This is a genomic window from Candidatus Protochlamydia naegleriophila, from assembly GCF_001499655.1.
Classification (GTDB): Bacteria; Chlamydiota; Chlamydiia; order Chlamydiales; family Parachlamydiaceae; genus Protochlamydia; species Protochlamydia naegleriophila.
This window is the reverse complement of the sequence record NZ_LN879502.1, coordinates 2,710,550-2,768,220: the sequence shown is the minus strand read 5'-3', so window position 1 is coordinate 2,768,220 and position 57,671 is coordinate 2,710,550. Positions and strand designations below refer to the sequence as shown.

Below are 57,671 nucleotides of genomic sequence, written 5' to 3'. Positions count from 1 at the left end.
TTTCATCACGCGTTTGGAATGGATGTCGATGACCTCATTTAATGATTGGATGAATAGGCCGGCTATGATTGAGTCGGGGGAGTCGCGAGCGATTTGCTCAGCCTGATCCCACATCGCATCTTGCAGATGCTCAGATGTCTCAATCCCTGCGAGGGACGATCCGCTGAGAACAGCCTCTAATCGAATGCTCACATATTCCCTTAATAGCTGTCTGATTTTTTCTGCTTGAGGCTCGGGCAGATAGCCTGTTCGTAAATAGGTTGTTCCAATCGCATTCGATTCCTCTAAAACTAAATTCCTTCTCTCATCGAAGCGATTAGCTGCCATATTGAATGTAAAAGCCAAAATAAAGGCGAACAAACCGAGGGTTGCAGCTACGGCCGAGTTTAATGGTGCCTCTTTCAGATTGGGGGATCGTCTTTTCTTATATAGCCCTAAGCGAAATCCGATTTCAAAGGCTAGCCAAGTCAGACCAATCGTGAATAAAAAGATTCCCCAAAGCGGAATATGGGCAAATAAAGAATAAAAAAGCATGGTGGAGACTGTCCCTCTTAATGAAGAGAAAAGCGTTCAATACGCGTAAAATTCTATAAATATAATTTTATTTAGTGTAAATAGAGAAATAACATCCGCATCTACTCCCATTTGGTCGCTTGTCAGGTTCATTGGTTTGCCATCATTTGACCCAGGAATCGGCGCAATTGACTGCATGTTACTCTCTAGTCGCTCCTCTTTGTTAGAGTGAAATTTACACAATACGCTTTGATAATGAGGGGATTAAGATGATTTGTCTTCTTTTCTTTTGTTTAAGTGTTGCAGTTAATTCTCCGTTTCGCTAATCTTTTGGTACTTCAACGATGAATAAATCGTAAATAGCAGATGCCAACGAGCTCTGCATAAGTGTTTTGACAGTATAAGAGAGACAATGTGCAAGCATAAACAATAGAGCTTGTGTGGGACAGTTTACCTGTCACACATATTAGTATCGCTCAAGAAGCGATACGATTAATATAATCAACTCAATTTTTCAAGAGTTTATTTTTTCTGTGAGAATTTGATCTTGGTTCAGATTGAATGCTGACGGCGTGGATGAGGCATGCAAGTCGAACGGAACCTTCGGGTTCAGTGGCGGAAGGGTTAGTAATACATGGGTAACCTGCCTTTAACTCTGGGATAACGGTTGGAAACGACCGCTAATACCAGATACGGTGAGAATAAGACATCTTTTTCTTATTAAAGTGGGGGATCGCAAGACCTCGCGGTTAAAGAGGGGCCCATGCGATATCAGCTAGTTGGTGTGGTAAAGGCGCACCAAGGCTAAGACGTCTAGGCGGATTGAGAGATTGACCGCCAACACTGGGACTGAGAACTGCCCAGACTCCTACGGGAGGCTGCAGTCGAGAATCATTCGCAATGGGCGAAAGCCTGACGATGCGACGCCGTGTGAGCGAAGAAGGCCTTAGGGTCGTAAAGCTCTTTCGCTTGGGAATAAGATAAACTGGCTAATATCCAGTAAGTTTGAACGTACCAGGTAAAGAAGCACCGGCTAACTCCGTGCCAGCAGCTGCGGTAATACGGAGGGTGCAAGCATTAATCGGATTTATTGGGCGTAAAGGGCGCGTAGGCGGGGATGTAAGTCAGACGTGAAATCCCGGGGCTCAACCTCGGAACAGCATTTGAAACTACATCTCTCGAGGGTAGGCGGAGAAAACGGAATTCCACAAGTAGCGGTGAAATGCGTAGATATGTGGAAGAACACCGGTGGCGAAGGCGGTTTTCTAGTTTATTCCTGACGCTAAAGCGCGAAAGCAAGGGGATCAAACAGGATTAGATACCCTGGTAGTCCTTGCCGTAAACTATGTATACTTGGTGTAACTGGACTCAACCCTAGTTGTGCCGTAGCTAACGCGTTAAGTATACCGCCTGGGGAGTACAGTCGCAAGGCTGAAACTCAAAAGAATTGACGGGGACCCGCACAAGCAGTGGAGCATGTGGTTTAATTCGATGCAACGCGAAGAACCTTACCCAGACTTGACATGCAGTAGACCGGTCTAGAAATAGGCCTTTCCTTCGGGACTGCTGCACAGGTGCTGCATGGCTGTCGTCAGCTCGTGCCGTGAGGTGTTGGGTTAAGTCCCGCAACGAGCGCAACCCTTATCATTAGTTGCCAACATTTAAGGTGGGAACTCTAATGAGACTGCCTGGGTTAACCAGGAGGAAGGTGAGGATGACGTCAAGTCCGCATGGCCCTTATGTCTGGGGCTACACACGTGCTACAATGGTCGGTACAAAAGGCAGCGAAACCGCGAGGTGAAGCAAATCCCGAAAGCCGGCCCCAGTTCAGATTGTAGTCTGCAACTCGACTACATGAAGACGGAATTGCTAGTAATGGCGAGTCAGCAACATCGCCGTGAATACGTTCCCGGGTCTTGTACACACCGCCCGTCACATCATGGGAGTTGGTTTTACCCGAATCCGCTGGCTTAACCGCAAGGAAAGAAGCGTGTAAGGTAAGGCCGATGACTGGGATGAAGTCGTAACAAGGTAGCCCTACCGGAAGGTGGGGCTGGATCACCTCCTTTAAAGGACAGTTTGCTTTAATTAGCAAACAGGTTGGGCAAGCTCTATTAGCTCGTACATTGTCTTACTTATACTGTCAAACACAGACAGTCGTTATTTTGAAAGTCATAAAAGTTTAAGAATCAAGTTTAATCTAAAAACGTTGATTGTTTGGTAACAAACAATGAAACGTGAATACGTAAAGTAGATGTAAATCATCTTATTAAAACAATTCACTGATCAAAATCAGCGCTTGAGAATAATCTTCACACAAAATTTAAGTGACATAAGTAGCAATACTTATGTGAGTCGTACTCATACTTAATTGCTTGAGACTAATTTTTGGTCAAGCTATTAAGGGCTATTGGTGGATGCCTTGGCATTAACAGGCGATGAAGGACGCGAAACCTGCGAAAAGCTTCGGTGAGCTGGATAAAAGCTTTGACCCGGAGATATCCGAATGGGGAAACCCAACCAGAGTAATGTCTGGTTATCCTTAACTGAATACATAGGTTAAGGAAGCGACACCTGCCGAACTGAAACATCTAAGTAGGCAGAGGAAAAGAAATCAAATCAGAGATTCCCATAGTAGCGGCGAGCGAACTGGGAAGAGCCCAAACCGCTATTTCTAATAGCGGGGTTGTAGGACTCATCACAATGGCTAGCAAACTTTAGCAGAACATTTCTGGAAAGTCAGGCGACACAGGGTGAAAGCCCCGTATGCGAAAAAGCAAGCTAGCTAGATGAGCACCTGAGTAGGGCCGGACACGTGAAACCCGGTCTGAATCCGGAGGGACCACCCTCCAAGGCTAAATACTCGTTAATGACCGATAGTGAACCAGTACCGTGAGGGAAAGGTGAAAAGAACCCCTGTTAGGGGAGTGAAATAGAACCTGAAACCAATAGCTTACAAACGGTCGAAGGCCTATGCCCAATTTTTTGGGAATGGCTGACGGCGTGCCTTTTGCATGATGAGCCAGCGAGTTGCGTTAAATGGCAAGGTTAAGGGACATCGTTCCGAAGCCGAAGCGAAAGCAAGTCTTAAAAGGGCGTTAAGTCATTTGGCGCAGACACGAAACCAAGTGATCTATCCATGACCAGGTTGAAGCAAGGGTAACACCTTGTGGAGGACCGAACTAGTAACTGTTGAAAAAGTTTTGGATGAGTTGTGGATAGGGGTGAAAGGCCAATCAAACTTGGAGATATCTTGTTCTCTTCGAAATAACTTTCGGGTTAGCCTCGGACAGCCCTTTACAGGGGTAGAGCACTGAATTCACGCGGGGGTCTACCGACCTACCAAAGGAAATCAAACTCCGAATACTGTAAAGTCGTCCGGGAGATAGACAGCGTGGGATAAGCTACGTTGTCAAAAGGGGAACAGCCCAGATCGCCGATTAAGGCCCCTAATTCTATGCTAAGTGAGTAAGGAAGTGGAGTTTCTAAAACAGTTGGGATGTTGGCTTAGAGGCAGCCATCATTTAAAGAGTGCGTAACAGCTCACCAATCGAGAAACTCTGCGCCGATAATATCCGGGACTAAAGCATAGAGCCGAAATCGCGGGTTTATTCTGTATAAGAATAAGCGGTAGGAGAGCGTAGTATGCAGCGTCGAAGGCGTACCGTAAGGAGCGCTGGAGCGCATACTAGTGATAATGCATGGCATGAGTAAACGATAAAGGAGGTGAAAATCCTCCTCGCCGAAAACCTAAGGTTTCCAGGGTAAAGCTCGTCTTCCCTGGGTTAGCCGGTCCCTAAGCCGAGGCTGAAAAGCGTAGGTGATGGAAAGCAGGTTAAATATTCCTGCGCCGCCTAAAACTATGATGAAGGGTCGACGGAGTACGTCAAGCACGCGGACCATTGGATGTGTCCGTGGAACAATGAGGCCGGTTGGTAGGCAAATCCGCCAACATAACGCCAGGTTGGGACTAAGGGGAATCTTCGGAGGAACCGATAGTGTAGCGCAATGCTTCCAAGAAATAGACTCTAATCGTTGATGGCGACCGTACCAAAACCGACACAGGTGGGTGGGAAGAATATTCTAAGGCGCGCGAGAGAACTCTTGTTAAGGAACTCGGCAAATTATCCTCGTAACTTCGGGAGAAGAGGAGCCACAAGTTGTGACAGCACTTGCTGCTTGAGCATCATGTGGCCGCAGAGAAATGGCCCAGGCGACTGTTTAACAAAAACACAGCACTATGCAAAGACGTCTAAGTCGAAGTATATGGTGTGATGCCTGCCCAATGCCAAAAGGTCAAAAGGAGATGTTAGCCGTAAGGCAACGCATTGAATTTAAGCCCTGGTGAATGGCGGCCGTAACTATAACGGTCCTAAGGTAGCGAAATTCCTTGTCGGGTAAGTTCCGACCTGCACGAATGGTATAACGATCTGGGCACTGTCTCAACAAGAGACTCGGTGAAATTGTAGTAGCAGTGAAGATGCTGTTTACCCGCAATAAGACGGAAAGACCCCGTGAACCTTTACTGTACTCTGATATTGGCTCTTGACTTGTCATGTGTAGAATAACCAGGAGACTAAGAAGGTCTGCCGTCAGGTAGGCTGGAGTCGTCGTTGAAATACTGGTCTTGATAAGTCGGGAATCTAACGAAATCCCATGAAGCTGGGATTCGGACATTGTCAGACGGGCAGTTTTGCTGGGGCGGTATCCTCCTAAAGAGTAACGGAGGAGTCCAAAGTTTGCCTCATCGTGGTTGGCAATCACGAGTAGAGCGTAAAGGTATAAGGCAAATTAACTGTGAGACCTGCAAGTCGAACAGAGACGAAAGTCGGGCTTAGTGATCCGGCGGTGGAATGTGGAATCGCCGTCGCTCAACGGATAAAAGGTACTCCGGGGATAACAGGCTTATCGCCACCAAGAGTTCATATCGACGTGGCGGTTTGGCACCTCGATGTCGACTCATCGCATCCTGGGGCTGAAGAAGGTCCCAAGGGTTTGGCTGTTCGCCAATTAAAGCGGTACGCGAGTTGGGTTCAAAACGTCGTGAGACAGTTTGGTCCCTATCTTTTGTGGGCGTAGGATACTTGAGAGGAGCTGCTTCTAGTACGAGAGGACCGAAGTGGACGAACCAATGGTGAGCCGGTTGTTCTGCCAAGAGCATTGCCGGGTAGCTATGTTCGGAACGGATAAGCGTTGAAAGCATATAAACGCCAAGCCTCCCTCAAGATAAGGTATCCCTATCAGACACCATATAGACGATGTGGTTAATAGGTTGGGTGTGTAAGCGCAGTAATGCGTTGAGCTTACCAATACTAATCGGTCGATCGGCTTGACCACCTTTTTTTTACTGAAGGATGAAGACCATTCCCTTCAGCACAAAGTGTGGTCCAATATACAAAATCAAGCGTGTGAGATTATTTTCAAGCACTGTTTTTGGTTTAGTGAATTTACGATTCAGATTTAAACGACAAGACTAAACTTTTATGATTTTCGCTTGGTGGCATTAGAGAGAGGGAAATACCTGATCCCATTCCGAACTCAGAAGTCAAGCCTCTGATCGCCGATGGTACTGCACACAAGAGTGTGGGAGAGTAGGTCGCCGCCAAGCTTTTTTTTCATGGCCTTAAAACAAACGTTTTAAGGCCTTTTTTTTTGCTCTCAAATAATCCATTTTTTTCTAGTCGTTCTCCACGCTCGCATTATCTTCCCGTTATTCATCGTTGCTCGCTAGACGCTCGTCACTAGGGGTTTTCAGTCGGCCTACCGGCCTCTCACAACGCTGATTCAATACGATCACGTAGGTAATATTCTATCCAAGCACATGGCTCTTTTTGTTAACGTCTGTCAAATAAACTTAATACGTTAGAGGCCTTTAGGCCGACTGATTTTAAAGCCCACCGTGAAAGCGGTGGGTAATGGCAAAAAGAAGAGTGGAGCCCGGTAGGACTGATTGATAAGATAACTGATCAAAAATCTAATAGTTGGAGAGTATATCTTTCATTTTTTCTGTTAAAGGCGCCTCTGAGTCATTTTTGTTTTCCCAAGTATATCCCTGCTGCTGCAACCCGTGAATAAAATAAAATTGCTCAAAGGCTTTTGCGAATACCTTCTTATCATCTTTAGGGTAAACTTTCCAACCCACGCGATTTGCTTCTTTAAATTCCGATGAAACAGTGATGCCATTCATGGTCAAACTCTCTAGCATGTTCTTATCGAGAATGGTCACTTCCTTTTCAGGAGCCAATTCAGCTACAGTTGCATAGGTAACAGGATGGATAAGGCATTTAATCATTTTCTACCTCTATTTTTTTCTAATCACATTAATTTAAGAAACGCTCCTCATACTGAGATTGGAGACTTATAATAACATCGCGTAAAGGTGTTTTCGCGACCAAAGCCGCGTTTAATTCTTCCGCTACAGTATCTAACCACTCTAATTGAAGATCTGGTACATCGTTCTCTGCCATAATCTGTTTATAAGTAGCGATCGCTTCTTTCGAAAATAAAACTGCCATTTCAGGCTTGAGAGGCTGTTTCAAGGCTGGTATTTGTAAATATTCCAATTTTAGAGCCTTAATCTCTTTAAACATAAGACAGCTATCATGGTCAATACCTACTACGCTAGCCGAATGGCTTGAAGTTTGGAAAAGAAAATTTGCACTATTGCGATCACTATTAGTGAAGAGCAAGTCAAAAATGGCAAGTTTATGAAGTTGATCGCTCTCGACAGGAATGTTCGCCGTTTCTATCTGTGCAATTTTTTGAGAATCTTGTACAAACATCTGAGCCGATCCCACCCAGTCTTTGATTACAAGTGCAACCGTTAATGGAATGGGAAATTGACCATGATAATTAAGTTTGGAAGCCGTGCATTCGGCTTGCATGATTTCTCCTCCCTTCTCATTTTCCGAAGCTGGTTTGAAAACCCAATGACTGTCCCCTTTTACATTTAAAAAAAATGTCTGGTTGATATTGACAGAGTCTTCCTGCATGGTTCTAGCATTGACAAGGGGCAATCCTTTTAACCCGTCTTTAAAGATCTTTAATTTGGCCTGATATTCATCAAGATCTTTCAGAAAAGCAATACTTGGTTCATCTCCTTCACTTGCTTTGCCCTTGAGTATTCCTATTAGTCGTGCTTGAGTAGGTTTTGTCTGTGCAAAAAACCTGTCTAAAGTGCCGACAGGAGGCTTTTCTTGTAAATATTTATTCACCTGCTCTTGAATTTGATCGCATGAATCAAAATCCTCCACGGATGTTAGTAGCGCATGTAAACTAGCAAAAACATAGGCCGGATGAGGTTGGACATGGTGATTTAACTCAATTCCTTTATCACTGAATTTTTTAATAGTCGGGTCAAATAATGCGTCATGAATAGCTGAGACTTCTTTGAAATCTAAAGGCTTAGACTGGGCAAGTCTTTTGCTGGCTAAATCAACGCAAACTTGCGCTATATCGACAAAGAAACCTTTTGATGAGTCTTCAGGTAATAGCTCTCGAATCTCTGCTTCACTTAATTCAAAGGCTAAAGACATTTTATTGATGATTTGAGCCTCGCTTAATTTGGATGAAATCGCAAAAATTTTCATGTGAATGGCATTTGTTACCTTATCACTCGTTACTTTCAGTGGAGGTAAAAGTGTTTTAACAGTATGAAGCTCAGTTGAGTAAGCTCTTAAATCCGAAGATAGTTGAGGACGGCCGATACATTTTGCGCAAATCGCCTCTATTTTCTCGCGATGTTCACCAACTTTACTAGTAATCACTTCGTATTCCCGACCGTTAAAGGTTCCACTTTTTACAGCCAAAGTCAATGATTGCAATTCTTGGGTTAATGTTCTCAATTCATGAAGGGGGGTTATTTCATTCATAGAACACCTATTGATAGTTCAATTTGATAGTTCAATATTTAATTATAGGTTATATTATTAATTAATAAATGAAATATTTATAATTTAACCAGCTACAGGCTTTGAGTGAATTGTTTTATTTGCTTGCAAATAACTAATTGTTAATTTTTTAAAATCAATTGAATTGAAGCGAAAATATTTTAGAATTAAATGGTTTAAATTATATTAACAAGATTATTTGTGAAGACAGTGTTATGGGAATTGACTTAGTATTATGGACTGCAAAGAGTACGCTGTTGCGAAAGGACGAAATTTCTCGATTTTTTCTTTAAACTCTGTTGGTCACTAAGCAATTAAGCTAGCGGCTCCTTTGTCACTTACCAGGAAAGCTGGGCTTCTAGAATTAACTCCTCAAGCCATCACAGCTTCGATTGCATTTTTGGCATGTATTGCAATAAATTAATTTCTATCAAGTAATTGATCGCTTTCGTAAAATATTCTTATTAATTTTATTAATTCGATGCTTAGAATGAGCATTAATCTTTATCTAAAAGGTGAATTAAAATGATAGGGTCGGGCGATCAAACATTTTTAACGGGTTTCAATGCCAGTTATTTAAATGAGAAAGGCGAAAAGTCGATTGATGAATCCAAAGCTACAAGAGAAGATGAGCAAGAAGCGAGGGTAAATGAACAAGTTGAACGGATCATTAATCCAGCACGAGCCGAAACGAAAGAATGTCTAGTTTTGGCCGAACGAGTTGTTTTAAAAAGCTCTCAAAGTGAGGAAGGATTTGAGATTGTTGATCCGGAAATGGAAGAAGTTGAAGCCGAATCAAGCAAGCTCTTTTCCGCAGTCAATTGGCTATTCAGCGGCTTTAAAAGAAATGATGGCAATGAGGTAATAGAAAGGGCACGTGAACGCTGTCTGGCTTTAGAGACTGAACTACATCTTCAAAACAGAACGATCGATGTTCTTGACAATAAGCTAAAAATTGTTGATAGCGCTATTGATAAGTTAAAACAAGATAATAAGAGTTTGAAAGAGGAGAATGGTACTTTGAAAGATAATCAAGAGATACTTCAAAATCAGATCCGCGTGCTCATGCAGGAAAATAATCGCCTTAAAGAAGCTCTTGAAAAAAAGTAGGTGCTCTATGATTACACTTCATTTTAGTCTGGAAACACCACTCAGAATTTGAATCCCCACGTTGCTAGAGAAAATAACATTCTAATAGCTGCAAGCGATAATCCAAGATCCCATTGTGCTGGCCTCGGCAGCCTTACTTTTTCTTTGGTCACTTCAATTTGCAAAAAAGATTATTCCGTTCGCGTGCGGTTTGTATGGAATTTATTTTTTAAATCCATTTACATGAATCAGAACTTCAGCAGGGAAGAAGATCATGGAAGGTGAATTTATTTGGGCTTTCAGCCTCTGTCTATTTTTACTCGCTTATCTGACTTATGCGATTCTACACCCTGAAAAATTTTAAGCTAGTGAGGGGCACTTATGGAAGATGGAATTCAGCTTGGCGCCTTTATCGCAGCCCTCATTCTTGTCGCGCTTCTTTTGGGCTATTATATGGCGGCCATTTTTAGAGATCAGTCTCCTCTCTGTCTGCCTGGATTGAGCTCTTTAGAACGCTTCATTTATCGTTTTTGCCAAATCGACCCAAATCAAGAAATGGAGTGGAAGAGCTATGCTAAGGCTCTCTTGAGCTTTAACCTGATCGGCCTGCTCTTTCTTTTTTTGTTGCAGCTCTTGCAAGGGTGGTTACCGCTAAACCCTCAAGGCTTTTCAGGGGTCGAACCGGCCTTGGCCTTTAACACTGCTGCAAGCTTTGTGACTAATACCAATTGGCAAGCTTACGGTGGCGAAAATACGCTGAGTTATTTGACGCAGATGATGGGATTGACAGTCCAAAATTTTGTCAGTGCCGCCACTGGTAATGCGGTATTGCTGGCCTTCATTCGTGGCTTGCATCGCACATCGGTTTCAACGCTCGGTAATTTTTGGAAAGATTTGACTCGTACGGTTGTCTATCTCTTACTGCCTTGTTGTTTTGTTTTGGCGCTCTTTTTAGTCGGACAAGGAGTGATTCAAAACTTTCATTCCTACGTTGAAGTGTCAACCCCTGATGGTCATCAAGTCATTCCCATGGGGCCTGCTGCTTCGCAAATTGCGATCAAGCAGTTAGGAACGAATGGGGGAGGATTTTTTAATGCCAATAGCGCTCATCCCTTTGAGAATCCGACTCCCTTAGCCAATTTTTTGGAGACCTTGGCCATCATCTGTATTCCGGCAGCCACCATTGTCATGTATGGGAGACTTTTAAATGCCAAGAGACAGGGAGGGGTCATTGCGGCAGTGATGTTTGCCTTATGGGTGGGAAGCTTAAGCATCGCTCTTCTATCAGAGTCAATGGTAAATCCCGTCTTGAGTGTCAATCCGGTTTTGGAAGGCAAAGAAACACGCTTTGGTATTGGCAATAGTCTTCTATGGAGTGTAACAACGACTGCTACCTCAAATGGATCGGTTAACAATATGCAGGCAAGCCTCTCTCCTCTGGCTGGAGGTGTCGCCATGTTCAACATGATGCTGGGAGAGGTCATTTTTGGAGGGGTTGGTGTCGGGCTCTGCGGCATGCTCATGTTTGCCATTTTAACGGTCTTTTTGGCCGGTCTGATGGTAGGAAGAACACCTGAATACTTGGGTAAAAAGATTGAGAAAGAAGAAATGCAGTGGGTCATGCTCGCCATTTTGACCCCATGTGCTTTGGTTCTTTTGGGGGCAGGTATTGCCAGTATCTTGCCTACGGCTTTAGAGAGTCTTTCTCATACGGGACCTCATGGTCTTTCTGAAATACTATACGCCTTTTCATCTGCGGCTGGTAACAATGGCAGTGCCTTCGCAGGGCTCAATGCTAATACTTACTTTTATAATATTGCGTTGGGAATGGTGATGTTATTAGCCCGTTTGGCGATCCTCATGCCCAGTTTGGCCATTGCAGGTGCTTTAGCTCAGAAGCAGGCGCTTCCTCCCTCGCTTGGAACATTTTCTACTGATAAACCCCTTTTTGGCATCTTACTCTTAAGCGTCATACTCATTGTGGCTGGCTTGACATTTTTTCCAGCCTTGGCTTTAGGACCAATTGTTGAGCAGATTTTAATGTTGCGCGGTCAGGCGTTTTAATTAATGAGGAGCCCTATGTCTACCAAAAGAAAGAGCATTTTAAGCGCAGACCTTATGGTAGAGGCTTTGAAGGCCTCTTTTGCCAAGCTTGTCCCACAGGCTCAATTTCGGAATCCTGTCCTGTTTGTGACGTATTTAGGGGCCATATTTACAACGATTTTAACGTTTTATACACCCTCTTTTTTTAATGTCCAGCTCGCTCTTTGGCTTTGGTTTACGGTCTTATTTGCTAACTTTGCCAGTTCCATTGCTGAAAGCCGAGGCAAGGCTCAAGCCGCTTCATTACGCAAGACCCAGACTGAAAATATGGCTAGAAAACTGGTAGATGGAAAGGAAGTGACTGTTTCTGCTCTCGATTTAAGAAAAGGGGATCGGATCATTTGTGAAGTGGGCGATATCATCCCGGCCGATGGCGAGGTGGTCGAAGGCATTGCGACGGTCGATGAATCGGCAATTACAGGAGAATCGGCTCCAGTCATTCGAGAAAGTGGAGGAGATCGCAGCGCTGTCACCGCAGGCACGCGCATAGTCAGCGACCAGATCGAGATTGAGGTGACGTCCGAGAAAGGGCATAGTTTTTTAGACCGCATGATTGGCTTGATTGAAGGAGCTAAGCGGCAAAAAACGCCCAATGAAATTGCTCTTAGCATCGTTCTTTCGGCTTTGACCATTATTTTCTTGCTTACTGTGATGTCGCTGAAATCTTTTGCCAATTACAGCAGCATTGCTGCCCATCAAGATTTGTCTGATTTGGTGACTCTGCCGGTCCTCATTGCCTTGCTTGTGTGTCTGATTCCAACCACCATCAGCGCTTTGTTGAGTGCGATCGGCATTGCCGGCATGGATCGTCTCATCCAACGCAATGTGATTGCTAAGAGTGGACGAGCCGTCGAAGCGGCGGGCGATATCGATCTCCTGATTTTGGATAAGACGGGAACGATTACCTTGGGCAATCGCATGGCAACCGAGTTTTTGCCGGCTCCCGGTATCGATGAAAAAGAATTTGCCAAAATTTCACAATTGGCCTCTCTTTCAGATGAAACCCCAGAGGGACGCTCGATTGTCGTGCTGGCTAAAAATAGATTTAATTTGCGCGCTGAGGCTTTGCATTCTAATTCGTCGCTTTTTGTTCCTTTTTCTGCTCAGAGTCGCATGAGCGGCATCGATTTTACAGATATGAATGGGAATGTCGTTCGCATGATACGTAAAGGGGCTGTGGATGCCATTCAAAAGCATATAGAGATAGTTGGAGGGGTCTTTCCCATACAATTGAAGACTATCATCGAATCCATTTCCAATAAGGGTGGAACGCCTCTTTTAGTTTCTGATGGCAACCAAATTGTAGGCGTTGTACACCTCAAAGATATCATCAAAGGGGGCATTAAGGAGCGCTTTGCCGAAATGCGTAAGATCGGAATTAAAACCCTCATGGTCACAGGGGATAATCCCTTGACGGCTGGGGCCATTGCGGCCGAAGCTGGAGTCGACGACTTTGTTGCACAAGCGACACCAGAAATGAAGCTTGCACGCATCAGAGAAGAGCAGAAAAAGGGGCATCTCATCGCAATGACAGGGGATGGAACCAATGATGCCCCAGCGCTAGCTCAAGCCGATGTGGGTGTTGCCATGAATACGGGAACGCAAGCATCGCGTGAAGCTGGTAACATGGTTGACTTAGATAGCAATCCAACCAAATTGCTCGATATTGTCGAGATTGGCAAACAGCTGCTCATGACAAGAGGAGCTTTGACAACTTTTAGTATAGCCAATGATGTTGCCAAGTATTTTGCCATCATCCCGGCCGTTTTCGGTTCGCTTTATGCTCTTTCTGGTCAAGAAGGACCCTTAAATTACTTGAATATCATGCATCTCCAGTCGCCCCAAAGTGCCATTTTAAGCGCCGTTATTTTTAATGCTCTCATTATCGTTGCATTGATTCCTTTGGCATTGAAGGGCATTCCTTATAAACCACAGCCAGCAGGTAGCATTTTGCGCCACCATTTATTCGTTTATGGACTAGGGGGAATCATAGCCCCTTTCATTGGCATTAAACTGATCGATCTTTTGATCAACGCATTGGGATTAGTATCATGACTCATTTCAAAGTTGCCTGTAAAATATTCCTCTTGATGACTCTTTTGACGGGGCTCATTTATCCGGTTGTTGTGACTTTGATAGCCCAATTGGCCATGCCTCAACTTGCTTCGGGTAGTTTAATTAAGCAGACAGATCAAGTGGTTGGTTCAAGTTTGATAGCTCAGAAGCCGGTCAAGGAAGGTTATTTTTGGCCTCGTCCTTCAGCGATAGGCTATGATCCTATAAAGCCCTCAGGAGGCAGCAGTTTGGGACCAACGAGCCAGAAATTAAGGGAAGAGGTCGAGGGGAGAAAAAAAATGCTTGGTGATCAGGCTCCGGTTGATTTGCTCTATGCATCTGGTAGCGGGCTCGATCCTCATATCAGCCTAGATGCGGCTTATTTCCAGGCGGCTAAGATTGCAAAACAGGGGGTGCATAGTGAAGAAGAGTTAAGAACTTTGATTGATTCACATATAGAAGGGCAGCAGCTGGGGTTTTTAGGCCCCCGCTATGTGAATGTTTTACTACTCAATCGAGCATTGGATGAACGTCATGAACGAAGAGAATAAGCCAGATCCAGATGAGCTTTTAAAAGCAATTTTGAAGCAAGAGAAAGAAAAAGAACTTGGCCAGCTTAAAATCTTTTTCGGAATGGCGGCTGGTGTTGGCAAAACCTATGCCATGCTCGAAGAGGCGCAACAAAAGCTTAAGGAAGGCATTAAGGTCGTCATTGGAACTGTCAATACCCATGGTCGAAAAGAGACAGAAGCCATGCTGCAAAATCTGCCCATCATTCCCGAAAAATGGGTCAACTACAAAGAAACTGTTTTTGAAGAGCTCGACTTAGAAACCATTTTAATGACAAAGCCCGAGCTAGTCATTATTGATGAACTTGCCCATACGAACGTGCCTGGATCCAAGCATCTCAAACGCTGGCAGGATGTGATTGAAATCTTAGATGCAGGTATTGACGTCTATACCACTTTGAATGTCCAGCATTTAGAGAGCCGTAAGGACGTTGTTGAAAGTTTAACAGGCATTCAAGTGCGCGAAACCGTGCCCGATCTTGTCTTAGAAAGAGCTTCATCGATTGAATTGATCGATATTCCCCCTCGTGAGCTTTTGAGGAGGCTGAAAGAGGGCAAGGTGTATCTGGGGAATCAGTCACGATTGGCAGCAGAAAATTTCTTTCAGGAAGAAAACTTAATGGCGTTGCGGGAAATCGCACTGCGCTTTACCGCCGAAAAGGTCGATCATGACTTACATGGAATGCTGCACGGCAAGGGATGGAAGACGCGTGAAAGGTTGATGGTGGCGATTAATCCCAGCCCTTCTTCTGAACAGTTAATACGGGCAGCTAGGCGGTTAGCTTTTGAACTCGATGCTCCCTGGATTGTCGTTTATGTCGATACAGGGGCTCCCTTGGGCGATCAAGATCAAGCGAGACTCAATCGCTACTTTAATTTGGCACGGGAGCTTGGAGCCGAAGTCTTGACAACGCATGAGGTGGATATTGCCACTGCCTTGCAAAGAATTGCCACTCAAAAAGATGTCTCACGGCTCGTTATCGGGCGTCCTCCTAAACGGCCATTCAGCTTTTGGAACGTATTTCAAGGAAGCTTAATCGATCGACTCGAAAATGAGAATAAGCATATCGATATTGTCATCATGAGACAAGAAGCGCTGACAAATATTTATCAGCGGTCCATTTCAAGCTTTGAATTTGCAAGTCCATGGAGTGCTTATGCCTTGGCTTTGGCCTTCGGAGTTGTCATTACAGGAATCGGGTTTTTAATTAGTCCGTGGATTGGCTATAAATCGGTGGGATTCTTTTTTTTGCTTGGTATTTTGATTTTAAGCTTTTTCGTTGGGCGTGGGCCCATTTTTTTGTCGGCTATTTTAAGTGCTATTTGCTGGAATTTCCTTTTTATTCCTCCTGTTTTAACGTCAACGATTTCCGATACGGAGGATATCACGCTTGTGATTGTCTACTTCTTCGTGGCTGCTATTTTAGGTGTTCTGACGAGCAGGATGCGCGAGCAAGAGCAGTTTTTGCATAGGCGTGAAGAAAAGGCGGAGAGGCTGTATGAAATTGAACGGGACATTGCCAATGCAACCAATTTGCAATACCTACGCTTAAATGTTTGTTCCAGGCTTGAGCATATGTTTGCAGGAAGGTTTGATATTTTGACTAAAAGTTTAGACAATGAGCTCATCTTAGATAGCCAGCTCCCATTGCTTCAGTTTGAAAAAGAACAAATTGTTGCCAATTGGGTTTTTAAAAATGGTAAAATCGCCGGTTGGTCGACTGATACCTTACCTGCATCTCAAGGGCTTTATTTTCCCATCAAATTCTCTAAATCTGTTGTCGGTGTCTTAGCCTATTTTCCCAAGAGAGAGCTTTCCCTTTCGATGGAGGAGAGTAACTTTATTCAAACAGTTGCCCAGCAACTGGGCATTTACATCGAACGCTACGTCTTTGAAGAACGAATCAGTAGACAAAGCTATACGAGCCAGATTGAAAGGATGCATAAATCCATTTTCCATTCCTTAAATCGCAGCTTTTATGCTCCCTTAGACAATATTTCTCAAACAATTGATCGTCTCAATAAGCAGAATACGGACCCTCATTTGTTAAGCTTAATCAATCAACTGGAACAGTTCATTGCGAAGATTAAATTTACGGTCGACAACATCATTACCATTTCGGAACTCGAGTCAGGCTTTCTTCCCTTCAATCGCCAACAGTATTCTCTTTCAAAGCTGATCGACACTGCTGTCAATGATCTCAAAACCCTCTTAAATGGACGCCTTATCGATATCGATCTTCCTCCAGAGCCGCATCTACTGCCTTTGGACTTTGGATTGCTGAAAGCTGCTTTGAAGAATTTAATTGTCAATGCTTATGATTACTCTCCCCCAAATACACCGATTTTAATAGAGGCCGAGGTCTTAGCCAATGAATTCAGGCTGTCCGTCATTGACGAAGGAGCTGGGGTGCCAGAGTCTCTTCTGCCGCTTGTTTTTGAAAAATTTTATCATTCGCCGAATTCATCTCAGGGATTGGGAATTGGGCTCGCCATTGTCAGAGCCGTCGTAGGCATTCATCATGGAAGTATTCAAGTGCAGCGACGCGAAGAAGGGGGGACGGAGTTTTCGCTGATTTTGCCCATTTGAAGAAGCGGCTGAAGACACTTAGCATTCATGTCATTGAGACAGCCAACAAGAGTTGAACGCAGAGACGGGGAGGCAGGGAGATTCAGATTTCAATCGCAGTAACATATAAAAATTGTAAACTACGTGACTAAATGCGTCTTAATATGTTTGTGGATCGTCTAAACTCTTGTTTGCTGTCTCATTATTTTTTAAAGCGATTAAGGGTATCCTTAAATCTGCAAAACAGTTAAATTGACTAGCCTTTTCTTCAAAAAAATATGATTGTCTGCAATCTTTAAGGGCTATTCATGAATCCAAGAACATTAATCTTGACCCTTCTTTTTTTTTCCAATCAGGTGTTTTGTGAATCGTTGGACGAAAGCTTTTCCTGCATCGAATTATCAAAAGCTAAAGGAATTTACATAGAAGCGATTGGAGGAGCCAGCCATGCCAATAAAAAACAGGTAGGCGCTCAATTTTATCCAGGCTATTATGCAGGTGGCGTTGTTGGGTATAAGTTCTCGAATCGATTTAAATTAGAAGGAGAGCTTTCTTATCAACGTGCTAACATTCGGTTTATTAAAGATGGGGAGCCTGATGCACACCTGTATTATGCACGGGGGCATTTAAAGACGTGCCTGTATATGATCAATCTTTTGACAAATTTCGACTTTTCGCTTCCCTTTGTTCCTTATTTCGGAAGTGGGTGCGGCTATGCGAGGAACGATGGTAAGTGGTCAGGATCTCATAGTGGCCTAGATCAGCATACCACATTTAAAAAAAGGGAAGTGGCTTTTCAAGGCATTATGGGTGTCAAATATCGCTTTCGTAAGGCAATAGAAATTGGCATTGATTATCGCTATATTTTATTTGGGCGCAATGAGAAATGCCAACGAGTGGGCCTTGCCTTAACGGGATTTTTTTAAGAGAATTAAACCTATTTTAAGAGCGATTGATAAACGGCGACTCGCAAATCTCTTTGAAAATTGGCTGGCGTAGGCGAAAGAAGCTGTGTCAGGAAGATTCCAATTAATTCTTCTTTAGGGTCGACGAAAAAACTTGTTCCAGCCTGTCCATTTCTCGAGAAATCGCCCGGTGTTCCCAAAACAGCTGCTTGGGCGGGATCCAGCATGACTGTTACTCCTAAACCAAATCCAAATCCTTTTAAAGGCCTTTGAGAGGGAGTCCATTCGGATTGAACAATATCTTTGACAAGGTGGTTTGAAGTCATGAGTTCAACTGTTTTGCGGCTCAATAGCCGATTGCCATCCAATTCTCCTTTATTGAGAAGCATTTGACAAAAGCGTAGATAGTCGGGCCCGGAAGACAGCAAGCCTTGCCCTCCTGACAAATATGTGGGAAGGGTGAGGAAGTGATCTGTCAGCGCTTCATGAGTCAGAAGGGAGAAGGTATTGGAACCATTTCCATTGAATGACTTTGTATACACATTGACAAGGCGCCCTTGCTTATGTTTGGGAATGAAAAATCCCGTATCCAACATATTCATGGGGGCGGTCACCTTTTTCTGAATAAATTCATCAAGGCGCATTTCTGAAAAAAGTTCAATTAGATAGCCCACTACTTCGTAGCCCAGGCCTCTATGCCAATAATGACCTGGTTGAAAAGCCAAAGGGCTTGTACTCAAAGTTTGAATAAAGGTCGCGAGGCCTCCGGTTGTTCTCAATTCGGTTAAATGTGAGCTATCGAGTGATGCAGAAGGCGCCGTGGGATTAAATATCAGTCCAGAAGTGTGAGTCAATAGATCTTGGATGGTCACTTGACGCATACTTGCGCCTTTTTCTTTATTTTGATCAGAGACTCTTAGCTCCTTAAAGGATGGAATATAGAGTGAAACGGGATCTGATAATTGAAAGTATCCTTGCTCGTAAAGAATTAAAAGAGCTGCAGCTAGTATAGGCTGGGTCATGCTATAGAGGCGGAATAAGGCCTCTTCGCGCATGAGTTTGTCCTGTTCGATGTCCATTTTGCCATGTGCACTAATATGCGCGATTTTTCCATGCCGTGCGACGATGGCAACGGCTCCTGTTAGCTCCTGGGACTGGATTCGGCGACTGATTAAACGGCTGACATGGGTAAGGCGTGCGGAGGATAATCCGATCTCTTCAGGTTTGACTTGTATGAGTCCCGACATAACGTTTTTTCACCTGTGGCGATGTAAGTTTTAGCTGGAAATTTTGACTTAAACAAGATGAGCGCATCTCGTTATCGGCCTTATATCATTTACTGACAATAAAATAAATGAGAGAACGTGGCTTTAAGATGCGCCCTTTCTCTCTTAGCACTACCGAAAAAAGAGCAAAGCAGTTATCAATTTTATTTTGATTAAAATTCAGAGCTTTCGAATCTGACGAGAAAAATAGGCGCTCATTGATGGATGTAAAATCACTGCTCTTACCTTTACTGATTGGCTGGTCCTGTCTTTTTGCAGAAGAGATAAAGCGGGAAAAGACGATTGTAAGAGTCGGTCATTTTGCGACAATCACCCATGCTCAGGCTGTCATAGCCCATGGCTTGACAAGAGAACAAAAAGGATGGTTTGAGCGCTTTTTAGGTCCCGACGTTGAAGTTCAGTGGTACGTTTATCAAGCCGGTCCAAGCGCCATGGAAGCCCTTTTTGCCGATTCTCTGGATTTAACGTATGTTGGGCCGAGTCCCACCATCAATGCCTATTTGAAGGCAAAAGGAAAAACGATTCGCATCGTTTGCGGCTCTTGCAGCGGTGGTGCCTCATTGGTGGTGCAGCCTGAGCGGATTAAAAAAGCAGCTGACTTTTTGGGAAGGAAGGTGGCAACGCCGCAGCTCGGCAATACGCAGGATATTGCGGCTCGGGCTTGGCTCTATTCCAAAGGATTTAATTTTAATCTATTTGGAGGCGATGTGACTGTCATTCCAATGGAAAATGTCGACCAATTTACTCTTTTTCAGCAAGGAGACTTGGATGCTGCTTGGACTGTTGAGCCGTGGGTGAGCCGTCTTGTCCTGGAGGCCAAAGGAAAAGTCTTTTTAGATGAAAGTGCCCTATGGACAGAAACTGGAGGCAAGTATGTGACTGCACATTTAGTCAGCACAGAGAACTTCTTAAAAGGGCGCCCAGATTTAGTCAAAAAATGGATTCTGGCCCATATAAAATTGACAGAATGGATTCAGGAAAATGAGGAAAAAGCCAAGCTCTTTTTCAACGCAGAGTTAAAAAAAGAAGTCTTCCGCAATTTGTCGAAAGAGATCATCGATAGAGCCTGGGAGCAGATTGAATTGACTTATGTTCCTATTCAAGCCTCTCTTTTTCGCTATGCTGATTGGGCTTATCAGATTGGCTTTTTCAAGCAAAAACCTCAGTTAAAAGGAATTTACGATCTTCGCCTTCTTGGGGAAGTATTGGATGAAATCGATCAATTACCCGCAAGGTTTTCTCATGAATCTTGACAATGAACCACCTTCCGAACCTGAAATTGTGGTTGAGCAAGTTTGCAAAACTTTTCGCACCAAGTCGCGCGATGTTCACGCTCTTGATCACGTATCGCTGAAAATTAACGAAGGAGAGTTTGTCTGTTTAGTTGGGCCTTCCGGGTGCGGTAAAAGTACCTTATTGAATTTAATCGCAGGGTTGGAATTTCCCGATGCAGGCTCGATTCATGCCGAGGGAAAGCCGATTACGGGTCCTGGCAGCGATCGCTTGGTCATGTTTCAGGAGTCGGCTCTTTTCCCCTGGCTAGATGTTTTGGATAATGTCTTGTTTGGATTGAAGTTAAAGCCAGAGCTTAAGCAGGCAGAGAGGCTCGAATTGGCTCATTACTATTTGCGCTTAGTGGGCCTGGAGAAATTTGCCCATTCCCATACTCATGAACTATCGGGAGGAATGAAGCAACGAGTGGCATTAGCACGCTCGCTTGCCCCCAATCCCCATATTCTTCTCATGGATGAGCCTTTTGCGGCCCTCGATGCCTTGACGCGCGAACAACTCTACGATGATATTCAAAACATTTGGCAGCAACAAAAAAAGACAATTGTTTTTGTGACTCACAACGTCTCGGAAGCCGTTTGTCTTGGAGATCGTGTGTTTTTATTTTCGCCTAATCCCGGCCGCATTCGCCAAGAATTCATCATCACCATTTCTCGTCCACGCGACATTCGAAGCGTTGAAGTGGCTCATTTTTCGAGCGAAATTACCCATATTTTGAAAAATCAACTTTCCCAGAGCGAGTGAGATTTTGACATGCGAATATTGAACGCCAGCCTCTTCTTTTTACTCCTCTTACTCATTTGGCAGTTTCTTGTTTGGGCAGAGATTTGGTCCTCTGTTTTAATTCCTTCTCCTCTTCAAGTTGGACGCTATTTAATTTCGGCTATCGAGGATGGCACGCTTTTGTCGGCGAGCTATGTCACCATTAAGCGTTTGGTGCAAGGCTATGCTGTAGGAATGCTCGTTGGCGTTCCTTTGGGATTGCTCAATGCTCGCTTTCAACTATTCGAAGATACGATCGGCGTCTTGGCCCTTGGGTTACAAACGCTTCCAAGCGTTTGCTGGGCCCCATTGGCGATTCTGTGGTTTGGACAGACTGAGAAAGCCATGTTTTTTATTGTAGTCATGGGATCGATTTGGTCGATTGCTTTGGCAACCGATTCAGGGGTAAGAAATGTCTCTCCCGTTTATATTCGGGCTGCCCGCACGCTAGGTTCCAGGGGCTTCCACACCTGGTTTCAAGTCATCGTACCAGCTGCGCTGCCTTTTATCATCAGCGGCATGAAGCAAGGATGGGCATTTGCTTGGCGTTCACTGATGGCTGCTGAAATTTATATTACCATTCTCACTGGATTCGGTCTGGGCAATCTCCTCCACTATGGACGCGAATTGCATGCCATGGATGCTGTTATTGGAGTGATGTTTGTTATCATCGCCGTTGGATTATTGGTCGATAAAGTCGTCTTTTCACCACTGGAGCACTTCATGCATGAAAAATGGGGCACGCAACGTTCCATTCGCTAATGCAGTGAATTTATGATTTGCGGGAATAATTGCGTTTTTGTTTCAGACTTCTAGTGTTTATTCTTTTTCATATTTATAATTTGTGAATAAAAGAATAAGCCTTCCTATGTTTAAAATTAATATAGTTTTATTGATCTTTATAATGAAGATCTGCATCTCAAATTTAGCGGCGCAAGGAGAAGATCATTCAGAGCGGTGCCATGTTTCTAATCAAGACATTCACCGCCAGAATCAGCGCTTAGCTGCGCAATTGATTGGGAAAAAGCTGCTGACTTTTCAGAGAGATTTGACAGCTAGGCAGCAGGCTGATGAATTAAATCGCTCGATTGGTACTTTGGCCCAGCAACTCCTGCAAGGAGGGGTGGATTTGTCCATCTATTCGTGTCGGACCCAGCAAGGGCAGTTATCATTTGGCATGATTCCGCTCTGGGAAGGAGGAAGGGAGGCAAAGCCCTCTATTCCGCTCACCTTTTTCATTTACGTCTGGCCGCCCGAATTGCTGGCTAAGTCTAAGGTTTTCAATCCAACTAACCATGCAACGAGCGTACACAGCCATCCTATCCCCTGTTCTCTAACCGTTTTGAGGGGAACGATTGATCAAGAAGAGTACCTGCCGATTAAGGATTCTCGGCGCCGCTTGGCTCAAAGAGTCAAGACTATCACCTTGAATCCTTTTGCGACTGTCATCGACGATCGGAAAGATTCCTTTTTACACCGCCTCGTCAGCCGCGACCAGGGTCGTACATGTGCCATTTCTTTGCATGGATATGGGGCGCCAACGGATGAGGCCGTTCAGCGTATTTTTTATCAAACCTATTCAAAGTGCGTCTATGAGTCATTAGAGTAATGGATGAAGGCAGCTTAAAACGGCTTGTGCAATTTGAATGTCTTGCACGGCAACGCCTGTCAAGTCTGCCACAGTGATTCCCTTTTGGTCCCTTATGAGCAAGCTTGGATCTTGAAGCCCTTTCCCCAGTTCAACGACCCTCTTAAGAGAGGAGGAGTGTTTGACGTGGGCGAGATCTCCATATTGCTGGCATTGGGCTAAGCTATCGACGACTAAAAGGTCTGCTTTTAAAAGGACCGATTCATCTAACTCTTGTTTACCAGGGCTGTCGGCGCCGAGTGCTGTCACATGAGTTCCAGGTTGTAGATGATGGGCGAATAGGAGCGGTTTTTTAGATGGTGTTGTCGTGACGATGAGCTGGCAAGCTTGCGTGACTTCTTCGATTGCCTTTACAGGATCGATTTGATAATCAGCGAGGCGTGGATCTTGAGCGAAATGGCAGGCCTTCTCATAGCTGCGCCCCCATATTTTGACTTGGCGGCAAGGGGTGACAAGTCGCAAGCCTTGCAGTTGTCGCAAGGCTTGCGTCCCCGTGCCGATGATGCCGATGGTGTGTACGAGAGGGGGAGCTAGGTATTTCGCGCACAGGGCGCCGGCTAAGGCTGTACGTATATCGGTTAGCAATCCTTCGTCCAATAATAGAGCCGCCAGCTCTCCTGTTTGCTTGTGGAAAACTAAGAAAAGACCATTGCTTGATGCTAAACCGATTGCCGGGTTTTGATAAAAGCCTGAAGCAATTTTGATGACGTAATAGGGCTGGTCCAGTAGATAGCCATACTTGATGTGCATCTCTCCTGGCGGTTCTTTAAAGTCTAGGTGGCCAATGGAGGGCACAACCGCTTGTCCATTCGAATAGGCTATAAACCCTTCTGCTGTTTTTTGGAGGCAAAAGGGAAGGTCTATAGCGGCCTCTATTTGGCTGCGAGTCCATATGTTCGGTGCATGTCTTACCATGGATATCAGCCGTGCTTCCGCTTCATAAAACGCTCGAGCCGTTTTAGAGCTTCGGGCATATTTTTGCGTCCGAATCCAATGCGAAAATGATTGTTTGTATTCTTATAGATAGAGCCTGGCATGAGAAGTACCCCTTCTTCGTGAACCAACTCTTTGGTAAAATCATCAATCAATTCCCCAGTCAAAAGTTTTGGAAATCCCACGCAGCCTCCTTGCGGCCGTACCCAGGAAAAGAGAGAGGCATACTGCTCAAAAAATTGATCTAGTAAAGCAAGATTTGAAAGCATAATCGAGCGATTGCGTTTTAAGATTGCTTCTTTTGACCTTAAAGCCATGAGGGTTAAAAGTTCGCTTGGAGCGCTGTTGCAAATAGATAGATAATGTTTAAAATCAGCCGCTTTTTTCAAAAATTTTTTATCCTGGCTTGCAAGCCAGCCTATTCGCAAGCCAGCCTATTCGCAAGCCAGCCAGTCCAAAGGCTTTCGACATGACTCCTAAGCTGATTCCTTTTTCATATAAATCGGCTATGGCAGGAGGGCGCTTGGATTCATCGGACTCGAGATAGCGATACACTTCATCTGAGAATAAATAGGCTCCTTGAGACCTGGCAAGTGTGACTAAGCCATTCAGCTTAGGAGCATCTAATAGGGCTCCGGTTGGATTGTGGGGAAAGTTAATCGCAATCAGTCGCGTGGAAGGCCTTAAGGCTTGCTTGACTCGATCTAAATCGAGGCTCCAGTCAAAGGGATCTAACGGAATGGCTGTGACATGCGCTTGTAAACTTTTGGGGAGATCCTCGAGCGATTGATAGCAAGGTGTGATGACGATGACATGGTCATTAGGCTGTATGAGCACATTCATGGCACAAAAAATCCCTTCTTCGGCCCCAGCCAGGCAATAGATATGGTCGGCGGACAAGGAGGGGTAGAGATGGCTAATTTCAGTTCTAAGTAGAGGTAGGCCAGCTGTTTCTGTGTAGCTTAAGCGCAGATTATTCCATAAGTGTAAAGACTCACCGTCAGCCGATTGTATTAACTCTTTCATCTCCATGCTCTCGGCATCCGAGCTGCAAAGCAAGTAAGGGGCCTTAAATTCCCATTTAGCTAAATAGTCTTCTAGTTGAAAGATGGGTAGTTTCATTTGGGCTCTCCTAAAGAGTCTAGTTGCAGCTCGCTTAAATATTTGTACACCGTTGCGCGGGAAATGTTCAGCACGCTGCCAACGTAGGTAGCGGCATGCTTGGCTCTAAAAGCACCTTCTTGGAGCAAGAGATTGACTAGTTCTTTTTTTTGCTGTTTCGTTAAATGATCTAAAGTCAGGTGATGCTGTTGCAGATGTGTGTGAACAAATGCGCTGATTTTTTCGCGCCAATCTTCGTGGAAAAGCTCTTTTGGCAAACTAGTCTTTAAGGGTTTAATAAAACCCGTTAAAAGGTGATGCAAGTCTTCCATTTTTGAAATGTCCAGATTGATGCATAAGAGTCCAATGGGAGAGCCTTTTTCATCGCGTAAGACAGCTGTCGTCGATTTGAGCCGCTTTCCATCCCAATTGATTTTGTCATAAGGCGCAAAATGGGTCGTCTCAATCTCAATTTTCCAGTCGGCTTCTAAAAGCGAATCTTCACCTACTTTTCTTTTAGAAAAGTTGTTAAAAAGAGCGGCGATGGTTTGAGTGGACAAATCATGAATGACCACCTCGGCCCACGGATGAAGCAACGCTTCGATGGCCTGGGCGACGGGAAAAAAATGAGACAGCGACATCAGAACCTTCCATCTTGAATGTTTAAGACATTTTAGTCTTAATTGGATTTTTATGTCAATTTTTAAGGGGGATTGAGGTTTGGGCTGCAATTAATCCAGAGTTCATAGAGGATGGATCGAGAGTTGCCTTTGGTAAAGTATGAAAGCTTGACATGGTCGATCGGCCTATACGAGGAATGTATGAAAGAGCAATGGGATCCCGTTCAATATGCCAAATTCGAAAAGGAGCGTCAGCAACCTTTTTTTGATTTAATGGCTTTAATTAAGCCTTATCCGCACATGCGTGTTGTCGATTTGGGGTGCGGAGATGGCATATTGACTAAGCTACTCCATGATCGATTACAAGCCGATTACATATTAGGCGTTGATTCATCTCCAGCTATGCTGTTGAAAGCTCAGGAAGTATATTTACCAGCAGTAGAGTTTCAATTAGCAGACATCGAGGATTTAGGATTAGAGCGGCAGTTTGATTTAGTTCTTTCAAATGCGGCTCTTCAATGGGTTTATGGGCACGTGAGCTTGCTTGGGCGTTTGGCTAAGATGCTTAAACCGAGAGGGCAGCTAGCCATTCAGATGCCGGCTAATCGCGACTTTGTCACTCATGTGATTGCACGTGAATTAGCAGAAGAGCCTCCTTTTAACGAGAGTTTGTCAGGCATCTCAAATCCTTTTCAGAATCTTTTAAGCTTGGAAGAATATGCTCAGCTTTTAGATTCTTTGGGATTTAAATCACCCCTCATTCGTTTACAAGTGTATCTTCACCGTCTAGAATCTACGCTGAGTGTGCTTGAATGGGTGAAGGGAAGCTTGTTGACCTATTATCGTAGTCATTTGAGCCCTTTCTTGTACGAACAGTTCTTACAAGAGTACAAAAAAAGACTTTTGGATGCGATTGGAGATAAAAGCCCTTTCTTATTCCCGATGAAAAGGATTTTTATTTGGGGAGAGCTTGCTAATTAAGGAGCGATTGAATTAGCCCTCATATGCGCCTGGACTAGAATCTTACGGCTTGGGTTAAGGCTCAACATAAGATGTTTTGGGAACTTTCTTATGCCATTTAGCTTTAAGCTCGGGGGTTGGGTAATAGAATTCGGCAGCTAGCTCAAAGGGCAGGCTTGGGGGTTCTACTCCCGTTACATCCTGTAAGAGCTGTCTTTCTCTTTTCTGAATGGCTTGTTGAACCGTTTCTAAAGAGTCTTCACCCGTATAATTTTTAAGAGGAGCGAAGCATTGCTCGCGAGGATAGAGAAGAGCGAAAACGTGGTCGGCGTAGCCAAGCCAGTCGAAAATGAAGGTTTCAAATTTCCAAGCAATCGGAGTAGCCGATAGTTGGGTCATTCCAGCTTCGTTGACAAATTTTGCCGCTTTCCAGGCTTTATGGAGAGGGAGAGAGGCGGTCTTAGCTACTGTGCTTTGAATAAAATTCATGGAAAAGCAGAAGAGGCTTAAATTGGCACAGCAGTAGTTTAGCCTTCCGTCGGGCCTTGTGGCAGCCTTATCGCTGTCAGGTAGTTCAGAGTATTCAATGACACCGACGCGGCCATTCTCTTTGACAATGACGCCTACTTTTTCCTGGGGTTTGACCTTTTCGGTGCATTTGATCGTAATGTCTGCCTGTTGGCGAGCATGAAAGCCAAGCAGTTCGGCATCGAAAGGATCGGCTAGAGGATTATCGATTAAGACGACGTTGAGATATTGAATGCCTTGCTCAGACCACTTTTTCCAAATTCCCGATTTATAAAAATCATGCAGGCATTGCCCATTTCCGTTGGGTCCTTCTGCTATATGGTAGCGTGATTCAAGAAAGAGTTGTCCTTGACTATCCAAAAGAGGAAGAGTCCCTTGGCAGAAGAAGGAGACTTGCTCGGGATTGAGCCCCCAATAATGATGCTCAGCAAAAAAACGCTTGGTGATTTCATCATTTTCTGGCGAGGTCATAATCGCCAATGATAGGGTAGTGCCGGCCTGTTTGCCAGCCGCCAGAGTTTTTTCTGCTAACAGTTGGAAAAGCGATTTGTGTTTGATGAGTGAAACGGGAAAGCGTCCCTTTGGACCGTCGAGGCGCAGGCGCGTGCCTTGCCCACCCGCCAAGATCAAACATCCCATTTTTCCTTCGCGCAGGAGTCCCTTACCCTTTGAGAAGTCGCCACCTTGGCCGATGAAGGTAAAATCTGTAAAGGGTTCGATGGAGGACAGCGTTGGCGGTGGATTTCTAATGAGCCGGCGCTGTTGCTCGAGAAGGGTAAAGTCAATGTGCTGAATTTGCTGGATGAGGGCTTGCCGCTCTTTTTCCGTCAGAGAAGGACAAAATCGCAACACGTGTTCATTCTGTTCGCGTGAAAGAAGGGAGTGATAATGAGATTCGATGGCCATCAACCGTCCAATTGCATGCACATTGATTGTGTGGGTCGCGATTATTTAAAAAAAGACTTCTTTCCAGCCTCCTGTACTCCCCTTTAAACAAATTAAAACAAGCCAATTATTGGCTCCTTTTAAGAAAGAGTTACACCGGATAGTGTACTAATGTCCCTTGCAAAATGTTATGCGTTGCAGCGAAGTCATTGTAGTCCATACCTCGAACGTCACGAATGAGTGCGCCTGGATGGAAAATAGCTCCAGCTGTTCCTCGAATGATGTTTGCTAGCAAGGCAATAGGCAGTAAAACAGTTCCAGCCACAACATCAATGATCATATGGACAATCACTTTTACATCCTTAGGATTTCTGTTGAGCATTAGAATGCTGAATGCAGCGAGTGCTATTACCATAACTCGCGTTGCAAGCAGTCCAATTCCAGCCAAAGCTTTCAAAGGAGTTGCTGCAACGTGGATGGCGCAGATTGCTCTACCCATTAAAGAAGAGGCTTCTGATTCGCCATTTTTACTTGCAACGCTCTGAGTAGCGATCATTTTGGTGTTACTTATGACGTTAGTATAGACCCATGCAGTATGTTGGGAGATACCATCAAAATAGTGATTTAATTTAGTTTGAGTTGAGTTCATTTAATTACCTATTTGTTTTTTATAGTATTAGCAATAAAGGTAATGAATGAAACTGTTTTTTGTAAATATTTTTTTGCATAACGGTACAAAGGATGGTAGTGGTTATTTAAAGTCAGTCACTCATCATTACGAAGAGCGAACAGCTGAAGTTTGACTGGCTTCGTTCACGAGCTCTTGCAATTCGCGATACACCTCATCGACTTCGATCTGTTTCATACAGCGAAAATCGATGGGACATTCTCTGCGGTAGCAGGGCGAGCAGGGAACATGCTTGTGGATGACCTTTCCCCCTTTATAGGGGCCGGTTGCAACATCGCTTGTGGATCCAAATAGAGCGATCAAAGGGGTGCTGAGGGCTGAGGCCACGTGCATGGGTCCGCTGTCATTAGTTAAAAAGATGTCGCAGGCTTGAATGAAGGCCATCAATTCTCTTAGTGAGGTTTTTCCAGCCAAGTTGACGACTCGTTTAGGTAGTTTGGTGCAGATATCTTCAACGAGGGGAGCACCTGCCTTATCACCAAAAAATACTATTTTAATGCGCGGGTTTTCTAGCAGTTTTGCAGCTAAGATTGTAAAACGATCTGGTAGCCAGCATTTAGCCGATCCATAGGCAGCGCCTGGATTAATCCCGATGATGAGGTCTTCTTTATGAATGCCCTCTTTGAAGAGCCACTCCTGGATGGCGTTTTGTTCCTGCTTGGCGATATACAATTTTGGATCGGTTGAAGAGAGGGGAATGCCAAGGGGGTGGAGCAATTGTTTATAGGTTGTGACAAGATGTTGTTTGCTGCGTTCGGCAGGGAAGGGAACGGGATAGTTTAGTAGCCAACTGCGCCAGTGGGAGGCAAAGCCGAGTCTATTTTGGACATTTCCTTTCCAAAGCCACCAAGCCGATGAAAAAGAATTGGTCAGTAAAATGCCAAGGTCGTAGTGTTCTGTTTGAAGGGAAACGATTTCATCGCTGACTCGATTGTTTAGTAAGTTTTTGGTTTTCTTAAAGTTAAGTACTGAGTCGATGTGTGGGTCTTCTTGAATGACGCTGCCTAAGGCCCCTTGACACATCGCAGTAATTTTTGCTTCTGGCCAATGATGGCGCAAATCGGTTAAAATAGGTGTTGCCATGACGAAGTCACCCAGCCAGTTAGGCATGCGGACCAAAATATTGCGGGGGTGAATCGATAAAGGTGGCTTAGAACCCATTTTTTTTATTCCTCATCTGGCTGGTATGAAAACCATTGATCTTCTAAGGCTAAACTCTTATGTTGGCAGCCAGAATCATCTAATTTATTAGCGGAGAGTTGAATTGACCAGACTCACTCATATCAAAGAAGAAAGTTCATCAGCCATTCTTCATTCTGAGGCAGTCGATGCTTCCAGTGCAGCAGGACAAATTTTGCATCTTAAGCGATTATTAGTCACGCTTAAACAACAATACGAGAAAGGGTTACAAGCACTGCGGGATCAGTTAGTTGCCGAGCAGGCTCAAAAACAAACTATTCAACAAGAATTGGATCGCGCTACTCGATACATTCAAGAGCTGCAGCAAGATCACAATGAAGAGCTCAGCGCTTTAAGAGAGCAGCAAATTACATTGCGCAATCTGGTGCAACAAACGCAAGAAGAGCTGAAGTTGCAAGGCGATCAACCAATCAATTCCGATATTGGCGCCGATCGCCAGCGCGTTGAGCAGCTGGAGAGAGTCATTCCCTATTTGCGCGAAAGAACCGAAGAGGCGAATCTAGAAACCGAGCAGCTACGAGAAGAATTGGAAAGATCGCGTCAAAAAGTAAAAGATACGGAAGACTCTGCTTTGCGCGACAAACAAGAGGCCCACAAAGAAATTGAACAGCTCAAGCAAATGATTAGTCAGCAAGAGCTGGCCGAGCATCAAACCGAGCTGATTGCCTCCAATACGTCGTCTTATCAACTGCGCCAAGAGCTTGAAGAGATTAAGCGTACTCTCATCCAAGACAATCAAGAAACGAAGGCTTTAGAGGCGCGCTATATTGAGATCTTGAACGAGAAGGTTAATCTAGAGTACCAATTCAAGCAATTACACATTCAATCGGAGCATCAAGCGTTTAATTTAGCTGCCTACCAAGAGCAAATTCACGAATTGGAACGACTCAAAAAAGAGATTGAAGCTGCACTGCAGGTCAAAGATAATCAGCTAATTGAGAGCGAAAAGCACTATGGCGACTTAAAAGAGAGGGCTCTTTATTTGGAAGAAGCCTATCAGGAAAAGCAGCAGATCCAGGATAGCTACGAACAGCTGAAAGAAGAATGGTGCCGGCTAACCGAGAATTTAGATGAGGCCATCGATATTCGCATTCAAGCCGAGCAGCAGGTCATTCAGCTCGATGGGATTATAAAAGAGCAAGATCAACAAATGGCGGAAAAAGGGGATCAATGTCTGATTTTGATGCAAGAAAAGGCTGTGGCAGAAGCTCATATTCAAGAGTTGCGTGGCCTGCTCGATGAGAGTGAGTCGCGTCTGAAAGTGGCTCAGCAGCATTTGGCTAAAAAAGTCAAAGAAGCGGCCATTTTGACCGAAAAAGTGGAATCTCAGCAGGCTGGCTTGGATGATGCGCTTCAAAGTTCTGAGGCCTTGAAGAGTCAAATCAATCAGCTGCAAGCCAATATGGATATTTACCAAAAGCAAGAGAAAAGGCTGCAAGATCAGCTGCATGAGGCTTTAAAGGGGACAGAGAGCCAAGTGACGAAATGGGAAGAGAAATACTTTCGCATGTATGACAAATGGCAAGAAAGTGAAAACCGCATCCGCGAACTTAAAAAGTTCGAAGAAAAGCATCATCAGATGCAGAGTTTGCTTGCGAATTTGGGCAGCTTTATGGGGACTTCTTCTTCGGCCCAAAATGGCCTTTTCCAATCGATGCAAGAGCTTGTCGATAAATCAACTGTCAACCGCTCTCCTGTTTTTGAAGCGGCAGAAAATGTTCCATTAGGCGAGAGTAAAACGCTCGATGAGAAGTGTGATTTATTTGGAATGAAATTAGAGAAATTTAAGCCCAACCTATTTTCATGAGCCATCGATCAACACCGGTTATTTTAGGGATCGACCCCGGAACGAGAGTTACTGGCTATGGGGTGATTCGGATTGAAGGGCATCATTACCTCCCTGTCGATTATGGCTGCATTCGCCCTCCTGCCAATTACAAGTTATCAGATCGTTACTTAGTCATTTTTGAGGGGATCGAGCAGCTGGTTGAGCTCCATCAGCCAACGGCTTTAGTCATTGAGACCCAGTTTGTGCAAAAAAATGTCCAGAGTGCGATCAAGCTTGGAATGGCAAGGGGAGTGGCCATCATTGCTGGAAAAAAGCGCGGTATTCCCGTTTTTGAGTATGCCCCGACGCAGGCTAAATTGGCCGTCGTCGGTACTGGACGGGCGAGCAAATATCAGGTTCAGGGGATGGTTCAACGCTTGCTTAATTTGTCGCAACCTCCAGAGCCAGAAGATGCGGCCGATGCTTTGGCTTTAGCTATTTGTCATGCCCAGGTGCCTGCTTTTAAGTTAATCGAAAATGAGATTTAAGAGGGTGTTTACAAAATAATCTTCGCGTTATTATGATCTTTGCTACAAGTCTCTAACGGAGTTATCATTTAGTTTATGTTTGCTTATCTCAAAGGAATTCTAGTTTCTGCTAATCCTTCCCAGGCTGTTGTGGATGTTCAGGGTGTCGGATATCTTCTTTTCATTCCTTGTCGCTTGCTTGGACAGCTGCCGCAGAGTGGCGAGCCGGTTCAATTTTATACTTCTTTTGTTGTGCGGGAGTTTTCACAAGCGCTTTATGGATTTTTGAGTACCCAGGAGCGCGATATTTTCGAAGTTTTGATGAATGTGACAGGGATTGGGCCTAAAATGGCTTTGAGCCTGATTGGCCATCTGGCTTTTTCTGAATTGCAGCTGGCCGTCATGCGTCAGGATCTTCCTACACTGTGCCGTGTACCAGGTGTCGGCAAAAAGACGGCTGAGCGCCTCATCGTCGAATTAAAAGACAAGCTGCCTTCTATCGTTTCGATGGACGTTGCCGATCAAGCGGCAGCATGGACATCAGACCCTAAATCTCAGTCTGTACAAGATGCCATGATGGCCCTCATCAATTTAGGCTACAATCAAACGACCGCGCAAAAAGCCATTAAGCAAGGGATCAAGGAAATGCCTGGCGAAATAGACCTTGCAACTTTGATTACTGTGGCTTTAAAGCACGTCTAACTGTTCGAAGCCCACGAGCAAATGGGACAGAGAGAGGGGGTGTGATTGCGTGCTTGGCAGTATTCACGCCCAAAATAGATGATTTGGAGGTGGAGTCGATTCCAATCCTTTTTAGGGAAAAGCTCTTTGAGATCCTTTTCCGTCTGTTTTACGTTCTTGCCATTGCTCAATCCCCATCTTTTAGCGCATCTGTGAATGTGGGTGTCGACTGGAAAGGCGGCCTTGTTAAACGCATGCGACATAACGACCGATGCCGTTTTATGCCCAACTCCTGGAAGTGCTTCTAAGGCTTCAAAACTATCCGGTACCTTTCCCTGATGCTCATTGATGAGGATGTGAGAGAGCTCCCAAATGGCTTTGGACTTGCGAGGCCCGAGTCCGCAGGTGCGGATAATATTTTCAATTTCCTCGACTGACAATTTGACCATTTCCTCGGGAGTGGAGGCCTTGGCAAAGAGGACTGGCGTCACCTTATTCACGCGCGCATCTGTGCAATGGGCAGATAGAAGGACGGCTATCAGAAGCGTATAGCTATCGCGATGCTGCAAGGGAATGGGAGGCTCGGGGTAAATCTCATTCAAGATTTTTTGAATTTTCTTGGCGGTTGCTTGCTTTGTCATTTGCCGATACAAAATTTAGAAAAGATGGCTGATAAAATATCTTCAGAAATATTCGTTCCAATGATCTTGCCTAGCTCGCCTAAAGATTGGCGCATATCCAGTGTTAAAAATTCTGGCGATACGTCCAGGCGCAAGCCTTCTTGCACGCGTCTGATGGCTTCGATCGATTCTACTAAGGCCTCTTTATGCCGGATATTGGTGATTAAAATCTCCTCTTTAGATGGAGGGCCATTACTCCAAATAATGGTATCGATAGCCGCATGGAGCTGATCTAATCCTTCCCTCTCTTTGGCTGATAAGTGAACGAGATAAGGAACATCTAGCTTGGGAAGTGCTGGGTGAGAGAGATCCATCTTATTCCAGACGACAATTGTTTTCTTTTGAGGAACTTGCGCTAGAAGCTGTAGATCTTCTTCTTCTAAGCCTTTATGAGCATCCAAGACGAGGAGGATCAAGTCTGCCTGTTGCATGGCCTGCTTGGACCGCCTGATTCCCTCTTGTTCAATGCTTTCGTGTGCTTCGCGGATGCCTGCCGTATCGCTCAATTTGATGTGCAGGCCATTCAAGCGCAGATGATCCTCTAAGACGTCGCGCGTCGTTCCTGGAATGGGGGAGACGATGGCACGGTCTTTGTCCAGCAAGGCATTCATCAAGGATGATTTACCAACGTTTGGGCAGCCAACCAGGCAAAGCGATAAACCATCATGTAAAATTTTCCCATCATGGAAGGTCTTGACGAGCTTTTCCATGGAGGTTGCAACCTGCTCTAGGTCTTCATTCAACTCTTCCATTGTCGCAAATTCGAGCCCCTCTTCCGGAAAGTCGACCCAGGCCTCCAGGATGGCAGCAATTTGGGTGAGGGTGTGCTGGAAGGCAAGCACGCGCGTCGATAAAGAACCTTTTAATTGCCCTTCAGCTGCATCTAGAGCTTTTTCATTTTTGGCGCAGATCAACTCTTGCACAGCTTCCGCTTGAGCCAAGTCCATTTTACCGTTCATGAAGGCCTTGAAGGTAAATTCTCCAGGAAGTGCGGCGCGTGCACCGGCGTTCAGAACGACTTCCAGCACTCGCCTCGTAATGAGGCCGCCGCCGTGGCAGTGAATTTCGACCGTATTTTCACCCGTATACGAGCGTTTGCCAAGCATTACCAAGACCAATACATCATCTACATGTTCCCCTTGCGCATTGTAGATGTGTCCGAAATGCGCTGTATGGGAGCGGTAGGTGAGAATAGGGCCAGAGAAAATGCGGGCAGCTACTGCTAGTGCATCGTCACCCGAGATGCGTATGATCGCGACTCCTCCCTCTCCCGGAGGGGTAGCAATGGCGGCGATGGTTTCTCCTGGAAAGTAAGGTTGGTGAATGAATTCCATGTCGATAATGCGGCCTTTAAAAATTAGTATGATCAAAAAAAATAAAATGGATCGGGTTCTTGAAAGAACTGGAGCTCCTATGTTATACTAAATCCGCTTTTGATGCATCCATTTGATTATCAACTCAATGGGAAAGGCTTAAGCGAGTATTTGATAATCAAGAAGGGATTTTAGACTTAACCCATGGATGTGATATGGCAGACATTGTTTATATTGATCGTTTAACCGGTCAAAAACAGGTAGAAAAGGTGTATAAAGGGAAGGCTATTCGCCTCTTGTACGGAAATCGTTGGATTAGTCATCTGCTGCGTCCTTCCCTGCTGCCTCTCCTAGCTAAGTGGCCTTGGTTTTCTTCTCTTTATGGGGCCTTACAAAAAAGGCGGTCCAGCGCCAAAAAAATCGCTCCTTTTGTGAAAGCTTTCGATATTGACACGGCTGAGTTTCTCTTGCCAATTTCCCACTTTCAATCCTTTAACGATTTTTTTATTCGTCGGCTCAAGCCAGAGGCGAGGCCGATCACTCCAGGAGCATCTGTAGCCGTGATGCCGGCCGATGGACGTTATTATTTCTATCAAGATATCGATGCGGTTGATGGATTCATCGTCAAAGGAAAAAAATTCTGCTTGGGCGCCTTGCTTGGGGATAAGAATCTGGCTAAAGAATATGAAGGGGGGGGCATGACGATCGTTCGCCTGTGCCCGTCTGATTATCACCGCTTTCACTTCCCATGTGATTGCATTCCAGGTCAATCCCATTTAATCAATGGATGGCTTTATTCGGTCAATCCTCTGGCCATAAAAAATAACCTCGATATCTTTACGCAAAATAAGCGTACGCTCTGTGAATTGCAAACCAGTCACTTTGGCAAGGTATTGTATTTGGAGATTGGAGCCACAAATGTGGGAAGTATTCGGCAAACATATGAGCCCTTTAAAGAGCAGGCAAAAGGGGCTGAAAAAGGCTATTTTGAATTTGGGGGCTCTTCTTTGATTCTCCTGTTTGCAAAAGGCGCGATTCAATTCGATCAAGACCTTTTAGAGGCGACGGAGGCCGGTTTGGAAATGCGTTGTCTGATGGGGCAGCAGATGGGAGTTGCTACTTTGGCAGCACATTCTCCCGGTTAAATTGATGAGGCATGAATCAAGTAAATCTTGATTCATGCCTACAAAAGATTCTTATTGGTGGCTGCGCTGAACAGGTACGGTTGCAAAATAGTCTTCGAGTCCTTCATAAGAAGGCTTAAAGGCTTTTTGACCCTGTTGCCAGTTGGCGGGGCATACCTCTCCATGATTTTCAAAGTAAAGAAGAGCATCCAAAATGCGGATCGCTTCGTCGACCGAGCGACCGAGTGGGAGATCGTTGACGACCTGATGGCGTACGATTCCTTCTTTGTCGATTAAAAAGAGGCCGCGATAGGCTATGCCTTCTTGATGCATTAAGACGTCGTAGTCTTTGGCAATCGTTTTGTTGATATCGGAAATGAGCGGATAGTCGACTCCTTCGATACCACCTTTATTTTTAGGGGTATTGAGCCACGCTAAGTGAGTATAGCAGCTGTCGATTGAGCAGCCGATGACTTGGGCGTTTCTTTTTTCAAACTCTTCGAGCCTCTCTTGGAAGGCGTGGAGTTCTGTTGGGCATACAAAAGTAAAGTCTAAAGGATAAAAGAAAAGAACAATATTCTGCCCTTTAAAGTGCAAGAGAGAGAAATCGCTTACGATTTGTCCATTGACAACGGCTTTGGCTTTAAAATCAGGTGCTGGCTTACCTACTAAAACTCCCATGAGAATTCTCCTTTCAGGTGAAGTGTTGGATCGATGGCGTTTAAAAGCCAAGAAAATCCAAGATGTTAGGTTATAAAGATTATAAGAGGTTTATCATAGCAAAAGCTTTCGAAAGAAGTCTATTATTCAAATAATTGCTTGGCGTTCGGCAACCACGATTCGGCTCCGATGGTCGTGCTTGGTCCATGGCCAGGATAGACCTTTGTTTCTGGGGGGAGTTTGGCTAGCTTATCGAGCGATGACCACATGAGAGGGGGTTGGCTCGTTGGAAAAGAGAGATTGCCGATGGTTCCCTTGAATAACGTATCGCCAGCGATTAATGTGGCTGTTTTGGCTTCATAGAAGCAGACGCTTCCAGGAGAATGCCCGGGTGTATGAATGACTTGAAAAGTTAAATCCCCGACAGAGATGGGAGTTTCCTCTTGGATGAAGACATCAGGTGTTACTCCTCTGATTGAAATCCAGTAGGGAAGTCCGTCGCTACCTGGCTTTTCTAAATTGGGAGCATCTAGGGGATGAATGTAAACGGGGATGGAGTAAAACTCTTTAAGAGAGTGGACGTCAGCAATGTGATCCCAATGAGAATGGGTCAATAAAATTGCCTTGCAAGTAAGGTGGTGGTGGTGAATGGAGTTTTGTATTGGTTGGGCCGATTCTGGCGCAGGATCAACTATGATTGCTTCCTTGGTAATCGGACAAGCAACTACATAAGCGTTGGTAGAAAATGGACCTGATGGAAAAGCTTGAATAAACATTGCACCGGAGAGGATTCGAACCTCTAACCGCCCGGTTCGTAGCCGGGTACTCTATCCAATTGAGCTACCAGTGCAAAGGAAGATGAGATTGTAATTGGATATGCCCTTTTTTTGCAAGGGCTTTATTCGTAAAAAAGTAAAATTCTCTATTTCCCCGAGGGAAAAGGGGTGTTTCCCTAGCTAAGGGAAGCCATTTTTTGTGCGCATTTTGCATGCAAAAGTGGCTTCTTTTCGATATTGATTCAAGTGAAGGATTTATATGTGTCTATCCATTCGAGTAAAGATTTTGATTCCCAACAAGCATCTTTGGCTAGTTGCTGCAAGCTTCCAATTAAGGATTGTCAGAGGTCGTTAGGGCGCCTGATCGAGCATTACCTGTTTAGAAACTATAACCTATTGCGATGAGCGACTAGTGTGAGATTGTGAGTAAGAGTTCGAAAAGTAATGAGAGATTGAAGAATGGATTTAAACTGTTAGAGTGAATGAATGTCGCTTTTAGAACAAGGCTCACCCAGGCATTTTGCCTGGGTAGAGATTGACTCCAAAACAGTTGCCTGTGATGGATTAGGGCTATGGGCTAAATTCTCTTAAGAATTGTTCTCCAAGCTGTCGAATAATTGGGGCATAGGTGGGACCGCTGAGAAAGTGATCTTTGATGCCGAGAGTTGAGCATAAATGCCAGGATAAGAAGTCTCCTTGGAAGCGAATATTGCTGCTGGGATCAAATAGGTTGCGGATATTGCCAAATAGATCGAGCTTACAAACTCCATCATGGACACTTACATAGTTGACGACATTTTCGAAGCCTTGATTGCAGACCATGGTTGCCGATCCAAAGGTGACGACGCGAATCATTCGTTGCTCTTCGGGACTCAATAATGCGCGAGCACGATCTGTTTCCGTTCCTCCGAGACTGTGAGCATAGTGTATGATCGTTCCGCCTCCTTCTATGCCTCCCATCTCATGAATGAGGGAGCGCCACTGCGCTGCTAAAAGATGAGCGTGAATCGATCTAAAACCTAAACCAAAAGCCATTTTAATTATCATGGCGCGGCTGATATCCCATGTCCACCCTTCGGTTGGACGGAAGATGTAGTGGACCTTGACGCCGCCGTGTGACTCAGAAATAATCTCGAGATTTTCTAGCATGTCTTTGTGGCTGGTTAAAATTCCGTTGATGAAACTCACCCGGATTTTATCGCCCATCTCTTTTTTGCCGTAAGTGCCTACTTCGGTGCGTTCATAATCATTGCCCATCAAAGCATAGGTTGTGCTGCCGAATAAACGCCTGCCAATTCTTTCAAAAGCAGCACCCAGAGGTTCGGGCAGCTTAAGTTCAGAATTGAGCCTGGTTTTGAAGTGATGAGCAGAGGTTTGCAAATGATGGAAACTATCGAAGAAAAAGTTAATGGCTGTATCCCAAACGTTACCGATTGAAAAGAGTCCATAGAGATCGTAGTGGTTGATGCTGTTGTTCCTGACGAAGGCATAGAGGTTGGGCGTATCGTAGAAAAAGAGAGGATCTGGAGAGAGCCATCTTCCCATTTGCGGGTCGTAGTAGCGTTTGCCGAAAGAGACGAGGCCCGTTTGCTCTTCCATGCGTTTACTAGAAAAACGCCAGGGATTGCCCACCTCGGAGCCTTCTAACCGTTCTCCTAGAGAATCGAAGATGGTTTCAATGCCAAAGGCAGAATAGCGGTAAAATTCTGCTACAGCTCCCGTGGCGGTATCAACTAAGCAACGTACCGAGCCTTGATGATCGTGAATCGGGGCAAAGACTCTTTCGCCGATTTCAATGGCGATGGCGGCGCTGATTTCGGCTCCTTTACCGAGCCCAAGGACGCGCAACTCTGTTAGTTGATATGCATGGTTGAGTTTGCCGATTTCCTTATGACCGTCGTAGATGAAAAAGCTCGCATGGTCCTTTTTCCAGGTTGCCTCTTGGCTATTCCAAAGGTAAATTTCCTGACTCAAACAGCGGTCGAAGGCATCGTAGAGGTAATGGACGGAAAATTGAGTCGGACAGGTGATGGAGGTGAGGCGATTTAAGGCATCGTAAGTATATTCATAAGGCCTTCCCGAGCCGTGCTTACCAACTAGATTGCCATTAGAGTCGTAGAGGAATTGATGGGAAGGAGTTTCAACTAACTGGTTGAGGGGATTAACCTTCCAAGCTTGGCCATTTTGGGCTATGCGGTTGTAAAGAGAGTCATAGTGATAGCTGTGATTGACCTCTCCTTGCTCTTCAAGAAGCTGGTTATCATCAGCATAGACGTAAGAGTGATTGATAGAGCCCAGCGGATCTTCGATTGAGAGAGCTGTTAAGCGATTTGCTCTATCGGATTCGGTGATCGTTTCCGACCACCAAGGAGATTCAATGGCGATCAATTGCCCTTGTGCATCGTGACGGTAACTTAGCGATCCCACACCGGCAATTAAATCGCAGCTATTGATGGCTCCAGCAGGATGACTGTAGTTGTAGTGATGGATGTAAACGGAGTTTTGGTCGGCATCAGTGCGTTCAACCGATTTTAAATAAGAGCCCTCATAGTGGTAGAGAATGCGTGATGCATCGGGCAATTCAATCTCAGTTTTGCGTCCAGCTAGGTCATAGTTATAGCGAAGCGTCGTGTGCTCCGTTCCCAAGTTTTCTTCAACGACTTCGTCGAAAGCATTATAACGTTTGGTTTGAACGATGTCGTGGATGAGGTCGTGCACTGCGACCAAGCGTTGTTGGCCATCATAGTGATAGGCGTACGCGAATGAGCTATCACTCGCTTTAAAAGAAGCTAAAAGGTTCTTGCTATTATAGGTATAATTGAGGGCAATGCCATCAGGCTTGATTAGAGCGATTAAACGCCCACTTTCGTCGTATTGATAATAGGTGACCTTTTGATGAGAGGAGCCAGCTGCTTCGTAGAGGGCTAGGAGTCGGCCGCTACTATCGTAGCTCCAACGAATCAAATAACTGCCCGCTTCCTGCCCATTTGCTAAAATGAGATGCTTCTCTAAAACTTTTTGACCACTTTTGTTGTAGCGAATGTGATGTTCGCGCATCTTCTCTCCGAGAGAATTCAGCTGAACAGAAGAATCTAGGCGTCCTAGCACATCGTAGGTATTTAATTCCTTAATACCTTTTTCATTTACTGTTTCACATAGCTTGACATACTGTCCCAGAGAATTACGCGTAGACAATTCTTGCGTAAACAACGCCTCTGGCTTTTGAGTATTTTCTACTCTGCGCTGAATATTCCCATAGGCATCTTCTAGACGAGTAGCTGTCGTTTGCTGCCAAGCATCTTTTTCTTCGATTTTCGCCACAAAGCCATCGCTTTGAGGACTGAACCATTCACTTGTTTGAATGCGCTCTCCACAGGCGTCGTAGGACCATTCGACACGCTTAATTCCATCTGCTGTCTTGTGGAAAGAGCGTATCTGCCGTCCGGCTCCGTCGTATTCGAAATCGATCGTAAACTGCGCTCCGTTACTCAGGCTGGAAACAGCACTGCCGCGATAGGTATAGTTTAATGCTCTTAGCAGCTCGCCGGAGGCTGCATGCTCTTCAACGCGAGTTGTCCGGCCGGTTTTATCGCGTGAGATGGTTGTACGTACTCCTTTACGGTCGATTTTTTCCTTTAACTCACCATCTAGATAATAGGTCAGGGTTTCGCTTGAGCCATCGGGATGCTGAATGTAGACGGGCTTAGAGCGACTGTTATGGCGTGTGCGTGTGATTCCGCCTTGTGTATCCTCTACTTCGACGACTTGATCGCATATATTGTAGGATTGGTGCAATGTTAGCTGAATGGGATTGTCATTTTCGTCCAGAACTGCCGGCAGTTTGGTTTCAATCAAACGGCCAAATAAATCGTATTCGTAAGTCGTTTCATTGCCATAGGCATCAAGCGATGCAATGCGCAACCCTTCATCATTAAAGCGGTCCTCGAAGGCTGTCTCGGGAGCGCTAACCTCTTCTCCGCGGCTGTCAACCGTTGAGACGAGTTGGCCTTGATCATTGTAATTGAAGTGAATAGAGTAGCGTAAGTTTTCATCCGCGTCGTAAAAATCTTTTTTAAGTGGCGCTCCTTCATCTGAATAGGCATAAACGGTACGGTCCAGTAAGACCTCTTGAGAAGAATCTAAATCCAAATAAAGGCTTTCTGTGACGAGAGGTTGTGAAAAGGCCGCTCCTGTATGGCAAGATTGAATGTGTATAATTTGACGATTAGTTAAACCTGTAAGGTCATCTTCTGTTGATCCTTGCCCATCGTCGAAGACGGTGCGGCAGAGGAGCCCCTTCTCATCGTAATGGTAAAAAGCTCTTGATAAGAGGCCGTTGGCGTATCCTTTTAATTTGGCTAGGCAACGCTTAGTCTTAGGCTCGTATTGATAGGTAGTGGTGATTCCATTGTCTTCTCTAATGCTAAGGAGGAGATCGGGCTCGGTTGGGTGATAGCGGTAGGCCGTCGCATAATTTTCGATCCCATTAAATTCAGGAGTACCGTCAGATTCGATTATCAAGGGAAATGGGCAGGATCCCGACAAATTTCCATACAGTGTTTCTCTGATTAACTGCCCCTGGTCGTCATAGCTAAATTGTGTGCAGTGAATGGCCTGCCTCTTTCCATCTTCTAAGACACGACTCGTCATTAAAGGCGCTTTTAAATCGGTCCTCCAAAAAAAACGCTCGCTGCGATAGAGAGCATAATGGCCCTCTTGTTTTTCGTACTGTTCGACCGATTCAAGTAAGTGTTTAGGAGAATAGCGATACACGCTCTTGCGTTGAGGGTGATCGATAATTTCCGTCATTCCAGGTTCATAGAAAAAATAAATAGGCTCCTGTTTCGAATCGACCACCGTTTGAGACTTGATTCTTCCAATCCGAAAGTCTCCTTTGGCCAGTTGAATCTTCCGACTCCCTACCAAATTAGTCCCTTGTATATAGTACTCCGATTGAATACCGACAGGTTCGATTCCCTCCCCTTTTCCCGTCATCACATTAATGGAATTGACGAAGGGAGTGGGAGCTGTCACGGATGGCGAATCTGCGGCTAAGAAGTGGGTTAGCAGGCATGCAACGAATAGAATGAATCGGAAAGCTTTTTTATACATGGTTTATTTATTAAGTGGGTTAATCATTAATATGAGATCGAGATTATAAAAAGGTTTAATTTGTCTTGCAACCATTCGTTTTTTGAAATCATGCATTAAGGGTGCAAATTTAAAGGATTAATAATTGTTGTATGAAAACTCTTTATAATATTTTTTATGGCAATTCTTCTTTGAAAAAGGAAGCAACGGATGTAGAGGAAGGACTTCCTTTACTACCAGAGGTGAATCGACCAGTGGGTTCTGTGCAGCGGAGAGTTGTGTGGGATGGGGATGACATTTCTATTAATGTCTTTGATTTTCTGGCACCGCCGCACTTAATTCATGCGATTGGACTTGTTTGCAAACAGTGGCGGCACCTCTCATCATATTCATTTTTAGTTTGGAATAAATTTTTACCTAATCATTTTGTCGCCCAGCAGGCGGAGCGCGATTATTGTCAGACTTATTTAGACTGGCTTGCGATGGGGTGGCGATGCGAGAATGAAGAATTCACTTCTAAAAGAATCGTTTCTCCGTTTGGCGGTTTTATTACGACGATGGCGACTTTAGCCGATCGGCTGATTTTAGGATCGAATCGGGGATTTATTTCTGTCCTTGATACTCAAAAAACTAAGTTGCTAAGTTCGACGCGTATTCAAGCGGGGCATGCGATTCAATGCTTGGATGCTCTTGCGGGTTGTTTAGCGCTTGCTACCGTTGATGAAAAATATTTGAAGAGCGAAGAGCAATACTTCAAACGGTTGGTCAATCCATCTGCAGTTAAAGGAACATTGCAATTTTGGCATTTGGAGACGCTGACGCCAGATAAGACGGTTGAATTCGACCATACGGTAAAATCAATTAAGATTCATGCTTTTGAAGATAAGAGGGGGACACAGACGATTGTTGCCGTTCACGTGTATGGCAATCGCTTATTCATTTTTGATAGAGGAGGGCAGGTTTTAGACTCCCTTGCGCACGTGTCTTCTTTTTGTTTAAATGATGACGAGCTATTTGTCATGCGGCGCGAAAATGGAGAGCGCTTCATGGCCTATTATCGTTTACAATCGGGGGAAACTCCTTATCTAAAAGAGCTTAAAAAACACAAGACCCCTCTCCCTTTATTAACAGTTGGGATGAATGCAGCCAGCAAGACACTCTTTCTTTATTCAGGTAAGGCATTTTATGAAATAGATCGACAAGACTGGCTTGAAGATCGTGTAGATTGTTTACAAGCCACCACAATAAAAAATATTAAAAAAATCGTTCATCTCTCACTAGAAAGAAAAATTGCAGTTACGGAAGTACGCGATCCCAATGTTTTACCCATGTACGCCTTGACGTTTTTTAACAAAAACCGAATAGAAGCCACTTGGTTTGCCTGCGGCTATCGCTTCAATTTTGTACCTTTTGTTGTCATTGCAGATAAAAAATGTTACGTGCTGGGTTCTAGAGAACCCATGCAGCGGGTGGATGAAACGTTAGCCTTAGATTGCTACGATTTAACATCGCCCAATTATCTGGGGCAGCTCGCCTCTAAAATCAATTGGGTGACTGGCAAGCGCTCTTTTTGTTCTTATATATTGAGTGAAAAAAAATGGGCGGTCTTTGGCATTCCATTTCTAATGGGGCAAGCAGCTTTAGGGCTGGCAGGGGCGAGTGTTCTTGGCGCTCACGATCTTGTGCCATCAAAACTATTGAATACCATTCAATTTGTCCATCTCTTGGCTAGCGGGCTTTTGGTATTGACTTATCCGTTAAGCATGCATAGGGTTTATCAAGAAGAGAGTATTGTTAGTATGAGACTGCTAGCTTCAATGATGTTTCTGCCCTTGGCGCTCTTGACTTCTCATAAACTGAAATGGAGTCAATCTCAATTTTTAGAAATGCTAAACGGTTTTTTACTTTGGCGTATTAAGAAGATTCGCCAGGATAGCCAAAAAGAATCGCAGCAGCTCGAGCCTACCGATTCCTTACAGGCTATATGCCCGATTTCAAGAGCTCCGATCAGGCATCCGGTTGAGTCGGATGGAAAATGGTTTGAAAAATCGTGGCACTTAGAGTTTTTAGAGTATGCATTCATGATTTCCGGAGAAACGACTGGTGATTTTGAAATGAATGATGGGAGAGAAAGCGAGGAGTTCAGTCCACCAGGTGCTAATGTTTGATAGTTATGCAATATTTGGAGCTTGATTGATTCATATAGAGAATAAAGGCATACTGGCGTCATCTGCTTACTTGAAAGGGCTCGTGTTTGTATGAATATTGTGATTGTTGGCGCCGGTGATGTCGGTCTTTACATGGCGAGTTTGTTGTCCAAACAAAAGCATAACGTGATTCTAATTGATAAGAACGGTGCTAAGCTAGAGGAGCTGGCTTGGCAAATGGATGTGGCTATACGTGAAGGCTCAGGAACAGATTGGCAATTGATCGGTGACTTATTGGAGATCAGGCCCGACTTATTCTTAGCATTGACGAATAATGATGAGGTTAATCTGGTCTCTTGTTCGATTGCTAAGAATTTAGGTTATCCGCGTACCATTGCGCGCGTCAAGGACAATCGCTTTCTTAATCGCATTCGCTTAGATTTTGCAAGACTTTTCAACGTCGATTATTTTATTAGCCCCGAGTTGCTCGTGGCGTATGATATTTATAAAAACATTACGAGCCCTGGATTTTTGGCCTTTGAAAATTTTGCTCATGGCGAAGTGCAAATGCGCACTTTGCGTGTTCCTGCTAGCTGGAGTTATTATCACCTGAAGTTGGCCGAGTTGCGCCTGCCAAAGGGGATCATGATCGCTTTGATTTACCGTTTCCAAGACGATCAACCGGGGCAAGAAGCTGAGCTGATTTTTCCGCACGGGACCGATCGCATCTTCCCGGGCGACGAAGTCACTCTAATTGGCGAGCGGGATCAAATGGCTGAGATCCACCATTTTTTCGGTTTGTCCATCGAAAAAGTCGACAATGTAGTCATCGTTGGAGGATCCCTTGTGGGGGTTAATCTAGCCAAAATTTTGCAAGAACATAGAATCCAGGTACGCCTCATCGATCGCAATCATCGACGCTGTTTGGAACTGGCTGAGGAATTTCCCGATTGCCATATTATCCATCATGATGGAACCGATTTGGACTTCCTTCTGTCGGAGAAGATGAGCCATGCAGATTATTTTGTCATGTGTACGGGCAATGAAGAAGTCAACGTGCTTGGTGGCCTAGTGGCCAAGGAGGCTGGCTGCGAAAAGGTAGCCATTATTCTTTCAAATAATCGCTTTATGTCTTTGGTGAACCGCCTGGGCGTCGTTCATGTTGTTTCCCCTAAACTTGCCGTAGCTAATCGCGTGATTTCGTTGGCAGCCTCTAAGGCAGTCACCTCTTTAGTTTCTCTGTATGAAAACGAAGCCGAAATTTTAGAGATTACCGTCTCATTAAATTCAAAAATAATTGGCATTCCGCTTTCTGAGATAGGGCCGCAATTACCAAAAGACTTTTTGATTGCGATGATACAAAATCGCGGCCGAATCACCATTGCTAAAGGTGACAGCATCATTTGTCCCGGGGATACGGTCATCGTCGTGTCCAATCCAAAATATTTTCAAGATTTGGAAAAAATTTTTTAAGGAAAGAGGATTGTGTTTTACCGCGAAATTTTGAGGATCTTAAGCTCCTATCTCTTTCTCTATGCGGCCATTTTAAGCGTTCCATTTGCATTGGCAGCCTATTATCAGTTTGTGGCCGATCCGGTGAGGCATCCTCAACCCGCTTCGACTCTTGCCTTTGCCTATACGATTGCCATTTGTTTAGGATTGGCCTTTTTTTTTAAACAAGGTATGCGCCAAGCCAAAGCTGCGCTTTATCGGCGCGAGTCTCTTGCGACAGCAGTCATCATTTGGTTTTTGACGCCAGCCATTGGCTGCCTCCCCTTTGTTTTTTCTGGAACTCTTCAAAGAATTGACCAAGCTTATTTTGAAGCAGCATCTGGCTTTACAACAACAGGTGCGACTGTTTTGGAAGCAAAAAAATACGACCCCGAAACAGGGAAGGAAATTCCAATCCGCCGCACCTATTGCGGCATGCAGCAGACCACTTATGAATTCTACGGCACGGTTGCTCCTGTTACCAATGCGCTTGGTAAGCAGTTTGAGGGAATCGAAGCTGTCAGTCATGCCCTTCTTTTTTGGCGTAGCCTTATGCAGTGGCTGGGAGGCATGGGAATATTGGTCTTATTTGTCGCTTTTTTGCCCGAACTTGGGGTTAAAGGCAAATTTCTTTTTCAAACAGAGTCTCCAGGACCCATCAAAGAGGCCTTAACGCCCCGCATCACCGAAACGGCTTTGCAACTTTGGCAAATTTACGTTGGATTGACGATTGCCGAAATTATCCTTTTGCTGGCAACTAATCGGCAAATGCCTTTGTTTGATGCTGTGACCATCACACTTGCTACCGTCTCAACAGGAGGATTTAGCGTTCACAATCAGAGTCTTGGATATTACCAGAATTTTAACACGGAATGGATTGTCCTAGTTTTTATGATTTTGGGTAGTATTAACTTTTCTTTTTACTATTACATTATCAAGGGTAAGATTTATCGCTTATTTGAGCCGGAATTTGCCCTTTACATGGCCCTGTTATTGGTTTTGGGTGGTTTTATTGCATGGAATCTAATTGGCGTCGAAAGAATATCTTTGACAGGTGAGTCTGAAGGGATGTATTCATGGAAGGAGGCGCTGCATATGGGCTTCTTTCAATTGATCTCTGCTCAAACATCGACTGGTTTTTTCTTGGCGGATTATGATCATTGGCCGGCCATTGTTCAAGCTATCATCCTGATTGCCATGTATTTAGGTGGAATGGCGGGTTCGACAGCGGGCGGGATTAAAATTGTTCGCTTCTACATGCTATTTCAAATCATCTTGAGCAAGGTCGAATCGATTTTTAGGCCCAAAACGATCCGCATCATCCGTCTTGGGCAAAGGGAAATCGACCAATCTGCCGCCGTGTCGGTTCTTTGCTTTTTTATTCTGGTCATGGTCTTCTCTGTTTTAGCAACGCTTTGTTACGTTGCCGACCAGATCGATCCAGAAACCGCTTTGGGATTGACGGCGTGTATGATCAACAATACGGGGGGAGCTTTTCGGGCTGCAGGCCCTATGAGCACAATGGCTTTTCTCTCTCCCTTCTCGACGCTGCTTTCAAGCTTTGTCATGATTTTAGGGCGTCTCGAATTTTATGCTGTGCTCGTATTACTGGTGCCTGCTTTTTGGAAGGATCATTAGCCTTAATGCTTCGTTGCTGATTGCAAGCTAAAACATCGCCTTGTTCAATAGGCTTGCATTGCATCTCTTTTTTCCTTTAGACTTGTCGATCATTCACTTACCCCTATAGCTAGTATGAAAGAATTCTATCGTTTGAGTTTTCAAAATAAGCTTTCTTTAGAAGAGGCTTGGCAAGAATTAGAAATGGCAGGCCTTGAATTGGCTTATGGTGAGGAAGAAGATGACAAGGTGATTCTCTACCTTTATCTCAATTCGTCCGAAGAGATCTGTTCCTATTCTTGGATAGACACCTACGAAAAGACCACTCTTTCTCCCATCGATTGGGAGGCACAATGGGCTTCGCATGGCTTAGACTTTCACGATGGTGCCGTGCACGTTTCATTCGAAGCTTATGGTAAAGAAGCTAAGTCCATCATGCTTAAACCAGGGCCTGGATTTGGCGATCTATCTCATCCCACGACTCATTTGGTCTTGCGCTTGATGGCCCGTTTCATCAATGGACAATCTATCGTCGATATCGGTTCTGGAAGTGGGGTCTTATCTTTGGCTGCCATTGCCATGGGTGCCTCCTTTGCTTATGGAATTGATATCGATCCGGCGGCGATTGAACATGCTGTTCAAAATGCGGCATTCAATCAAATGGATGCCTCTTGCCATTTTTGCTTGCCGGGTGATTTTCAATTCAATTCTTTAGACGCGCCCTTGATTGTGATGAATATGATTTCTTCCGAACAGCAAGTCGCATGGGAATCTTTGCCTATTCTCCATGCTTTGCCAGGTCTTAGATTGGTATCCGGCATTAGACAAGAAGAAAGAGAGGCTTATATGAACCAAGTAAAAAGTTGGGGATGGACGTTGAAGGAAGAAATCGAACAGGATGGCTGGCTCGGATTTTGTTTTACCTCAGCCTCTTGATGGCGTGTCTTTCCAGGAATGAAAGCTCTTGAAGCTTACAATCCAAGGAGCTAAGTAGTTGTGCAAAATCAGCTAACGTGCTACGGTTATTCCTAATCATTAGGTGATTACATGAATATGAGAGTTAATTTTCCGAGTTTTAATGCTTGTTTACAAGCACTCCCTCAAGTGCCTCAATCGGTCTCCGATTTTTTATCATCTGAACACGTGCGCAGGGTTAAAGAGGTTGCGCTGTCTATCTTCAGGCAGATTTACAACTTCTTTAGTAATTACAATAGCGAAAGCACTCAATCAGGGGGTAGCGTGAAATCGATTGGAATGATCGGTTTTATGTCTTTAATTGCCATTATGCTGATCACTCTACTGCGCACTCCCCGCAATGGCAACCGCGAGCAAAACCGCGCTGGATTTCTTCCTCCTGTGACTCCAGGAAGAGGGTAGGATTTAGCATTGTAGCTTGAACTTGCCCGCTTATTTCGAATCCCAGGACTATTAAGTATTCAAGCCAATCAGCCAACGATTGGCTTTTTTTTGTTCTGTGAGGCTCTTACCAACGGCTACACGCGCCCTAGATTAATCCTAAGATTTTAAGCACGATGATCACGCCTAGTGGGACACCCAGGATCCAAATAAGGGCCATTCTTCCTAAACCCATGACTACTCCCATTTGCTAGGTGTTATTTTTACTGAATATGTGTATATAATAATTTGAATAAAGCGACAAGTCGAGTTTTAATGGCAGAGGAGGATCCAAGCATGCGCGCCATGGTTTTAAAGCAGCCGAATACTCCATTGAAACTCATAGATTTGCCCATTCCAGAGCCTGGAAAGAAGCAAGTGCTTATTAAGGTCATCGCCTGTGGCGTCTGTCGCACAGATTTGCATGTCTCGTCCGGCGAATTAGAAAAGCCTCACTTGCCTTTAGTGTTGGGACACCAGGTTGTTGGTACAATTGCCAAGCAAGGAGCCGAGAGCGGACGTTTTGCAATCGGCCAACGGGTTGGAGCTCCCTGGCTTGGCACAAGCTGCGAACAGTGCTCTTTTTGCTTAAGCGGTGCAGAAAATCTATGTGAAAACGCCCTTTACCGCGGCTATCAGTTTAATGGCGGCTTTGCCGAGTATTGCCTTGCCGATGAAGAGTTTATTTTTCCCATTCCTGAAGAATATTCCTCTTTACATGCGGCCCCATTGCTTTGTGCCGGTTTAATCGGCTATCGCACGCTTAAACTGGCGGGTGATGGTAAGCGACTGGGGTTTTATGGATTCGGCGCATCGGCCCATATTCTCATTCAATTGGCCGTTCAGCAAGGAAGAGAGGTCTATACCTTTTCAAGGGAGGGAGATAATCATTCCCAAGCTTTTGCTAGAAAGCTAGGAGCGACTTGGACGGGTGAATCGAGCCAGCTGCCACCCGTTCCTCTCGATGCGGCTTTAATCTTTGCGCCGATTGGATCGATCGTGCCTTTGGCTCTTAGGGCGGTGCGTAAAGGAGGAAGTGTCGTGTCTGCTGGCATTTATATGACAGACATTCCCTCTTTTCCCTATTCTCTTTTGTATGGGGAGCGTATTTTGCGCTCTGTCACCAATTTGACAAGACGGGATGGACTGGAATTTTTTGAGTTGATTGCCCGCTATCCCATTCAGACGAGCGTGACAGCCTATCTTTTGGAGGAGGCTAATCAAGCATTAAGCGATTTAAAAGAAGGGAGGTTCTCTGGGTCGGCCGTCTTGGTGATCGACTCAGGCACTAAGTAGAGGGGAAGAAGGGGATTGGCGCCATCGGTTTTAAATGGGAGTGAATTGAGATCAAAAGATCTCAATTCAGCATTAACCATTTGATGAGCAAGAAGAAGGGCTTCCGCAAGGGCAGCAGCCGCCTGAAGATGGTTTTGAAGGGGTGTTGTTGTAGTCGGTAATATAGAATCCTGACCCCTTAAAGTGCAGTCCCGACCCACCGCCAGGCTTGCGCTTGAACTCTGCCTGATGACATGCTGGGCAATCTACTAAAGGCTGTTCGCTCATTTTTTGGAAAATTTCTTCTTCGTGGCCACAGCTAGCACATGAATAATCGTAATGGGGCATTGAATACACTCCTGTTTTGCTATCTGTAAAGCTAGCTAACTAGCTTTACAGACTTGAAGGTTTAAAGCTTGGACTTAAAGGTTACATCATTCCCATTCCACCCATGCCCATGCCGCCCATTCCCATTCCACCCATGCCACCCATGCCATCCATTCCAGGCATACCAGCAGGTTGTTGAGATTTTGGCTGAGGCTTATCGGTGATCATGGCTGCAGTCGTGAGCAGGAGACCAGCAATCGAAGCTGCATTGATGAGTGCGCTTTTAGTGACCAAGACAGGATCAATTACCCCTGCTTGAAGCAGGTCTTTGAATTCGTCTGTCAAGCCATCGTAGCCATAAGCTCCGGTCGCTTCGTAAATCTTTTCTGCAATCAAGTTGCCTTGCTTGCCACAGTTATTAGCAATGGCTGTTGCAGGTGCAAAAGCGGCTTGCTTAATAATAGAGGCTCCGATGGCTTCATCGCCACTTAACTTTAAGTTTTCGAGTGTCTTGACAGCACGAAGCAGGGCTACGCCGCCTCCAGGAACGATTCCTTGAGCTACAGCTGCTCTTGTTGCATGCAGAGCGTCTTCAACACGCGCCTTCTTTTCTTTTAATTCAGTTTCGGTTGCAGCGCCAACATTGACAACAGCCACTCCGCCAACCATCTTAGCCAAACGCTCTTCTAGTTTTTCTCTATCGTACTTTGACGTACTAGAGTTGTTGAGCTCAGCTTTGATTTGAGCGATGCGCTCTTTGACTTCATTGGGATGACCGGCACCGTCGATGAGTGTTGTTTCTTCTTTAGAAACCTTGATTGTCTTAGCGCGACCGAGGACCTCGGGACCCACTTCGTCTAACTGCAAGCCGACTTCTTCCGACACAACTTTACCGCCGGTTAAAATAGCGATGTCTTGCAGCATAGCCTTGCGGCGATCGCCAAATCCTGGAGCTTTAACCGCACAAACAGCCATTCCCGCTTTAAGCTTATTGACAACCAATGTTGCCAAGGCTTCACCATCAATGTCTTCAGCAATGATGAGCAGAGGACGCGCACCTTTCGCCATGACTTTTTCTAAGATGGGGATAATGTCTTTGGCTGTTGACAACTTTTTGTCGGTAATCAATATGGCTGCATTTGAGAGTTCGACAGACATGTGCTCGGCATTCGTGATGAAGTAAGGCGAGACGTAGCCTTTGTCAAACTGCATCCCTTCTACGTAGTCGACGTGCGTTTCAATGCCTTTCGCTTCGGCGACAGAGATGATACCATCTTTGCCGACTCTTTCCATCGCCTCTCCAATGATGCGACCAATGTCGTAATCGTTGTTGGCTGAAATGGTGGCAATCTGCTGTACTTCTTGCGCCGTATTGATCGGAGTGGAAATCTGATCTAAGGCGTGCGTCATAGCATCGACAGCCTGATCGATGCCCCGCTTTAAGCTCATCGGATTGGCTCCGGCCGTGACATTTTTTACGCCGGCTGAATAGATGGCCTCTGCCAATACAATCGCCGTCGTGGTGCCATCGCCTGCCGAATCGGATGTCTTGGCGGCCACTTGATTGACGAGCTGGGCGCCCATATTCTCAAATTTATCTTTAAGAACCACTTCCTTAGCAACGGTTACACCGTCTTTTGTAGAAAGAGGAGAGCCAAAACCCTTGTTTATGACAACATTGCGCCCTTTGGGTCCCAATGTCACCTTAACAGCTTTCGCAAGCGTTTTAACCCCTTTTAAAATAGACTTTAACGCTTCTTCGTTGAATTGTAGCATCTTTGCCATAGGTCCGTCCTTGTTCTAAAAAGGGTTATGATAAAATTCCCAGAATATCGCTCTCGGACAAGATTAAATAATCTTCTTCATTGTCTTTTACTTCTGTTCCAGCATAGGCGCCGAAAAGAATGCGATCACCAATCTTGACAGAAATAGGTTCTAACTGCCCATTCTCGCTCAATTTACCAGGGCCTGCTGCAATGACATGTCCTTCTCTTGGTTTTTCTTGTGCCGAATCAGGAAGGAGAATGCCTCCTTTTGAGGTTGCCGCTTTTGCTCTTTGAACTACAACTCGATCTCCTAAAGGTCTGATTTTCGTCTTAGCTGTCATCTCTATTCTCCTGTTTTGAATGCTTATTTAATCAAATTGATTTCAAAACTTGAATTTTCAACTGTAATCCCCAACATCGAATCTCTTAAACGACTCAATATTAGCCCCTGAAAACTTTTGCCTTGTCCAAAACTTAGGTTTTGAAATCAATCCGCTGCCAACTTTACAAGGCATTTTAAAAACGATGGCGATTTATGTCAAGTGCGATAGGGATACTTTTTAGCAACTAAGCAATTGAAGTGCCAATTTTTATAAGTTATTGTTTTTCAAGGATCAGATGATCCATAGGTGGTGATGAGATAGGCGCGGCGCTTTGTGCAGTAAGCGGCCCGTTCTTGTTTGTGGAGTGCGCCGAGTTTCCAAGTAACATATTTTTCATCCTTCAAGATACGGTAGACTTCGGCGGTGCCGTTGACCTTATTAAACATGTCTTGGCGGTGGGAGGCTTGGGCAAAGGCCTCTTGAAATTCTTTTGGGTACAAAGTCTTGAGCATGCCGATCAGCAGGTATTGGGTTGTCACGGGAAGGTAAGATTTGGAATTTGTGATGACAATGAGGACCCCTTGGCAATCCTGATGGGCAAAGCGGCCGAAAAAAGGGCGGTAGTAAAAGGGGTGGAAGTTGACGCCTGGGAAATTTTGTTCATTGAGTTTATTGGCGAATAGTTTGGCGTCGATCCAAGGAGCGCCCACGACCTTAAAGGGAAGCGTATAACCGATTCCGATGTTGACCAGCTGAAGTTCGCCGAGCAAACCGGTGGTAGGGTAGTAAAAAGCTGTTTGAGATTCTGGGATATGAGGGCTGGTTGGAATCCAGGTCAGTCCTGTATCGGCAAATGTCATGTGGCGCTGCCACCCTTGCATGGGAATGACTGTAAGGAGGCATCCAATGCGGTATTCGCCGTTAAAGTAGGCTGCGAGTTCTCCCACTGTCATTCCATGGCAATAGGGAACATTGATGTAGCCGACGAACGAGCGCCATCGCTCTTCCATGAGAGGGCCGTCGATCGTATGGCCATTGAGCGGATTGGGCCGGTCTAGGACGATAACGGGAAGCTTGTGCTTGGCCGCTTCTTCCATGACGTAAAACAGGGTGGAAATGTAGGTGTAGGAGCGAGATCCGATGTCTTGAATGTCGAAAACAATCAGATCGAGATTTCTAAGCATTTGAGCCGAGGGACGTCGAGTGGAGCCATGGAGGCTGTAAACGGGAATCCCATCCTCTTGCGCGTCAGGGACTTTCTCATCGGCATATTGGGCGCCGTTGAGGCCGTGTTCTGGAGCAAAGAGAGCGCTGAGTTTAAAATTATAAGTAGAGGCTTGTTTTTTAAAGCAATCAATGGTCGATTGCCCTTGAGCATTTATGGCCGTATGATTGGTGACGAGCCCCACCCGTTTGTTGCGCACGACATGTACATATTCAGAAGTGAAAAGGCGATCAACGCCCACTTTAACTTGAGCACACAGCGTTGCTTGCATGAACAGGCAACAGAGCAAGCAGATCCAACGGTTTTTTTCTGACATCTATTTATACTAAGAGGGGTAAAATTCTATAAGTGAAAAGCGTTGTATCAATTTCTTTTTAACTTATCTAGTAAATTGAGTTGTTCGACCGACTTTTAGGCTTTCATCTCTTAATTTTTCCATCCTTTGGGGAAATATTTCCATCTGGAAAGCAACAGTAAGAGCAAGGCCGCCAACTCCGTCTTGTTGACTAAGTCGCTGTATTTAGAAAGCCTCTTAGATGAAGAGAGCGTACGCTCAATCAGTGCCTGCAAGGCGAGCAAAAGTAAAAATCTCATTTAAACCTCCTCAAACTCTGATTCGAGTCTGCTAATAAATAAACATCTTAATTGTTAATCACATATAATTATAATCTAAAACATAATTTATAATTAAATGGTTGTTGTTTATTTTGAGTCATTTATTGTTGGTTTCTGAGAAGTGGGGGAAGGCGCTCAGGAAAAGCTTTTTTTAAAGCGGGGTGTCTGTTATAAAAGAGCGCTTATTTTGGCATGGTTCCTCCTTGGGTTACAGGGAAAGTGTGTTTGCAAGCCCTGATTAGTGAATTGTAGATATCGTGAGCCTTGCTTCATTTCCTTGCGAAAGGCTATCAGCTTAACCCAAAAAAATCACACGACTTAAGCCTCCTTGACCATTCCTAATATTTAATCGCTATTTTTAAGAGAGTCCAAAAAGGTGCCCTTTTGTTTAGAACCCTTTAATACAAGGTAGAATATGGAAGAGTCCTCCCTCATAGCAAAGGCTAATGCTCAAATCCAATCAGTTAAAGGCAAAACGCTTTCTTCTCAAGAAAGGTGTGAAGCTTCGGTGACTTTAGCAGCGACGATGTTAGAGGAGGCTCAGCAGATACAAACGGCGGCAGAGAAACGGCAACAGGCCGAGCTTGCGGGGATGATGAACGACCCGATTGGCAAGATTTTTACCACTGCTATTACCGATCAATGTTTCCGTAGCCAGCGTTCTAGTCGAGTGGCAGATCAATTAGTCCATGTTATCAAAAAGTATGGTGTTCCCAAGTATTTATCGGCCGATAAGCGATTGGCTTTGCAAGCCTTTACGTTGGTTGGCAAATTTTTATCTCCAGCAATTGTTCCTTTGACTATTCAGCTTATTCGCAAAGAGACTAATAACGTCATTTTGCCTGGTGAAGAAAAGGCTCTTGCCAAGCACATGCAAAAAAGGAGGCAGGAAGGGGTTCGAATCAATTTGAACCACTTAGGAGAAGCTATTTTAGGGGAAGAGGAGGCACATCATCGCCTGCAAATTTATTTAAATGATTTGATCAAGCCTTCTGTCGAATATATCTCCATCAAGATTTCAACGATCTATAGCCAAATCAATTTACTGGCTTGGGATGAGACGTTAGAGATATTGGCCGATCGTTTGCGCCAATTATATAGGGCTGCCATGAAGAATCGGTATGTGCGGGCAGATGGCCGGTCGGTTCCTAAGTTTGTCAATTTAGACATGGAAGAATATCGCGACCTGCATTTGACCGTGGCTCTTTTCCGCAAAGTGTTGAACGAACCCGAATTCTATCAGCATGAGGCTGGAATTGTCCTGCAAAGTTATTTACCAGACTCGTTTCTCATTCAACAAGAGCTGACTGTGTGGGCCATGCAGCGATTGGTACAAGGGGGGGGGCCGATAAAGATTCGCATTGTAAAAGGTGCCAATCTGGCTATGGAGCAGTTTGAAGCCGCTCTTCGCTTATGGCCGCAGGCTCCTTACAATACGAAGGCCGATGTGGATGCCAATTATAAGCGGATGGTTACTTATGGCTGTGAAAAAGAACATGCACAGGCGGCTCACTTGGGAATTGCGAGCCATAATTTATTTGACATAGCTTATGCAATGCTTCTAAGAGCCGAAAATGGGGTTGAAAAAGAGGTGTGCTTTGAGATGTTGGAGGGAATGGCCGATAACATCCGCCGTGTTGTACAAAAATTGTCTGGAGACATGCTCCTTTATTGTCCTGCCGCTACTAAAGCTGAATTTCAAAACGCGGTGGCCTATTTAGTGCGCCGCCTGGACGAAAATACGGCACCGGAGAATTTCTTGCGTCATGTCTTCGATCTCAAGCCTGGTACCGAACAATGGCAGCAACAGGTTAACTTATTCTCCCAAGCATGCCAAAACTATAAGCAGGTCTCTTATAAGCCTAGAAGGCATCAAAACCGTCTGTCTGAAGAATCCGCCTTAAAAGAAGGGTATTGCTTTCAAAACGTAGCTGATACCGATTGGTCTTTGCCAGCTAACCGCAAGTGGGCTCAAAAAATTATTGAAGAGTGGAAGCACAAGAAGCATAAGCCGGTTCCTTTAGTCATCAATGGACATTATTATGTTCCGGAAGGTGTCAAGGGAATTGGAGAAGATCCATCTTATCCAGGCCAAACGCTTTACAACTATGCTTTAGCAACTAAGCAACACGTCGATCAAGCCCTGCAAACGGCTCAAGAAGCTCAAAAAAACTGGTCTGAGACCTCTGTTGAAGAAAGGGCGCATGTGCTTGCCAAGATTGCCCAGGGGATGGAAAAGCATCGGGGAAAATTGATTGGGGCTATGATTGCCGATACGGGCAAAACAATTCAGGAAGCCGACATTGAAGTGTCAGAGGCAATCGATTTCGCCAACTACTATCGCTTGAGCCTCTTAGAATGGGCGCAGTTGCCAGATATAAAGTGGAAGTCGAAAGGAGTCGTGCTTGTGGCGCCTCCTTGGAACTTTCCTTGCTCAATTGCTGCGGGAGGTATTCTGGCAGCCTTGGCAACCGGCAATACGGTGATCTTTAAGCCAGCAGCAGAAGCCGTTTTAGTCGACTGGTATTTGGCTCAAATTTTTTGGGAAGCGGGCATCACTCAACAAGTTTTGCAATTCATCACGTGCGAAGATGATCCGGTTGGCAGCCAACTCATTCAAGATCCACGCGTTGCGTTGGTGGTGTTGACTGGTGCAACCGAAACAGCTAAACTCTTTTTGCGCTTAAGACCGAATTTAGATTTGATGGCCGAAACGGGTGGAAAAAATACGATGGTGATCACGGCTATTTGCGATAGAGATCTTGCCATCAAAGATTTGATCCATTCAGCTTTTGGACATGCAGGGCAAAAGTGCAGTGCTTGCAGTTTGGCAATTTTAGAGGCTGAGGTATACGATGATCCCCATTTCCGCAAGCAACTGCGCGATGCTGCAGCTAGCATGATCGTTGGTTCCCCTTGGAGTTTAAAAACCAAGATGAATCCACTCATCAGAGCGGCTCATCCTGCACTGCTGCGAGGCTTGACAACCCTGGAAGAAGGGGAAGAGTGGCTATTAGAACCCAAGCAGGATCCAGTCAATCCTCATCTGTGGAGTCCTGGCATCAAACTAGGCGTCAAACCCAAAAGCTTCACCTTTGAAACCGAGCTCTTCGGTCCAGTTTTGGGGCTGGTGCGAGCAGCGACGTTTGAAGATGCTTTAACTATGATGAATCAAACGGCTTATGGGTTAACGGCGGGCATTCATTCCTTGGATGAACGGGAACAAGAAAAGTGGTTAAAGCAAATCGAAGCGGGCAATTGTTATATCAATCGTACC

The 57,671-nt window shown here is 44.9% G+C and carries 44 protein-coding genes, 1 tRNA gene and 3 rRNA genes (2 of these 48 running past the window's edge); 26 read left to right on the top strand and 22 right to left on the bottom strand.

Translation table 11 applies throughout. The annotated features are described in order from the left end of the window. Positions 1 to 534, bottom strand: the 5' portion of a protein-coding gene (locus tag PNK_RS11710) for a bestrophin-like domain (protein ID WP_051981783.1). Its footprint begins 258 nt before the window's first position; only the first 534 of its 792 coding nucleotides appear in the window; it begins with the start codon at positions 532 to 534; its stop codon lies beyond the left edge, outside the window. A gap of 508 nt (positions 535 to 1,042) precedes the next feature. Here PNK_RS11710 and PNK_RS11705 point away from each other — a divergent pair. The 3 genes from PNK_RS11705 to rrf all read left to right on the top strand — a co-directional run bounded on the left by PNK_RS11705 (position 1,043) and on the right by rrf (position 6,121). After that, a 16S ribosomal RNA gene (locus tag PNK_RS11705) occupies positions 1,043 to 2,582 on the top strand. 321 nt (positions 2,583 to 2,903) lie between these two features. Next, positions 2,904 to 5,850 (top strand): 23S ribosomal RNA (locus PNK_RS11700). 156 nt (positions 5,851 to 6,006) lie between these two features. Continuing rightward, positions 6,007 to 6,121 (top strand): 5S ribosomal RNA (gene rrf / locus PNK_RS11695). The 16S, 23S and 5S rRNA genes sit together here, the layout of an rRNA operon. 366 nt (positions 6,122 to 6,487) lie before the next feature. Here rrf and PNK_RS11690 read toward each other — a convergent pair. Together PNK_RS11690 and PNK_RS11685 are read right to left on the bottom strand one after the other, a co-directional pair. Further along, positions 6,488 to 6,805 carry a hypothetical protein gene (locus tag PNK_RS11690; protein WP_059062192.1) on the bottom strand — a complete coding sequence of 106 codons (318 nt, stop codon included), beginning with the start codon at positions 6,803 to 6,805 and terminating at the stop codon, positions 6,488 to 6,490. A 28-nt stretch (positions 6,806 to 6,833) separates the two neighbouring features. After that, positions 6,834 to 8,384: a hypothetical protein gene (locus PNK_RS11685; RefSeq protein ID WP_059062190.1), complete on the bottom strand. Its 1,551-nt coding sequence runs from the start codon at positions 8,382 to 8,384 to the stop codon at positions 6,834 to 6,836. Positions 8,385 to 8,927: 543 nt separating this feature from the next. On the opposite strand from PNK_RS11685, the gene PNK_RS11680 reads away from it, so the two are divergent. The 7 genes from PNK_RS11680 (at position 8,928) to PNK_RS11655 (ending at position 17,713) form a co-directional block, all read left to right on the top strand. Further along, a complete protein-coding gene (locus PNK_RS11680) occupies positions 8,928 to 9,512 on the top strand; it encodes a hypothetical protein (RefSeq protein ID WP_032124623.1) in 585 nt (194 codons plus the stop codon). 253 nt (positions 9,513 to 9,765) lie between these two features. After that, positions 9,766 to 9,855: a potassium-transporting ATPase subunit F gene (locus PNK_RS14055; RefSeq protein WP_079992917.1), complete on the top strand. Its 90-nt coding sequence runs from the start codon at positions 9,766 to 9,768 to the stop codon at positions 9,853 to 9,855. A 17-nt stretch (positions 9,856 to 9,872) separates the two neighbouring features. After that, positions 9,873 to 11,555: a potassium-transporting ATPase subunit KdpA gene (gene kdpA / locus PNK_RS11675; RefSeq protein ID WP_059062188.1), complete on the top strand. Its 1,683-nt coding sequence runs from the start codon at positions 9,873 to 9,875 to the stop codon at positions 11,553 to 11,555. Between the two features lie 15 nt (positions 11,556 to 11,570). Beyond that, complete coding sequence (gene kdpB / locus PNK_RS11670; RefSeq protein WP_059062186.1) at positions 11,571 to 13,649, top strand: potassium-transporting ATPase subunit KdpB; 2,079 nt, start codon at positions 11,571 to 11,573, stop codon at positions 13,647 to 13,649. Then, positions 13,646 to 14,200, top strand: coding sequence for a potassium-transporting ATPase subunit KdpC (gene kdpC / locus PNK_RS11665; RefSeq protein WP_059062184.1), 555 nt, complete (start codon positions 13,646 to 13,648; stop codon positions 14,198 to 14,200). The genes kdpB and kdpC overlap by 4 nt, the downstream gene beginning before the upstream one ends. After that, entirely contained in the window at positions 14,184 to 16,808 is a 2,625-nt protein-coding gene (locus tag PNK_RS11660) for a DUF4118 domain-containing protein (RefSeq protein WP_059062182.1), read from the top strand. The genes kdpC and PNK_RS11660 overlap by 17 nt, the downstream gene beginning before the upstream one ends. Before the next feature lie 287 nt (positions 16,809 to 17,095). Then, on the top strand, positions 17,096 to 17,713 hold the full coding sequence (locus PNK_RS11655; RefSeq protein ID WP_059062180.1) for an outer membrane protein: 618 nt from the start codon (positions 17,096 to 17,098) through the stop codon (positions 17,711 to 17,713). Positions 17,714 to 17,724: 11 nt separating this feature from the next. Here PNK_RS11655 and PNK_RS11650 read toward each other — a convergent pair whose 3' ends face one another. Then, positions 17,725 to 18,939: a serine hydrolase domain-containing protein gene (locus PNK_RS11650; RefSeq protein WP_059062178.1), complete on the bottom strand. Its 1,215-nt coding sequence runs from the start codon at positions 18,937 to 18,939 to the stop codon at positions 17,725 to 17,727. 239 nt (positions 18,940 to 19,178) lie between these two features. On the opposite strand from PNK_RS11650, the gene PNK_RS11645 reads away from it, so the two are divergent. From PNK_RS11645 to PNK_RS11630, 4 genes are all read left to right on the top strand, one after another. Continuing rightward, on the top strand, positions 19,179 to 20,231 hold the full coding sequence (locus PNK_RS11645; RefSeq protein WP_051981781.1) for an ABC transporter substrate-binding protein: 1,053 nt from the start codon (positions 19,179 to 19,181) through the stop codon (positions 20,229 to 20,231). Further along, positions 20,221 to 21,012 (top strand): ABC transporter ATP-binding protein, encoded by a 792-nt coding sequence (locus PNK_RS11640; protein WP_051981780.1) that lies wholly within the window; start codon positions 20,221 to 20,223, stop codon positions 21,010 to 21,012. Before PNK_RS11645 ends, PNK_RS11640 begins: the two co-directional genes overlap by 11 nt. Before the next feature lie 9 nt (positions 21,013 to 21,021). After that, on the top strand, positions 21,022 to 21,792 hold the full coding sequence (locus tag PNK_RS11635) for an ABC transporter permease (RefSeq protein WP_032124616.1): 771 nt from the start codon (positions 21,022 to 21,024) through the stop codon (positions 21,790 to 21,792). 142 nt (positions 21,793 to 21,934) lie between these two features. Continuing rightward, entirely contained in the window at positions 21,935 to 22,639 is a 705-nt protein-coding gene (locus PNK_RS11630) for a cupin domain-containing protein (protein WP_158021806.1), read from the top strand. On the opposite strand, the gene PNK_RS11625 is transcribed toward PNK_RS11630, so the two are convergent. Genes PNK_RS11625 through PNK_RS11615 form a run of 4 tightly spaced genes read right to left on the bottom strand, consistent with a single transcriptional unit; the run spans position 22,631 to position 25,353 of the window. Beyond that, on the bottom strand, positions 22,631 to 23,593 hold the full coding sequence (locus PNK_RS11625; protein ID WP_059062174.1) for a Rossmann-fold NAD(P)-binding domain-containing protein: 963 nt from the start codon (positions 23,591 to 23,593) through the stop codon (positions 22,631 to 22,633). The two genes, PNK_RS11630 and PNK_RS11625, sit on opposite strands and share 9 nt — an antisense overlap. 5 nt (positions 23,594 to 23,598) lie before the next feature. Next, positions 23,599 to 24,000: a PLP-dependent aminotransferase family protein gene (locus PNK_RS13935; RefSeq protein ID WP_269446517.1), complete on the bottom strand. Its 402-nt coding sequence runs from the start codon at positions 23,998 to 24,000 to the stop codon at positions 23,599 to 23,601. 7 nt (positions 24,001 to 24,007) lie between these two features. Further along, positions 24,008 to 24,733, bottom strand: coding sequence for an aminotransferase class I/II-fold pyridoxal phosphate-dependent enzyme (locus PNK_RS13930; RefSeq protein ID WP_197560213.1), 726 nt, complete (start codon positions 24,731 to 24,733; stop codon positions 24,008 to 24,010). After that, a complete protein-coding gene (locus tag PNK_RS11615) occupies positions 24,730 to 25,353 on the bottom strand; it encodes a helix-turn-helix transcriptional regulator (protein ID WP_059062172.1) in 624 nt (207 codons plus the stop codon). Before PNK_RS11615 ends, PNK_RS13930 begins: the two co-directional genes overlap by 4 nt. A 180-nt stretch (positions 25,354 to 25,533) precedes the next feature. Between PNK_RS11615 and PNK_RS11610 the strand changes: the two genes are divergently transcribed. After that, complete coding sequence (locus PNK_RS11610) at positions 25,534 to 26,313, top strand: methyltransferase domain-containing protein (protein ID WP_032124611.1); 780 nt, start codon at positions 25,534 to 25,536, stop codon at positions 26,311 to 26,313. Positions 26,314 to 26,367: 54 nt separating this feature from the next. Here the strand turns inward: PNK_RS11610 and PNK_RS11605 are convergent, their stop codons facing one another. The 3 genes from PNK_RS11605 to waaF form a co-directional block, all read right to left on the bottom strand. Then, on the bottom strand, positions 26,368 to 27,726 hold the full coding sequence (locus PNK_RS11605; RefSeq protein WP_051981779.1) for a UTP--glucose-1-phosphate uridylyltransferase: 1,359 nt from the start codon (positions 27,724 to 27,726) through the stop codon (positions 26,368 to 26,370). 130 nt (positions 27,727 to 27,856) lie between these two features. Continuing rightward, positions 27,857 to 28,261: a hypothetical protein gene (locus tag PNK_RS11600; RefSeq protein ID WP_158021805.1), complete on the bottom strand. Its 405-nt coding sequence runs from the start codon at positions 28,259 to 28,261 to the stop codon at positions 27,857 to 27,859. A gap of 219 nt (positions 28,262 to 28,480) precedes the next feature. Then, entirely contained in the window at positions 28,481 to 29,554 is a 1,074-nt protein-coding gene (gene waaF / locus PNK_RS11595) for a lipopolysaccharide heptosyltransferase II (protein WP_059062169.1), read from the bottom strand. 103 nt (positions 29,555 to 29,657) lie between these two features. Here waaF and PNK_RS11590 point away from each other — a divergent pair, with 103 nt between their 5' ends. From PNK_RS11590 to ruvA, 3 genes are all read left to right on the top strand, one after another. Then, the gene (locus PNK_RS11590) at positions 29,658 to 31,400 is read left to right on the top strand and encodes a coiled-coil domain-containing protein (protein ID WP_059062167.1); all 1,743 of its coding nucleotides are present in this window, start codon (positions 29,658 to 29,660) and stop codon (positions 31,398 to 31,400) included. After that, positions 31,397 to 31,909: a crossover junction endodeoxyribonuclease RuvC gene (gene ruvC / locus PNK_RS11585; RefSeq protein ID WP_059062165.1), complete on the top strand. Its 513-nt coding sequence runs from the start codon at positions 31,397 to 31,399 to the stop codon at positions 31,907 to 31,909. The genes PNK_RS11590 and ruvC overlap by 4 nt, the downstream gene beginning before the upstream one ends. 75 nt (positions 31,910 to 31,984) lie before the next feature. Further along, the gene (gene ruvA / locus PNK_RS11580) at positions 31,985 to 32,590 is read left to right on the top strand and encodes a Holliday junction branch migration protein RuvA (protein ID WP_032124606.1); all 606 of its coding nucleotides are present in this window, start codon (positions 31,985 to 31,987) and stop codon (positions 32,588 to 32,590) included. On the opposite strand, the gene nth is transcribed toward ruvA, so the two are convergent. Together nth and mnmE are read right to left on the bottom strand one after the other, a co-directional pair. After that, positions 32,587 to 33,210 carry an endonuclease III gene (gene nth, locus PNK_RS11575; RefSeq protein ID WP_032124605.1) on the bottom strand — a complete coding sequence of 208 codons (624 nt, stop codon included), beginning with the start codon at positions 33,208 to 33,210 and terminating at the stop codon, positions 32,587 to 32,589. The two genes, ruvA and nth, sit on opposite strands and share 4 nt — an antisense overlap. Next, positions 33,207 to 34,583, bottom strand: a complete 1,377-nt coding sequence (gene mnmE, locus PNK_RS11570; RefSeq protein WP_032124604.1) for a tRNA uridine-5-carboxymethylaminomethyl(34) synthesis GTPase MnmE — start codon at positions 34,581 to 34,583, stop codon at positions 33,207 to 33,209. The genes nth and mnmE overlap by 4 nt, the downstream gene beginning before the upstream one ends. 194 nt (positions 34,584 to 34,777) lie before the next feature. Between mnmE and PNK_RS11565 the strand changes: the two genes are divergently transcribed. Then, positions 34,778 to 35,707 carry a phosphatidylserine decarboxylase gene (locus tag PNK_RS11565; protein WP_059062163.1) on the top strand — a complete coding sequence of 310 codons (930 nt, stop codon included), beginning with the start codon at positions 34,778 to 34,780 and terminating at the stop codon, positions 35,705 to 35,707. Between the two features lie 51 nt (positions 35,708 to 35,758). On the opposite strand, the gene PNK_RS11560 is transcribed toward PNK_RS11565, so the two are convergent. The 4 genes from PNK_RS11560 to PNK_RS11545 form a co-directional block, all read right to left on the bottom strand. Then, a complete protein-coding gene (locus PNK_RS11560; protein ID WP_059062160.1) occupies positions 35,759 to 36,367 on the bottom strand; it encodes a peroxiredoxin in 609 nt (202 codons plus the stop codon). 122 nt (positions 36,368 to 36,489) lie between these two features. Next, complete coding sequence (locus tag PNK_RS11555; RefSeq protein ID WP_032124601.1) at positions 36,490 to 37,122, bottom strand: MBL fold metallo-hydrolase; 633 nt, start codon at positions 37,120 to 37,122, stop codon at positions 36,490 to 36,492. Continuing rightward, a tRNA-Arg gene (locus tag PNK_RS11550) sits at positions 37,123 to 37,196 on the bottom strand. A gap of 496 nt (positions 37,197 to 37,692) precedes the next feature. Next, complete coding sequence (locus tag PNK_RS11545) at positions 37,693 to 42,234, bottom strand: RHS repeat domain-containing protein (RefSeq protein WP_059062158.1); 4,542 nt, start codon at positions 42,232 to 42,234, stop codon at positions 37,693 to 37,695. Between the two features lie 131 nt (positions 42,235 to 42,365). On the opposite strand from PNK_RS11545, the gene PNK_RS11540 reads away from it, so the two are divergent. From PNK_RS11540 to PNK_RS11515, 6 genes are all read left to right on the top strand, one after another. After that, on the top strand, positions 42,366 to 44,381 hold the full coding sequence (locus PNK_RS11540) for an F-box protein (RefSeq protein WP_059062155.1): 2,016 nt from the start codon (positions 42,366 to 42,368) through the stop codon (positions 44,379 to 44,381). Positions 44,382 to 44,471: 90 nt separating this feature from the next. Further along, complete coding sequence (gene trkA, locus PNK_RS11535) at positions 44,472 to 45,833, top strand: Trk system potassium transporter TrkA (protein WP_032124598.1); 1,362 nt, start codon at positions 44,472 to 44,474, stop codon at positions 45,831 to 45,833. 12 nt (positions 45,834 to 45,845) lie between these two features. Continuing rightward, complete coding sequence (locus PNK_RS11530; protein ID WP_059062153.1) at positions 45,846 to 47,489, top strand: TrkH family potassium uptake protein; 1,644 nt, start codon at positions 45,846 to 45,848, stop codon at positions 47,487 to 47,489. 114 nt (positions 47,490 to 47,603) lie between these two features. Next, a complete protein-coding gene (locus PNK_RS11525) occupies positions 47,604 to 48,404 on the top strand; it encodes a 50S ribosomal protein L11 methyltransferase (protein WP_059062151.1) in 801 nt (266 codons plus the stop codon). Between the two features lie 111 nt (positions 48,405 to 48,515). Continuing rightward, complete coding sequence (locus tag PNK_RS11520) at positions 48,516 to 48,845, top strand: hypothetical protein (protein ID WP_032124595.1); 330 nt, start codon at positions 48,516 to 48,518, stop codon at positions 48,843 to 48,845. A 315-nt stretch (positions 48,846 to 49,160) separates the two neighbouring features. Beyond that, entirely contained in the window at positions 49,161 to 50,159 is a 999-nt protein-coding gene (locus PNK_RS11515) for a zinc-dependent alcohol dehydrogenase family protein (RefSeq protein ID WP_059062439.1), read from the top strand. Between the two features lie 72 nt (positions 50,160 to 50,231). Here the strand turns inward: PNK_RS11515 and PNK_RS11510 are convergent, their stop codons facing one another. The 5 genes from PNK_RS11510 to PNK_RS13540 all read right to left on the bottom strand — a co-directional run bounded on the left by PNK_RS11510 (position 50,232) and on the right by PNK_RS13540 (position 54,373). Further along, entirely contained in the window at positions 50,232 to 50,486 is a 255-nt protein-coding gene (locus PNK_RS11510) for an FmdB family zinc ribbon protein (protein WP_032124593.1), read from the bottom strand. 81 nt (positions 50,487 to 50,567) lie between these two features. After that, complete coding sequence (groL, locus tag PNK_RS11505; protein WP_059062149.1) at positions 50,568 to 52,250, bottom strand: chaperonin GroEL; 1,683 nt, start codon at positions 52,248 to 52,250, stop codon at positions 50,568 to 50,570. Positions 52,251 to 52,275: 25 nt separating this feature from the next. Next, a complete protein-coding gene (locus PNK_RS11500) occupies positions 52,276 to 52,572 on the bottom strand; it encodes a co-chaperone GroES (protein WP_032124591.1) in 297 nt (98 codons plus the stop codon). A 266-nt stretch (positions 52,573 to 52,838) separates the two neighbouring features. Then, complete coding sequence (locus PNK_RS11495; protein ID WP_032124590.1) at positions 52,839 to 54,095, bottom strand: exo-beta-N-acetylmuramidase NamZ family protein; 1,257 nt, start codon at positions 54,093 to 54,095, stop codon at positions 52,839 to 52,841. Between the two features lie 110 nt (positions 54,096 to 54,205). Then, positions 54,206 to 54,373, bottom strand: coding sequence for a hypothetical protein (locus PNK_RS13540; RefSeq protein ID WP_158021804.1), 168 nt, complete (start codon positions 54,371 to 54,373; stop codon positions 54,206 to 54,208). 436 nt (positions 54,374 to 54,809) lie between these two features. Here PNK_RS13540 and PNK_RS11490 point away from each other — a divergent pair, with 436 nt between their 5' ends. Further along, positions 54,810 to 57,671, top strand: partial view of a proline dehydrogenase family protein gene (locus PNK_RS11490; RefSeq protein WP_059062147.1) — the 5' portion only. The gene runs 804 nt beyond the window's last position; the window shows 2,862 of its 3,666 coding nt (coding positions 1–2,862); its start codon is at positions 54,810 to 54,812; its stop codon lies off the right edge, out of view.

Excerpts from the sequence above, each read along its gene's own strand:
- PNK_RS11565 (WP_059062163.1), top strand. The coding sequence starts at position 34,778 with ATGGCAGACATTGTTTATATTGATCGTTTAACCGGTCAAAAACAGGTA.
- PNK_RS11515 (WP_059062439.1), top strand. The coding sequence starts at position 49,161 with ATGCGCGCCATGGTTTTAAAGCAGCCGAATACTCCATTGAAACTCATA.
- trkA (WP_032124598.1), top strand. The coding sequence starts at position 44,472 with ATGAATATTGTGATTGTTGGCGCCGGTGATGTCGGTCTTTACATGGCG.
- PNK_RS11655 (WP_059062180.1), top strand. The coding sequence starts at position 17,096 with ATGAATCCAAGAACATTAATCTTGACCCTTCTTTTTTTTTCCAATCAG.
- PNK_RS11635 (WP_032124616.1), top strand. The coding sequence starts at position 21,022 with ATGCGAATATTGAACGCCAGCCTCTTCTTTTTACTCCTCTTACTCATT.
- mnmE (WP_032124604.1), bottom strand. The coding sequence starts at position 34,583 with ATGGAATTCATTCACCAACCTTACTTTCCAGGAGAAACCATCGCCGCC.
- PNK_RS11660 (WP_059062182.1), top strand. The coding sequence starts at position 14,184 with ATGAACGAAGAGAATAAGCCAGATCCAGATGAGCTTTTAAAAGCAATT.
- nth (WP_032124605.1), bottom strand. The coding sequence starts at position 33,210 with ATGACAAAGCAAGCAACCGCCAAGAAAATTCAAAAAATCTTGAATGAG.
- PNK_RS11520 (WP_032124595.1), top strand. The coding sequence starts at position 48,516 with ATGAATATGAGAGTTAATTTTCCGAGTTTTAATGCTTGTTTACAAGCA.
- PNK_RS11610 (WP_032124611.1), top strand. The coding sequence starts at position 25,534 with ATGAAAGAGCAATGGGATCCCGTTCAATATGCCAAATTCGAAAAGGAG.
- ruvC (WP_059062165.1), top strand. The coding sequence starts at position 31,397 with ATGAGCCATCGATCAACACCGGTTATTTTAGGGATCGACCCCGGAACG.
- PNK_RS14055 (WP_079992917.1), top strand. The coding sequence starts at position 9,766 with ATGGAAGGTGAATTTATTTGGGCTTTCAGCCTCTGTCTATTTTTACTC.
- PNK_RS11625 (WP_059062174.1), bottom strand. The coding sequence starts at position 23,593 with ATGGTAAGACATGCACCGAACATATGGACTCGCAGCCAAATAGAGGCC.
- PNK_RS11605 (WP_051981779.1), bottom strand. The coding sequence starts at position 27,726 with ATGGCCATCGAATCTCATTATCACTCCCTTCTTTCACGCGAACAGAAT.
- PNK_RS11495 (WP_032124590.1), bottom strand. The coding sequence starts at position 54,095 with ATGTCAGAAAAAAACCGTTGGATCTGCTTGCTCTGTTGCCTGTTCATG.
- PNK_RS11680 (WP_032124623.1), top strand. The coding sequence starts at position 8,928 with ATGATAGGGTCGGGCGATCAAACATTTTTAACGGGTTTCAATGCCAGT.
- groL (WP_059062149.1), bottom strand. The coding sequence starts at position 52,250 with ATGGCAAAGATGCTACAATTCAACGAAGAAGCGTTAAAGTCTATTTTA.
- PNK_RS13540 (WP_158021804.1), bottom strand. The coding sequence starts at position 54,373 with ATGAGATTTTTACTTTTGCTCGCCTTGCAGGCACTGATTGAGCGTACG.
- PNK_RS11540 (WP_059062155.1), top strand. The coding sequence starts at position 42,366 with ATGAAAACTCTTTATAATATTTTTTATGGCAATTCTTCTTTGAAAAAG.
- waaF (WP_059062169.1), bottom strand. The coding sequence starts at position 29,554 with ATGGGTTCTAAGCCACCTTTATCGATTCACCCCCGCAATATTTTGGTC.
- kdpC (WP_059062184.1), top strand. The coding sequence starts at position 13,646 with ATGACTCATTTCAAAGTTGCCTGTAAAATATTCCTCTTGATGACTCTT.
- PNK_RS11500 (WP_032124591.1), bottom strand. The coding sequence starts at position 52,572 with ATGACAGCTAAGACGAAAATCAGACCTTTAGGAGATCGAGTTGTAGTT.
- PNK_RS11600 (WP_158021805.1), bottom strand. The coding sequence starts at position 28,261 with ATGATCGCTACTCAGAGCGTTGCAAGTAAAAATGGCGAATCAGAAGCC.
- PNK_RS11545 (WP_059062158.1), bottom strand. The coding sequence starts at position 42,234 with ATGTATAAAAAAGCTTTCCGATTCATTCTATTCGTTGCATGCCTGCTA.
- PNK_RS11555 (WP_032124601.1), bottom strand. The coding sequence starts at position 37,122 with ATGTTTATTCAAGCTTTTCCATCAGGTCCATTTTCTACCAACGCTTAT.
- ruvA (WP_032124606.1), top strand. The coding sequence starts at position 31,985 with ATGTTTGCTTATCTCAAAGGAATTCTAGTTTCTGCTAATCCTTCCCAG.
- PNK_RS11630 (WP_158021806.1), top strand. The coding sequence starts at position 21,935 with ATGAAGATCTGCATCTCAAATTTAGCGGCGCAAGGAGAAGATCATTCA.
- PNK_RS13930 (WP_197560213.1), bottom strand. The coding sequence starts at position 24,733 with ATGAAACTACCCATCTTTCAACTAGAAGACTATTTAGCTAAATGGGAA.
- kdpB (WP_059062186.1), top strand. The coding sequence starts at position 11,571 with ATGTCTACCAAAAGAAAGAGCATTTTAAGCGCAGACCTTATGGTAGAG.
- PNK_RS11525 (WP_059062151.1), top strand. The coding sequence starts at position 47,604 with ATGAAAGAATTCTATCGTTTGAGTTTTCAAAATAAGCTTTCTTTAGAA.
- PNK_RS11510 (WP_032124593.1), bottom strand. The coding sequence starts at position 50,486 with ATGCCCCATTACGATTATTCATGTGCTAGCTGTGGCCACGAAGAAGAA.
- PNK_RS11560 (WP_059062160.1), bottom strand. The coding sequence starts at position 36,367 with ATGGGAGTTTTAGTAGGTAAGCCAGCACCTGATTTTAAAGCCAAAGCC.
- PNK_RS11690 (WP_059062192.1), bottom strand. The coding sequence starts at position 6,805 with ATGATTAAATGCCTTATCCATCCTGTTACCTATGCAACTGTAGCTGAA.
- PNK_RS11650 (WP_059062178.1), bottom strand. The coding sequence starts at position 18,939 with ATGTCGGGACTCATACAAGTCAAACCTGAAGAGATCGGATTATCCTCC.
- PNK_RS11645 (WP_051981781.1), top strand. The coding sequence starts at position 19,179 with ATGGATGTAAAATCACTGCTCTTACCTTTACTGATTGGCTGGTCCTGT.
- PNK_RS11615 (WP_059062172.1), bottom strand. The coding sequence starts at position 25,353 with ATGTCGCTGTCTCATTTTTTTCCCGTCGCCCAGGCCATCGAAGCGTTG.
- PNK_RS11640 (WP_051981780.1), top strand. The coding sequence starts at position 20,221 with ATGAATCTTGACAATGAACCACCTTCCGAACCTGAAATTGTGGTTGAG.
- PNK_RS11685 (WP_059062190.1), bottom strand. The coding sequence starts at position 8,384 with ATGAATGAAATAACCCCCCTTCATGAATTGAGAACATTAACCCAAGAA.
- kdpA (WP_059062188.1), top strand. The coding sequence starts at position 9,873 with ATGGAAGATGGAATTCAGCTTGGCGCCTTTATCGCAGCCCTCATTCTT.